Here is a 42385-nt window from a genome sequence, read left to right on the forward strand (position 1 = left end):
GGTGTTGGAACCACAAAGGTCGACCCGCCCCGTTTTAGCCTATAATCCCTTCAAACAAGCGGCAGAAGGCACTGTTTACTCACAAATAGCTGTTTGACAACTGATTGAAAAATCATGGGGTAGAGTAATTGCCCCCTACAAGCACTACGCCGACATCGTAATTCCCAACAACCGCCACTTCGAAAAGGGGCTGGAAGTGCTGGTCGGCTTCCTGCAAAGCAAAGTCCCGAAAGGCCTGTAGCCTTTGCCGACCGGCCGCAAGTGCAGTGCGTTACACCCAAAAAAGCCTCACTCGATGAGGCTTTTTGTTGACCTTTTTTCGCTGCTACCTAAAATATAAGTAAAAATAGATTATATTGCATCTGTCAATCAAAACCGGGCAGCTGAAACGCCGTAACCTCGTTGCGGCATCTACTGCTGAGGCAATACTCTTTTGTTGAGGCAATACTCTTTTTTTCCTTGTATGGTATGAAGCACTTTACTACTCCCTTTTTGCGCCTGATGGCATTTGCTGCCTTTGCGGGGCTCGTGAGCTGTGACAAAAACAGCCAGACCGGCGTGCTGCAACACCCGCCGGGCAATGCCGCCCTGCGCGGCGAGGTAACGCCGGACAAAGGCTACGACCAGATGTTTGACGCGACGCTGCCCAAGCTCAGCAACACCACCTACCTCATCATTACCAAAGCAGCGCGGGGCAGCGTTTTCACGGTACATACCGGCCCGCTGCCCGTGGCCGACCACGCCGTGTGCTTCGCCAGCACCAATAACCCCGGCTTCCGGGAGTGCGTGGAAGAATATTACCAGAGCGCGGGCGTCGTGGCCGTTCAGAGCAACGAGGCCGGCTGGTGGGCCACACCTTTGTGAGTTAAGAGTTAGAAGTTGAGAGTTAAAAGTTGTCCTAAACACACTTCCTGACAACTCTTAACTCCTAACTCCTAACTTTTAACTCTTAACTCCCCCAATGTACAGCAAAGCAGAAGTTACCCAGCTCCGCCAGGCATTCTGGACGGCGCTGGGGCAGTATATGGCCCCCGTGCCCTCGGCCGAGGGCGACACCACCAACTGGATAAACTATAAAACCGGCCTCAAGCACGTGTATTTCCGCATGCAGGCCGACAACCGCCGGGCCAGCATCGGCATCGAGCTGCTGCACCCGGACGCGGGCATTCGGGAGCTGTTCTGGGAGCAGTTTGGGGAGCTGCGCCCGCTGCTGCACGAAACCCTGGGCGAAACCTGGACCTGGGAGGCCGAAGCCACCGATGCCAACGGCCTGCCGCTCAGCCGGATTTACACCGAGCTGGCCCCGGCCAACCTGTTCAGCCGCGACGACTGGCCAGCCCTGATTTCGTTCTTCAAGCCCCGGCTCATCGCCCTGGACGCGTTCTGGACCGATGCGCAGTATGCGTTTGAGGCGTTGAAATAGCGAACGGAACGGCCCCGCCATCATGGGCCGATAGCCCGAGTACCCCGAATTTCCAATTCGGCCGCGTGAACGAAGCATAAGCAAGTCGTTCGCACGGCCGAATTGGAAATTCGGGGTACTCAGGCAGCTTGTATCTGCTGCTTAAACCGCTTTCGGGCTTTTGGCCAGGTCGCTGCCGCCCTTGCCGCCGGTGCTGCCCACGCGGCGGGCGCGCTTGTAGGCGCTGTGCAGGGTGGGATTGAGGACGCGAAACACTTCCATGGGCTTGTCGAGCTCATAGACCTGCTGCATGAGGGCGCGGAGCAGGTCGGAGGTGGACTGGTTGCCCTGGCTGCGCTGGTCGATGAGGACGCTGGTGGTGCGCACGGTGGCGGCAAAGGCCGTTTGCCGGGCGCGCAGCTGGTCGAGCACGGGCTTGGTGAGGGCGTAGGGGGCCAGGGCTTTGGCGTGGCCGTCGGCATCGGCGAAGAGGGCGGCAGCCACATCGCGCAGCTCCTCGGGCTTCATTTTGCGCAGCTGGGCGCTGCCCAGCGTGGCCCGGGAGAGGAGGGCCGTGTCGCGGGTTTTGGTGGCGATGGCGCGCAACGGGCCCAACAGGGCGGGCAGGGTGGCCAGCAGCTCGGTGCGGGCGGTGCCGGCCTGCTGGGTGGTGGCGGTGGTGCTGAGCGGGGCCGCGCCCACGGCGGCCGTGAGCAGCTGGTAGGCGGGGGCAATGTCGGCGGCTTCGGTGGCGGCCATTTCGCTGGCCCCGATGGCGGCGGTGTTGTCGGCGATGAACTGGACCAGCACGGTGGTCATGGCGTATTGTTTGTCCTCGTGGGCATCCATAAAGCAGAAGGGTTGGAAGGTGTAACCGGTAGAATGGCAGCCGGCCCTCAAGGTTAGTGCATTTTAGGGACATTGAGGGAAATGCCAAAAATAATTGGCAACAGGAACAAAAATTAATATTGAATCCTAGAAATAACATTTTACATTTAGTTCGCTGATTAGCTGCACGCTTCCACCGTTCAGCTACTGGCTAGGGATAATTCCACGGTCCCATTTTCGTCTTGAGTTTCTCTACCGAACTCCTGGCTGCTTGCAACTGGCAAGCCCCTCGACGTTCGTGCATCGGTTTGCACGCTGCTGGTCGGTTTCCGACCCGTAACGTTTTCCTTTTTCTGGGCTCTTTATTCAGGCTTTGCGGCTGATAACAGGAGTAAGCCATTCGGGCGACTCATGCGTCCCGATTGGCTTGCCGTCACTAGTATTTCTATTTCTTTATGAAAACACTACTCTTTTCTGTCGGGGCCTGCCTGCTGTTGGCAGCAAGCTGCAACAAGAGCGATAACCAGCCCGCCGAATGCGCCCAGGTCAGCCAGGCCCCGGCCACTTTTCTGGCCTACTGGTACTTCCCCAAAGGCTCGTACTGGGTCTACCAGAAGCGCGGCTCAAATCCGGTCGAGGTCGACACGGTCACCGTCATCTACACCGAGGTGCGCGTGTTCCGCCCCGGGGCCACTACCTACGGGCTGCCCACCTGCACCGAGCTCTACGACTGCGCCCTCTGGCACTCCAACCGCCGCTACTTCAGAAGTACTAGTGTCAACGATGGCTACCGCGGCTCCGAGTCGTTCGAAACCCAGGAGGAAAACGGCCAGTGGTTCGTCTCCCAAGGCGCCAATTATATGTATCGTTTGGGCTTCTCCTGGTCCTATCCGCAGCGGTCGGTGGGCCAGCCCATCGCCAACACGGGCCCCACCTTGCTCGACACCATCCCCGTTACCGTCCCGGCCGGCACCTTCCCCCGCTCGGCGCACCTGCGGGTGAACGCGGTGAACGACTCCACGCAAGGCCCCTCCGTGCGCTCCTACCACCTCACGCAGGGCGTCGGCACTACCCGCCGGGTGTACGCCACCCTCGGCACCTGGGAGCTGCGCACCTACTACATCGCCCCCCGATAACCCTTTTCCTGTTTTACTGCCCCTTTTTCTCCCATGCCCATGAAAACCCTCCTACTGAGTTTGACCGCGGCCCTGCTGTTGGCAGCAAGCTGCAACAAGAGCGATAACCAGCCCGCCGAATGCGCCCAGGTGCAGCGTGCCCCGGCCACTTTTCTGGCCTACTGGTACTTCCCCAAAGGCTCCTACTGGGTCTACCACAAGCGCGGCTCGAATCCGGTCGAGGTCGACACGGTCACCGTCATCGGCACCGAGCTGCGCGTGTTCCAGCCGGGCCAAACCGCCTACGGCCTGCCCACCTGCACCGAGCTCTACACCCTCAACGCCTGGCACTCCAACCGCCGCGTCTTCCGCGGCCGGAGCTCGTTCAACGACTTCCGCGGCCTCGAATCCTTCGAGAGCCAGGAAGAAAACGGCCAATGGTTCGTCCGCCAAAGCAGTGAGGCGGGCAACCTTATCCCGCTGGGTTTTCTGTGGTCCTATCCCCAGCGTCCGATGGGCCAGCCCATCGCCAACACGGGACCCACCCTGCTCGACACCATCCCGGTGACCGTGCCCGCCGGCCGTTTCCCCCGCTCGGTGCACCTGCGCTTTCCTGTGGTGCTGGATTCGAGCCGGGGCAGCTTCGCTCGGGACTATCACCTCACGCGCGGCGTGGGCTGCACCCGCGTCGCCTACACTAACCTAGGCACTTGGGAACTAATCGCCTACCGCCTGGCCCGCTAGCTTCGTTTTTACTATTGTTTCACTTTTTCCCATTTTCCACATGAGAAATTTTCTACTCGTCCTCTGTTTGTGGGCCAGTTGGGCCCCTGCGTGGGCCCAAACCACCGACAGTACCGAAACCTTCGGGCCGGCACCCTACCAGCTGCGGTTTCAGTCCTTCGAAACCGCGAAAGTTACGGGCTCGCTCGTGTTGCCCCTGATGATTGATGCTCAGCAGAGCCTGGAAGCCGTCGGCTACCAATCCATCAGCGACAACAAGGAATACTTTCAGTTCGGTGCCGCCGAAATAGAGCAATTAGGCCCCGTTGCGGCGAACAACCGGTACACCGTCAACTTCACGCTTAGCTACGACGCCAACGAGCGGCCCTTTTACCCGGTGCGGGTGAGCGTGTTGCTGGCCCAGCCTGCCATATCGGGCACCCCAGCCCGGACCTACCAGCGCGACTGCTACCTCTATTTCACGCCCTACAACACGGTGGAGGTATGGGACCAGACCGACTACGAGAACCTGCGCCGCCAGTGGCTCACCGACGACGGCCTGCCCAGCAGCGCCCGCGTGGCTCTTAATCGGGAGGATATTCCCAACTCTGACATTCCGGTAGACTACCGTGCGGCCGATGCCGAAGAGTTCGATATGGTCTTCGTGCCAGGCCTGGCGTATGCCGTCCCGATGCTTTATCCCAACTTTCAGGGGTACAACGATGGCACGGGCAACAATCCGCCCCCCGGTGGTGCCAATAATTCCTTGTTAGGAGTTAATGTCTTTAAAGGGCAGATTAGCAACCAGCGGATTTTCACGTACCACCAGCCCGATAGGGGTGTGCGGGTACAACTCCCGTTGCGCCGGGGCCGGGTGGAAGTGTGGTGGGACGTGCGCGGCGGCAGCGACCAGCACGTCAAAACCTTTTACACCGACAACGAAGGCTACCTGACCGAGAATGGCAGCCGCACGGTGCGGTTCTCCTTCAGCACGTTCAGCTTTAGCGGTGCCCCGCAATCCGAGCAGGTGTACCTGCGCATTAAAATGCAGGACCAGTGGAACCAGAACAACGTGTGGAGTGCCTCCATCTCGAATTTTCCACTCATCACCGACACCCCCCGCCAACTGCTGGCATATAACGCCAGTCCCGCCGTGTACCCGGCGCTCGCCTTCGGGCAGCCTACCGCTACCGACAATGCCATTGAACTCCCCGAAACGCAGGGCCTCAAGCCCTTTACCTGGGCAATGGCCTGCCGCGACCAGGTTTGGAATACACTGAATGGAACCAGCGCCCCCCAGCTTGCCCACTCTCTGGTCGTTTTGCTCATCAATGACCCGAACCCCAACAGGGCCTACTACAGCACAAGCGACCGAGGCATTCGACTGGCTTCCAATACCCGGACGTACGAGTTCGTGCTGATGCACGAATTTGGCCACTTTTTGATGCATGATTTGTCGCGCGGCTCGAACCTGCCGGGCCCCGGAGGGCCTCACAGCGGTGCGTATAACAATTCACACGAAGGCACCACGGTTTCCGAAGGATTTGCCAATGGGTTTGCCTTCATCATGGACGAGATGACTAGTCAGGAACTGGACCAGGAGTCAGGGGCCGGCTGGGCATCTTCGGACTACCACCAACAAATTATTTTTGGCAGCTCTGGTTTTCCCGAGAATCCCAATCTAACCCACCCGTTCGTTAGCGAGCTAACGATGGGGGCCATTCTGCTGGACCTGTGGGACGGTCCGAACAATTTGGCCGCAGTGGGCAACCCACGAACGCCAAATACCTACGAAGATGTTGACCTTGTGACCGGTGTAGCCCAGGAACAATATGAAATGCCCCTGTACCGCATCCTGAGTCCGTTATTTTATACGATTCCCGCCTCAATCACCCAGTATTTCGCAAGTCTGCTTGGGGACAACAGCACCGACGCGGCCGACAACCAGCGCATTCGGGAAGTATGGTACTACAACTTCAACGCTGCCATCCCAGCCATCAACACCGCCGCGTTCAAGGTGCTGAACATGGACGAGATTGACCCGGCCGTCACCTTCACCACGCCCAAGTTCAGGCCCCGGTTTCCAGGGGATGCCATCGGCACGTCGGCGGGGGTACTGCCCGGCACCACGGTGGCACCGCTCACGGTCACCTACCGCGGCACCGACACCGGCGTGCTCGACGGCCCCAACGACTCGTTCAATGTGACTACTTACGTACAGGACCAGTACGACAGCTCCGGCCGCCACATCAGCCAGGAAACCAAGAATGCCAACGGCGTGACCCTCACCGACCCGGTGCGCGTGACCAACGGGGCCGAGTTGGGGTTGCACAGCGGGGCCCAGCCGCGCTGGCAGAATCGCACCGGAGGCCTCACCACGTACACCAAACGGACGAACCACCTCGAAATCGCGTTGCGCGCCCAGGCCCGGCTCACCCTCGGCGACGGCTGCCAGGCGCTCATCGGGTCGGTTTCGCCCTACCAAACCACCAGCGTGAGCCTCTACGACGACACCTACATCGTGGTGGAGCGGGGCGCTACCCTGAAAATCGAGGCCGGCTCTACCCTGAACATTTGGGAGAAGGGCACCCTGCTGGTACGCAACGGCGGCACCCTGCTGGCCGATGGCAGCCTGATGATTCGCTGGGGCGGCCACATCTGCATCGAAGCCGGCGGCATTGTGCGCTTGTCGCCCACCAGCACGCTGTATGTGGACGGGGGTGCCCAGATGGGCGTGCGGCCCGGCGTGGGCCTGCCCACTACCCTCAACTGCACCAACGAGGTGGCGGGTTGCGGTGGCACCACCACTATTCTCAACCCCGGCGTGGTGAACGTAGGAAGCCGCAACGAGGCGCTGCGGTTTGATGGCAACGATGCCGTAGCCATCGCCAACACCAACTCCCTGGTCAACACCAGCCTCACCCAGCAGTTCGCGGTCGAAGCCTTCCTGCGGGCCGACAACCTCAACGTACCCAACGCGCAAACCATTTTCTCCAGCCGCCACTTCGCCACCAACGGCTACGATGGCATTCTGTTTTCGCTTTACGGCGGCCAATTGCTGCTCCAGCTCGACGGCCGGAACTACTATTCCTCCGCCAACCTGCTGCCCAACGACAACGGCTGCCACCACGTAGCTGTCACCCGCGACAACGCCAACCGGGTGCGGTTCTACATCGACGGCCGGGAAACCACCTATTCGCCCACCACGCCCATCAACGCGCACTCCGATGGCAACCTGAACCTGGGTGCCGATATGCTGACCGGCTCCCACAGCGAGTTTTTTGGCGGCCTGCTCGGCGAAGTCCGCGTGTGGAACACTTGGCGCAGCGGCGACCAAATCCGGCAGAACCTTCGGTCAAAGCTAACCCCGCAGACGGGCCTAGTAGCCTACTACGACATGCAGGACGCTTCAAACCAGCAGCTCAGCGACCTTTCTGGGGTGCCAATTCCAGTACCCGGCACCCTGGGGGTGGACGTGAATCCCAATCAAGACGACCCCACCTGGGTCACACAGTGCGCCTTGGCCTGCACCGTACAGGGTAATTTCCGAACCACACCCCTGGATTGGACGCCGCCCGACTCCACCAACAATCGCATCACCAAACTCTCCAAAACCAGACCTGCTGCTACGACTAAGTTCCTCAGCCAACTGACCCTTTCTCCCAACCCCGCCACCGGCGAAGCTACCATGCATTTCCATCTGCGGGATGCCGGCAAGCTCGATATCAGCATCCAAGACATGACCGGGTATACCCGCACGTCCGCGCTGCCCTCGACTACTCTTGAAGCGGGCGCGCACGAAGTGAAGCTGCCGCTTCACACGTTACGAGCGGGCCTGTACCTAGTCATCGTCAACAGCGCCGATGGCCGCGATATAATCCGGCTAGAAGTCAAGTAGCAGAATAACGACGCGTTAGCCATACTGCTACAAAAGGCCACTAACGCACAGTTAGTGGCCTTTTTCGCGTTACAATGCCTTGCGACTCGGGTTTACAGACTTTCGACTTCGATGAACAAGCCTTCGACTTCGCTTCTAAGGCTTACGACTTCGCTTTTCGGGTCTTCGACTTCGCTGCACAGGTCATCGACTCCGGTTTACACCCCTTCGACTGCGGTTTATAGGCTTGCGACTGCACTTCTCAGGCTTGCGACTGCGATTTACAGGCCTGCGACCCCACTTTTCAGGCAGCCGACCTATCTCTTGCGCCCATCCGCGGCAAAATGGTATCTTTGCAGACCCCGTTTGCCGCCATGCCCCAGTTGTTTGCTCGTTTTTGGTTTTCGCTCCGCTTTGCCTGGCTCGCCGCCACGGTGCTGCTGGTGCTGGGCCTGAACCAGCGGGCCGTGAGTGTGTTGCGCCTGCCCGTGGGCACCGGCGAAACCCGCGTGGCCAAGGCCACAGTGGTGAAACAAAAGGTCCTTCTTGAAGCCACCACGGCGGGGAAGTACCTGGTGGCTCCGCTGGCCGAGGCCTGGCTGCCCACTCCTACTACGGCCACCGCGTGGCTGCCGGCCCTGCGCCGGGCGCTGGCCGTGCCGCGCCTGCGGGCGGGCATCCGGGCCGGCGAGGTGTTCCGGGCGCGGCTGCTGGCCGTGGCGCTGTCTCCGCAGGCCCCTTAGTTTTTAATTAAGAATTAGGAATTAAGAATTAAGAATTGGCTTTGGCTGGTTCTTGATTCTTGCTCCTTCGCACCCGTTTGACCCAATTTTTAATTCTTAATTCTTAATTTTTAATTCCTTACCAATGCGTAACAAAGGATTTATCATCGCACTTACCGTCATTGTGACGGCGCTGTGCGCGTACTTCTTGTTCTTCACCTACATTTCGCGGGGGGTGCAGAGCAAGGCCGTGGCTTATGCCACGCAAAACGGCAAGCTCAACGAAGCGGCCCGCCAGCACTACCTCGACTCGGTGTGGCGTGCGCCGGTATTCGGCCCGTTCACGTACCGCGAGGTGCGCCAGAGCGAGCTCGGCCTCGGCCTCGACCTGAAAGGCGGCATGCACGTCACGCTGGAAGTTTCGCCGGTGGAAATCGTGCGGGCCATGAGTGGCAACAGCAAGGACGCCGCCTTCAACAAGTCGTTGGAGCAGGCCCAGGAGGCCCAGAAAACCAGGTCGGGTACGCCATTCACGGCGCTGTTTGCCCAGGCTTACCAGCAGAACGCGCCCGGCAAGCCGTTGGCTACCATTTTCGCTAATACGACGAACAAGAGCCGCAACATCACCATCAACTCGAGCAACGAGAAGGTGATTGGCGCGATTGACAAGGAAGTAGAAGAAGCCATCGACCGCTCGTTCAATATTCTGCGTACCCGCGTCGATAAGTTCGGCGTGAACCAGCCCAGCATCCAGCGCGTGAAAGGCACCGGCCGCCTCCAGATTGAGCTGCCCGGCGTGGATAACCCCGACCGCGTGCGCAAATTGCTGCAAGGCCAGGCCAAGCTGGAGTTCTGGGAAGTGTGGAATCAGAACGAAGTAGGCCCCTACCTGGTAGCCCTCGACCAGCAGCTGGCCGCCAAGGCCGCTGCTGCCACCACCAGCCCCGCCGTGGCACTGAACATGGCCGATACCACGGCTACGGCCGCCGCTGGCGACTCGTCGTCGCTCGCTTCGCAATTGGCCAAAAAATCGGCCAAAACAGCCGCTGACTCGGCCGCTACTTCCGCCAAGGGCGGGGTGCTGGCCAAGCTCTTCACCATGCCCGGCCGCCTGGGCGTGAACCTGCGCGACACCTCGGCCATGAACCGGATTCTGCGCTCGGCCGAAGCTAAAGCCGCCTTGCCCCCCACCCTGGCCCTCACCTGGAGCCTGAAGCCGACCACGATTGACAAGCAGGAGTACCTGGAGCTGATTCCGGTGCGCAAAACCCGCGACGGCGTGGCCCCCATGGGCGGCGAAGTGGTGAGCGATGCCCGCGCCGACCTCGGCCCGAACGGCCAGCCCGAAGTGCTGATGAACATGACGCCCTCGGGCGCTCGCAAGTGGCAGAAAATGACGGCCGCCAACGTCGGCAAGCAGATTGCTATGGTGCTCGACGACTACGTGGTTTCGGCCCCGGTGGTGCAGGGCGAGATTTCGGGTGGCGGCACCAGCATCACGGGTAGCTTCCAGGTGGAAGACACCGATGACCTGGCCAACCAACTGAAAGCCGGTAAGCTACCCGCTCCCACGCGCATCGTGGAAGAGGCCGTAGTAGGTCCGTCGCTCGGCCGCGAAGCCATCAACCAGGGCCTGTACTCGTCGCTGGCCGGCCTGGTGATTATCATGATTTTCATGGCCCTGTACTACGGCCGCGCCGGTGTAGTAGCCGACGTGTCGCTGCTCTTCAACATGTTCCTGATTCTGGGCGTGCTGGCGCAGTTCGGCACGGCCCTCACGCTGCCCGGCATTGCCGGCCTGATTCTGGTAATCGGCTCGTCGGTAGATGCCAACGTACTGATTTTCGAGCGAATCCGGGAGGAACTCGACCACGGCCTGACCCTGACCGATGCCATCAACAAAGGCTACTCGCGGGCATTTTCGGCCATTTTTGACTCGAACGTAACGACCATGCTGATTGCCGTAATTCTCGGCTTCTTCGGCACGGGCCCTGTGCAGAGCTTCGCCATCACCCTCGGTATCGGCGTGCTCACCTCGTTCCTGTCGGCGGTATTCGTGTCGCGCATCATCATCGAATGGCTGGTGAAGGGCAACGAGAACCACCCGATGACTTTCAGCACCTCGATTTCGCGCAACCTGTTCAAAAACCTGAACTTCGACATCGTGGGCAAGCGCAAGCTGGCTTACTCGTTCTCGGCCTTGTTCATCATCTTCGGCTTTGCCGTAATGGCCTACCAGGGCGGCCCGAACTTGGGTGTTGACTTCAAAGGTGGCCGCGCCTACGTGGTTGACTTCAACAAAAACATGGAGGCTTCCAGCGTAGCCGATAAGCTCCGCCCCGTGTTCCAGGGCTCCGGCCTCGAAGTGAAGCAGTACGGCGCCCCCGACCGTCTGCGCATCACCACCGGCTACCTGGCCGAGGATGAAAGCACCGATGCCGACGCCAAAGTAGCCGCTGCCCTCAACCAGGGCCTGCAGCAGTACAGCGCCGATGCACCGACCATCCAGTCGACCTCGAAAGTGGGTGCCACGATTGCCGACGACATCAAGCGCACGTCGGTGCTCTCGCTGGGCCTCACGCTGCTTGGCATCTTCGTGTACGTGTTGTTCCGTTTTGAGAAGTGGCAGTACTCGATGGCTGCTGTAGTGGCCCTGTTCCACGATGCCCTGCTCGTGATTGCGGCCTTCCCCATCGCCCGTCTGTTCGGCCTGAACTACGAAATGGACCAGATTTTCGTAGCCGCCCTGCTCACGGTTATCGGCTTCTCGATGAACGACACGGTAGTTATCTACGACCGTATCCGCGAGTACCTGCGCGAGAATCCCAAGCTGACCTTCGCCCAGGTGGTGAACCCAGCCCTGAACTCGACCTTCTCGCGGACGATGATTACGTTCACGACGGTGTTCCTGGTGGTGCTGGTGCTTTACATCTTCGGTGGTGAGACCCTGCGTTCGTTCTCCTTCGCCATGATTATCGGGGTGATTTTCGGCACGTACTCGTCGCTATTCATCGCCACCCCGATTATCCTCGACACTTACGGCAAGAAAGAGGAGCGTGAGCGCCTCGCCGCCGGTGAGGACGTAACCGGCCTGCCCGGCGACGCGCCCAAGCTGAGCACGTCGAACGTGTAAGCGCGGAGTTAATCGGATTTCACGAAGCATTTGTGAATCCTAGACTGCAAAAAGGCTGCCCGATGGGCGGCCTTTTTTGTGCGCCTCACACTCCGGCCAGGGAGCTAAAAAACCGCCAAATCAACTAATTACGTAGCTTAGGCAACGCTTTCCGCTTACCTTCCGAGTGGTAGTCAGAAGCCCACCAACCGCCGCCCGATGTTGCACGTGTTACCCTCCAATTCTGGTCCTCCACTTACCCTGCCGGAGCTGCTGGCGGCCTGCCAGCGGCAGGAGCGGGTGGCCCAGCGCCGCCTGTATGGCCAGTTTCACGGCTTCGCGATGGGAATTTGCCAGCGCTACGCCCGCGACCGCGACCAGGCACTGGAAGCAGCCAACGACGGTTTTCTGAAAGTATTCCGCGACATCTGCCGCTTCGATGCGGCCCGCCACCCGACCGATGTGCTGGGGTCTTTCCGGGGCTGGCTGAAGCGAATCATGATTCACACGGCCATTGACCATTACCGCGCCAACGAGCGCCACCAACACCACCAGGAAATCGACGATACGACGCTTTCCTATGCCGATACCGCTGCCACGACCGTGCCTGCTTCATCAATTAAGCTAAACTATTCGGAGCCCCACGCTGTCAAACTCCTAGCGGCCCCCTCAGGCGCACCCCATTCCAAAACCACCGAAATGGCTTTCGCAGGTCCCCACCGTGAGCAGGCAGCAAGCCAACCCGAAGTTACCGCTACGCCCGCGCCACCGGCAGAAGCCAGCAGCGCGGCTAACGAACCCATCCGTATTGGCCGTGACGACGCCGGTGGCTGAGGCCCATATCCGCAACTCAACCGCCATCGCTGGAGAGGATTGGCCAGGCAAAAAATGTCTCTTCGGCGTCAGTGGCTACGGACGAATCGCGGGGAACTGCTGCCACTGAAGCCCCGGCGGTGCTACGGCTACCTGACTTCTTATTTCATTTCTATTACTGACTGATGTTTGTGCCCCATCTATCTCCTACAATGAGCCGAATACTACTGCTGGGAGTTGCAGCCTTGTTGGGCAGTGCGGCCGGCTGCACCTATGCCAACGGCGACCAGGCCCCCATTGTGGTGCCCTGCGATGCGACCAGCCAAACCGTTACCTACTCCAAAGTAATTTCGCCCATTTTTGATGCCAACTGCCGGCAATGCCACGCCAGCAACGTGGCCTTTACCCTGGGTGGAGGCGTTATGCTCGGCGATTATCAGAGCATCACACGGTACGGAGTCGTCAGCCTGCTGGGCTCCATCGAGCACAGCCCAGGCTACGACCCCATGCCCAAGGGCCGGGCCAAAATGGCGGAGTGTGACATTGTCCGCATCAGGGTTTGGCTGGCTGCCGGAACACCTAACAATTAATTCTATTCCTTATGAAATGGCCTTTTTCGCTACTGCTGGCGGTGCTGTGGCTACTGAGCCTGAGCGCGGCGCACGCCCAAACCCGGTACCTGACCAAAACGGGAAAGGTGTCGTTTTTCTCGGCTACGCCCCTCGAAGACATCGACGCGCACAACCAGCAGGTGGCCGCCGTGCTTGATTTGGGCACCGGCCAGCTGGCGTTTTCCCTGCCCGTGAAGGGGTTTATTTTTAAGCGCACCCTGATGCAGGAGCACTTCAACGAGAACTACCTGGAATCGGACAAGTACCCCAAAGCCACGTTTACGGGCCGTTTTGTCGGGCTTGATGCGGCCACGCTTGCCACGCCCGGCCCCCACGCCGTGCAGGCCGCCGGCGACCTCACCCTGCACGGCGTGACCCGGCGCATTCAGGTGCCCGCCAGCCTGGAACTGAAAGGCGGCCAGTTGGTAGCCACCGCCGCCTTCACCATCGCCTCGGCCGACTACGGCATCGAAATTCCGCTGCTCGTGCGCGACAAAGTCGCCAAAACCGTCACCGTGCGGGTAGACCTTACCTGCGCGCCGATGGCAAGTGTGGCCGGCTCGCCGCGCTAGTTTTTCATCGTTTTTCCCTACGCTATGCCTCGCAATTCTTACGCCTCTTATCTGTATTCGGGCCTGCTGCTGAGCGGACTACTGGCCCTGGCTACCCCCGCCCACGCTCAAACCGACCTGCTGGCTGACCTCGAAAAACAGACTGCCGACTCCACCAGGCGCGAGGTAGTGACGGCTACGTTCAAGGGCACGCACATCATCAACGCGCAGTCCGTCGAAACGCCGGGCCAGGGCACGCTGGCCTTCCTCATCCAGCACCGTTTCGGCACGCTCAATAGCGGCGCGTACGAGTTTTTCGGGCTCGACCAAGCCGTGCTGCGCCTTAGCTTCGAGTACGGCCTCACCAGCCGGCTGGCGGTGGGCGTGGGGCGCACGAACATCGACAAAACGTTCGATGGCTTCGTGAAATACAAAGCCTTAGAGCAAACCACGGGCGCGCGGCCCATGCCGGTTTCGGTTACGCTGCTGGCCTCGGCGGCCATCACCACGTTGCGCTTCACCGACCCCGCCGTGGAGCGGAACACCGCTTCGCGGGTCGACTATGCCTACCAGGCCCTGATTGCCCGCAAGTTTAGCCCCGGCCTGTCGGTACAGCTCATGCCCACGCTCATTCACCGCAACTTCGTGGCTACTTCGGCCATGCAAAACGATGTGTACGCCATCGGGGCCGCCCTGCGCCAGAAGCTAACCAGGCGCGTCGCCTTCACCGCCGACTATTTCTACCTGCTGCCCGGCAACACCGCCCGCAACTACCGCAACGCCCTGGGCCTGGGCTTCGACATTGAAACCGGCGGCCACGTTTTCCAGCTGCACTTCACCAATGCTAAAGGCATGACCGAGAAGTTTTTCGTGCCCCAGACCGATGGTAATTACTTCAACGGCGACATCTACTTCGGCTTCACCGTAGCCCGAAATTTCACGATTAAGTCGCAGCTGAAGTGAGTTAAAAGTTAAGAGTTAAAAGTTAAAAAGGCCCACCTAAATTACCAGGCGGGCCTTTTTAACTTTTAACTCTCAACTTTTAACTCGTCTCCTAAACCGTGATGCCTTCGGCAACCACGCTTTGCACCTCGGGCACCATGCGCTTCAGCAGATTCTCAATGCCGGATTTCAAAGTAACCGTGGCCGAAGGACAGCCGGAGCAGGAGCCCTGCAGGTTCACGGTCACGACACCTTCGTGGTAGCTTTTGAAGGTGATGTTGCCACCATCCTGCTCCACGGCGGGACGCACGTAGTTGTCGAGCAGGTCGATGACTTTCTGGGCAATCTGGCCATCCTGCTGGGTGGGGTCGCCGGCGGTGGCGGCCTGAGCGGCCTTCTGCTCAGCGGCGGGGTCTACCAGGAAAATGGGGCCCCCGGCCTCCACGTAGCTTTTCAGGAACTGGCGCAGCTCGGGAATAAGCTGGGTCCAGGCCATTTCGGGCTGGCTTTTGGTGACGGTGACGAAGTTCTGGGCGATGAAGACGCGGCCCACGTAGTCGAACCCGAACAGCTCCTGCGCCAGCGGCGAGTTGGCGGCGGCTTCGAGATTGGGATAATCCACGCTCACGCCATCGACCAGCAGGTTCGAGTTGAGGACAAATTTCATGCTCTCCGGGTTGGGAGAGGCTTCGGCGTAAATGGAAACGGCGGACATATGGCTAGTAGTTAATGGTCAGTGATTAACGGTCAGTTTCACAAACAACTCATTGCCTCCCGGATTCAACCGGGCAACAAGCGACTGACCATGCAAAGGTACAACCGCGACGAGGTGGCGGAGGTTGCAAATGTACCTACATTGATTGAGTTAAACCCGGTTGGCCCGGGCGCGCAGCAGCAAATCGGCCAGCACGAGCTGGGTCATGGCCTCCACGATGGGCACGGCGCGGGGCAGCACGCAGGGGTCGTGGCGGCCGCGGCCCACCAGCGTAATGGCCTCGCCCTGGTCGTTGATGGTCTGCTGGGGCTGGAGCAGTGTGGCCACGGGCTTGAACGCGACCCGGAAATAAATATCCTGGCCGTTGGAAATACCGCCCTGGCTGCCGCCGCTGTGGTTGGTGCGGGTACGCACGGCCCCGGTTTCGTCGGTATAAAATTCGTCGTTATGCACCGAGCCCGGCAACGTTGTGCCCGCAAACCCGGAGCCGAACTCAAACCCTTTCACGGCATTGATACTGAGCAGCGCGTGGCCCAGCACGGCTGGCAGCTTATCGAACACGGGCTCGCCGAGGCCGGCCGGCACGTTGCGGGCCACGCCGGTGATGACGCCGCCCACCGTATCGTGCGCCGCCTGCGCGGCCCGGATGCGCGCTTCCATCAGCGCGGCGGTTGCGGGGTGCGGGCAGCGCACCAGGTTGCTGTCGATGAGCCGCAAATCCAGCGCCTCGTAGCCCACGGGCACTTCCACCTCACCCACGGCCGAAACGTAGGCCACGGTATCGATGCCGAAATGGGCCAGCAGCCGCGCGGCCACGGCCCCGGCGGCCACGCGGGCGGCCGTTTCGCGGGCCGAGCTGCGGCCGCCGCCGCGGTAGTCACGGCGGCCGTACTTCACGTCGTAGGTGTAGTCGGCGTGGCTGGCGCGGTAGGCGTTCGCAATGTGCGAGTAGTCGTCGGAGCGCTGGTCGGCGTTGGGAATAAACAGGCTGATGGGCGTGCCGGTGGTAATACCCTCGAACAGCCCCGACTGAATATGCACCGTATCGGCCTCCTTGCGCGGCGTGGTCAGGTCGCTTTGACCGGGCCGGCGGCGGTCCAGCGCGGCCTGAATGTGGGCCGCGTCCACGGCCACGCCCGCCGGGCAGCCGTCAATAATTACGCCGATGCCCGCCCCGTGCGACTCGCCAAATGTGGTGATGCGAAAGAGAGAACCGAAGGTATTAGACATGGGTAATTAGTGGTTAACGATTAATAGTCAGTGGTTAATGATTAACGGTTAGTGGTTAACGAGTTGCTATTGTCGCGTACTATCAAAGGTGCTGCCTTGAGCGCACAAACTCAAAAATCAACCACTAGTCATTAAGTTGTTAGTCATTAGTTGTCAGTTGTTAGCAGGATGGCAATCGTCTGACTGACAACTAACAACAAGCAACTGACAACCCGTTTACTTTTGAACGACTGCTTAACCACTAATCACTGACAAAACTACTGCCGGCCGGCCCGCCACCAGCCCACCACGGCCACGGCCGCCAGCCCCAGCAACAGCCAGTCGGCGTAGCGGCGCACGTCGCGGTACACATCCAGCGACTGTATGGTGGTATCGGCCTGGGCCAGGGCGAGGCCATAAAAGGCGTCGGCGTCGGGCTTGGGCAGCGGGGCCGCTGTGGCCACCGTGCCCCGCACCTGCGGCCGCAGGCCGGGCCGTAGCGTGTCGTAGCGGGCCGTAGCGGGGTTGAACACGATGAGCTGCAGCAGGCTATCGAGGGGCAATACGCCGGGCCGGCGGACCACCAGCCGGTAGCGAAACAGCTTCCGACCGCCGCCCGGCACCGGCTCCTCGCGCACGTCGGGACCGTACACTTCCAGGCCGGGCCACGGGGCCACGGGCGGAGCCAGTACCGCCGACAGGTTGCCCTGCCCCGCTACGCCAAATGAATAGGTGAACGACTCCCCCACCCGAAATCTGGTTCGGCTGATGGCCTCAATGGTTCGGTAGCTGCCCACGGCCACGGCACCCCGGCGGGCCGCCTCGGGCAGGGCTCGCACCGCCACCGTGAGGCCCGGCGACAGAAATGTTTTGTAGCCCGCCAGCCGGTTGTCCTGGCCGGCCTCGGGCTTTTTCAGCACCTTAAACTTCACCATGGTCAGGGCCAGGGGCGGAAAGCGCAGGGGCTGGGCCGTGAGGGGATAATACACGTTTTCGGCCAGCCGGAAGCGCAGGTAACGCTGGCCCCGGTAGCGCACCGAATCGGGGGTGACGCTGGCCTCAGGGCCGGGCTCCTGCCAGGCCGTGGGCTGGTGCAGCTCGTGCAGCAGCGGCGGCAGCTGGTCATCAAAATCGTGAAAGGCCAGCAGCTCCTGGTCGGTGGGCAGCAGGTAAAAATAGAGGCCTACCCGCACCCCCTGGCCCACAAATACGCTGGGCCGGTCGGCCACCACGGCCATAAAGGCGTGGTCGGGCACGTCCTGGTAGAGCGCGGGCTTGGGCTTACCAAACAGCTTGTCGAGGTCACCCACCGCTTGCAGCGGGGCGGCCGGGTTGGCCGGCTTGGTGAGCGCCGCCGGGTTGGCGGGCGCGGCGGGGCCCACCCGCACGGTGGCCCCGCGGCTGCGCAGTACCACCCCGTTCACAGTCAGCTGAAACGGTTTAATGACGAATTCGCCCTCGCCATAGGGCACGTAGCGCTGCGTGATGGTGAGGTCGGCGAAGCGGCGGCCCTGCACGATGCGCGTGGTAGTGGTGCTCGTCTTGCCGCTTTTCTTAAACCCTTCCAGCTCCGGAAAATCAGCGTACCGCCCCAGCGTGCCGCCCCGCAGCCGAAACCCCAGCGTGAACACCCCCGTTACGGGTAAAGTAGCCGGCCCCGGCACCAACGCCACGTCGGCGGGGGCGGTGGTGCCAGGCCCTGGTGGCGGGGCCGGCTGGGCCCGGCTACCCACTGGGGCCAGCAGCCCCAGCAACAGCCCTATCGCCCGCCAAAATCTCCCCATGGTCACCTGTATAGTTAGCCCCAGTCAAAACAGTGCTACAACGCTTTCGTGCGCCTTTCCGACAAAATTACAATTCCTTAGTTAGATGTGCGCAACGGTTCAATAATCGAAAAATACCGCACTGCTGAATCCTTTTGCACCCTAAGTACCGTATCTGCCCACGAATCACCCTATCGGAGTTGGTAGTTGCCACGTAAATCGGGCTCTGGCACCGGTTGTAGTTTGACTGCCCCCCTAGTTATTTTCAATTTATCACCTAACCACACCACGCTCATGTCTGATAAAATTCAGCCCCGCGGCTCCGACGATACCACGTTCGCCCAGCCGCTGTACACGCCCATCAAGCGCCGCTCCTTCTTCATGTATGCCGGTGCTACGGCTGGTGCAACTGCACTCGTGCTGGCTGGTTGCAGCGACGACGAGAACAACGTTACTCCTAACAACGGCATCAGCCTCGGTGCTGGCGACCCCGGCGTACTAAACTACGCCTATGCGTTGGAGCAGCTCGAAGCCGCTTTCTACGCTCAAGCGGTGAAGACGCCAGCTACGGACTTCCAGGCCGGCGAATTGGCCATGCTCACCGAAATAGCTGCTCACGAAGCTATTCACCGCGACTTTTTGAAGGCCGCAATCAACCGCGATGCCCCCGGCAAGCTGTTGCAAAACCTGACCCCCATCTTCACCACCGTCGACTTTACCAAGCGTGCCAGTGTACTGGGTACTGCTAAGACTTTCGAAGACCTCGGGGTGGCTGCGTACAACGGCGCGGGCAAGCTCATCAAAACGCCTGCTTACCTCGTCATTGCTGGTCAGATTGTTTCGGTAGAAGGCCGCCACGCAGCCCTGCTGCGCGACATGCTTGACACCACGGGCAAAGCATTTGCCGGCGACGACCAGGTGGGCCCTACGGGTCTGGACAAAGCCATGATGCCGACGGAGGTAATTGCCGCCGCCCAAGCCTTCATCACGGAGAAATTGGACGCTAGCAACGTTGGCAAATAATCCTCCTTCCCTCACTTGTAATCAATTCTGTTATGGATTTCTTCAAAATAATTGACCAGCTTTCGGAGGTGGATGCCGACGTTCTCGGCCGCTTCGACTCGCGCCGCGCCGTATTCAGCTCTTTGGGTACTGCCGCCAAGCGTTCAGCAATGGCTGCCACGCCCCTGTTCTTAGGCGCACTGTTCCAGAAAGCCTACGCTGGCACCACCGCTACGGCGGTCGAAGTGCTTCAGTATGCCTTGGCTCTGGAATTGTTCGAGCAGGACTTCTACAAAAAGGTGCAGGCTTCGGCCCAGTACACGGCGGCTTCGGCGGCTGATAAAGGTGCCATCGACCAAATCAAGAAGCACGAAGACGCACACGCTGTTTTGTTGAGCACGGCCATCCGGGGCTTGGGCGCTACGCCCATAACCGGGGTTACGTTCAAGTCAGCGGTATTTGCTACCTTGACAACCTTCAAAACCGGCCCAGCCGCCACTTCCCAGCTTGGCATTGCCCAGCTGCTGGAAGACACTGGCGTTCGTGCCTACAAAGGCCGCGCTGGCGAATTGCTCGGCACCGACCTGCTGACTGTAGCCCTGCAAATCCACTCGGTGGAAGCCCGCCACGCCGCCAAAATTCGCATTATGCGTGGTCAGCGTGCCTGGGTGAACCCCGCCGATGACCTGGCTGCTCACCCCGTGTACACCAACGGCGTGACTGCTGGCTCTAATCCTGCCCAGTTTGGCCTTGTGGTTCCGCCTTACGACGCCACCAAGCCTAGCCCACGGGAAGACAACACCGTACAATCGAATGTGCCCATTACCACTGGCTTAGGCACCACCTACACGTCGGCCGATGCACAGGCGTCGTTCGATGAGATACTGCAGGTTGCCGAGGTCCTCGACAACTCGCGTGCTGGTGGCCTGATTGGCGCTTAATTGCTGATTGCCCTAGTTTTAGGACAATCTATTTTGATAAAGCCGGTTCCGCTAACGCGGGGCCGGCTTTGTTTTTTAGGGCTTTGCAACCAATGGATGGGCAACGAGTACCTTTGTATTGGCCGCGCCCCGACGTACGGGGCAAGCAGGCTGGCTTGATTAACTTACGGATGTCTGACCACAAATTATTGCCCGCCTGGCGGGAACAGTCGCTGGGGCGACGCGGGTTTTTGCGGGTTTCGGCGGCTACGGCCGCTACGGTGGCCCTGGTAGCGGCCGGCTGCACCACCGACCCACCGGAGCCGGTGAAGGTGGACCCTTTCCTGCTGACGCTGCCCACCACCGACGCGGGGCTGTTTTTCTTCGCCTACCTGCTGGCGATTGCCCAAGCCACCGTCTTCCAGAAAGTAGCCGATACACCCCCCACCGATTTCACCGCCACCGACCGGGCCGTGTTCACCGACCTGCGCGACCATGCGGTCATCAACCGCGAGCTGCTCCGTCGCATCATCGACCCCACCGGCGCGGCAGCCCTGCTGCCCGCTGATTTCGCGTTTTCGCTGGCCTCGCTCACCCTCACTACCCGGGCCGGCGCCCTGGCCGCCGCGCAGCAGCTGGCTGACCTGGCAGCGGCTGCTTACCCCACGGTACTGCCCTTGCTAAGCCCTGCCGCCCTGCTTCCCCGCACGCTGCTGCTCAAAATGTCGTCGGTACACGCCCGGCACGCGGCCACGCTGCGCGACCTGCGCACGCCGGGCTCCTTCGCGGCCGACGATGCGGTGTTCACCACCGGCTTGTTCGCGGGCCAGCTCCGCACCAAAACACCCCTCGAAACGCTGGCCGTGCTGGCCCCCTTCTTCGCGCCTTACGTTATTTCTGCTGGCAATCTGCCACTTCCCGTATGAAGCTGATTTCCCTTCTCGACCAACTGGCCGCGGCTCCGGCTTCGGCGGCCGCGCCCCGGCGGGCCCTGCTTCAGCACCTGGGCCGCGCCGCGATGGCGGCCCTACCCTTGGCCGCCGCGCTGCCCGCCGCGGCCAGCACCAAGGACACCGCTTACGATGCCCTGACCCAGCTTTTGCTGCTCGAACGGCTTCAGCTGGCCCTTTATGCCCGGGCGCTGGCGGCTCCGGGCCTCATCCCCGCCGCGCAAACGCCCGACTTCCAGCGCCTGCGCACCCATCAGGAACAGCACGTCGCCTTTCTGACCCAGGCATTACAGACGGCCGGCTCGCTGGTGCCCGCCCTGCCGACGTTCGATTTCAGCGGTCGGCGCGGGGTAGCTGCCAATCCGGAACTGTTTCCCGGTGTACTGAGCAACTACGACGCCTTTCTGGCCCTGGCCCAGCAGTTGGAAGACCTGGGCGTGCGCCTCTACAAAACCCACGCCTTCGCCATCGTCAACGATGCCCAGCTTACCAATGCCGTGCTCCGCCTGCACGCCGTGGAGGCCCAGCACTCGGCGCACGTGCGCGGCCTGCGCCAAGGCCGCGGGGCCGTGGTAGCAACCTGGCCCAGCGATGCCGATGCCGTGATTGCCCGGCCAGCGGCGGCCCAGGTGCTCACTACGGCTGCTACCGGCGGCGAAGAAAACATCGTGCAATACCTGACACCGGGCAAGCCCATCGTATTCAGCGAGTTTCTGCTAATCCGCGATAATACCGCTATTCACGATTCAGCCCTGCCTGAGGCATTCGATGAGCCCGTGAACAGCGCCATCGCGCAGGCTGCTTTGAACCTGTTTATATAACTATTTCCTGGTCAGTAAAAGCCGTTCCGGGTACTCGCGGGTTTCCTTCCCGGTGCATCCGAAACAGTTATAAGCAGAGGTAGCGGCCCGGCAAGTGGGTATAAGATTCTGGCTTTTCGCACAAAAAGAGTGGCCCAGGCCGCTCTTTTTGCGTGTTGGGGCACCCAGGCAGCTACCAGTCGGGTCAGGTACTTGCGAAGCCCCGAGACTATTTCGTATCTTTCATATGGCGCTGTCCGGCAAACCTACCCATAATACCGCGCTTCTATCTCGCTGTTTTTTCACTGTTCCTAACACCCTTTCCAATGCTAGACTACGTGAAAATGATTCTGCTAAAGGTCAGTTTTAACAAAGTGCTGTTCGAAAAAGAACTCCGCAAATCCCTCAAAATGCTGGTACCAACCGAGGTGCCGGATTTCCGCAACTGGTGCTACCAGCAGTTTGCCCGCATCTACCGCAAAGTGCTGAAACGGGTATTTGGTGAACTCAGCCTGGGCGCGTAGTAGCCCAGTAGCACATGCTTCAGCTTGTTCGTCGTCGAACGACTTGCGAAGTCAGAACAAGCTAAAGCAGGTTCTACAGTCCTGTCACAAACTTGATGTTCCGCTTCAGTCCCTCGTAGCCAGTGCGCTTCACGGCCGACTGGCGGAACAGCTCCGTAAATAATTCGTGGGTGATTTCGCGCCAGTCGCCGGGTGTCAGGTCCTTCAGGCCGGGCGCGGGGTCGAACTGCGGCTCGTTGTGCGGCTTGCTGAAGCGGTTCCAGGGGCACACGTCCTGGCAGATGTCGCAGCCGAACACCCAGTTGCCGAACTGCCCGGCCACTTCGGTCGGAATCTGGTCCTTGAGCTCGATGGTGAAGTAGCTGATGCACTTGCTGCCGTCGACCACGTAGGGCTCGGTGATGGCCTGGGTCGGGCAGGCATCCACGCACTTGGTGCAGGTGCCGCAATAGTCCCGGATGGGGCCATCGGCGGGCAGCTCCACGTCCACAATCAGCTCGGCGATGAAGTAGAACGAGCCGCTGCCGGGCGTGATGAGGTTCGAATTCTTACCCACCCAGCCCAGGCCCGATTTCTTGGCCCAGGCCTTATCCAGTACCGGCGCGGAGTCGACGAAGCAGCGCCCGCCGATGGCCCCGATTTCGGCCTCCATATCGGCCAGCAGCGTCTTCAGCTTGTCTTTAATGACGAAGTGGTAGTCGCGCCCGTAAGCGTACTTGCTGATTTTGAGGGTATCGTCGGGCTGCTGGGTATCGGGCGCGGGGTAGTAGTTGAGCAGCAGCGAAATCACCGATTTGGCCCCGTCCACCAGCAGGCGTGGGTCGAGGCGCTTGTCGAAGTGGTTTTCCATGTAGCCCATCTTCCCGTTCATGCGCTTCGTGAGCCAGGTTTCGAGGCGCGGGGCTTCCTCCTCCAGAAATTCCGCCTTCGAAATACCGCAGGCCATAAAGCCGAGCTCCGCCGCGCGGCGCTTGATGTAGGGAGCCCATTGGGACTGGGGAAGCATGGGCAACTGGGAAAACTGAGATACAAATAAACAGGAAACGCGCCGCTAGGGGCGGCGCGTTCCGTTGGATGTACCGTGGACTCTGCGAGTCCGCGCGGTTGAACGACCCACACGCGGACTCGCAGAGTCCACGGTATACGCTCTACGACGTTATCTCATCAAACAAGCTGCCGTTGTTACCCCGCATATTCTGGGGCAGCAACCGCCCCAGGTGCTGGTAAGCGGCCTCCGTTGCCTCCCGCCCGCGCGAGGTACGCTTGATGTAGCCTTCCTGAATCAGGAACGGCTCGTACACTTCCTCGATGGTTTCGCCTTCCTCGCCGCAAGCCGTGGCAATGGTGCTGATGCCCACCGGACCACCCTTGAACTTATCGATAATCGTGGTGAGGATGCGCTTGTCCATATCGTCAAGGCCGCGGGCGTCCACATCGAGGGCATTGAGGGCAAACTGGGCGATTTCGACCGTGATGGTACCGTCGCCCTTGATTTGGGCGAAATCGCGGGTGCGGCGCAGCAGGTTGTTGGCAATGCGCGGGGTACCGCGCGAGCGGCGGGCAATTTCGAAGGCCGCATCGTCGTGAATGGGCGTGCCCAGAATCTCGGCCGAGCGCAGCACAATGGTAGTCAGCAGCTTGGAATCATAGTATTCGAGGCGGGCTGAGATGCCGAAGCGGGCCCGCAGCGGGGCCGTGAGCATGCCCGAGCGCGTGGTAGCGCCCACGAGGGTGAAAGGCGACAGCGAAATCTGCACCGAGCGGGCGTTCGGGCCTGAATCGAGCATGATGTCGATGCGGTAATCCTCCATCGCCGAGTACAGGTACTCTTCTACCACGGGGTTGAGGCGGTGAATTTCGTCGATGAACAGCACGTCGTGCGGCTCCAGGTTGGTGAGCAGGCCGGCCAGGTCGGAAGGCTTGTCGAGCACCGGGCCGCTGGTCATCTTGATGCCCGAGCCCAGCTCGTTGGCGATGATGTGCGAGAGGGTGGTTTTGCCCAAGCCGGGAGGGCCGTGCAGCAGGACGTGGTCCAAGGCATCGCCGCGCATCTTGGCAGCGGCCACGAAGACTTTCAGATTCTCCAGAATCTTTTCCTGGCCCGTAAAATCGTCGAACGACAGCGGGCGGAGGGCTTTGTCAATGTCCTTGTCGGTGGCATCGAAGTGCTCGTTGTCGCCGGTGAGAAAGGCTTCGCGCATAATGATAATACTAAAATGATTGGTCGCTTGTTGCTAAGCTATTGAGTAACTGCTTTGGAAGCAAAAAAGCTCCTTTGAACGGTAAAAAGAACGTCGTGCCGAGCGCAGCCAAGGCATCTCGCTCGCCTCGTTCAACGATTGGATTAGTGCAACACGCAAGATGCCTCGGCTACGCTCGGCATGACGTTCTGCTACTCGTGCAGCAGCACCTCAATATCGAGGTGCAGCCAGTCGGTTTCCCAGGATTTGTGGTTGAGGCGGGCCGAGAGGTGCTTGCCGGCGTCGAGCAGGCGGGCCACGGTTTCGTTGCGGCCCTCGGGCAGGTAGCCGAGCCAGACGTTGGCCGGGTCGGTAGCGGGGGCGGTATGCACCTGCACGGCCCAGTCGTCGTAGTGGTTATCCACTTCGCGGCTGAGCTGCAGGGCCTGGCCAATTTTCAGCTTGGGCTCGTATTTCTCCAGGTTGGGGCGGTGCGAGGTGCCGGCCACGAGGCATTCGAGCAGCACGAGGGGTTCGGTAGCAGGGACGACTTTCATCATGGAGCCAAATTACGGTATGGGCGGCGGGATTGACGTTGTGCCCGGTACCTGCATGTAGTCCCCATAAAGTAAGTTGCGCCGGTATCCACCTTCCTATTTCCTCAAAACACATGAAAAGAATATTTCTCTCCGCAGCGTTAGCGCTGGCCGTGGCTGGCTCGTGGGCGTTTTACCCAAAGGCTACGGCCGAGCCAGCGGGATATATGATGGTTATTTCTACTCTCGTGTTACCTGACCCAACAATGCTCACCATCACCCCGGATGGACAACAAATGGAGACAAAAATAAAAGGCAAAGGATTTAACATCAATAACGTTGACTTAACTCGGGACGACTTAGACAAGTCAGTTCTGAATAAGCCAAATGAGCTTCATAGAATTGGGTGGCGTGTAGCTCATATTACTTCAACTGAAGCAAATAGCAGAATTAAAAACACTTACCTACTTGAAAAACAATAACGAAAAAGGCCATCCTGCAATTGGACGGCCTTTTTTGTTATTCAATGACAAGCCCCTACTTAAACGCCTGAATCCCCGTGATATCCGCCCCCGTAATGAGCAGGTGAATATCGTGGGTGCCCTCGTACGTCACCACCGATTCCAGGTTCATCATGTGGCGCATGATGGGGTACTCGCCCGTGATGCCCATGCCGCCGTGAATCTGGCGGGCTTCGCGGGCCACGTGCAGGGCCATCTCCACGCTGTTGCGCTTGGCCATGCTGATTTGGGAGCTGGTGGCTTTGCCTTCGTTTTTGAGCACGCCCAGGCGCCACACCATGAGCTGGGCCTTGGTGATTTCGGTAATCATCTCGGCCAGCTTCTTCTGCTGGAGCTGGAAGCCGCCGATGGGCTGGCCGAACTGCTCGCGCTGGAGCGAGTATTTCAGCGCCGACTCGTAGCAGTCGATAGCCGCGCCGATGGCGCCCCAGGCAATGCCGAAGCGGGCCGAATCGAGGCAGGAGAGCGGACCGCGCAATCCATCGATGTTGGGCAGGATGTTCTCTTTGGGGATTTTCACGTCCTCAAACACCAGCTCGCCGGTGGTGCTGGCGCGCAGGCTCCACTTGTTGTGGATTTCGGGCGTTGAGAAGCCTTCCATGCCGCGCTCCACGATGACGCCCTTGATGCGGCCCTGCTCGTTTTTGGCCCAGACAACGGCCACCTGGCACTCGGGCGAGTTCGAAATCCACATTTTGGCCCCGTTCAGCAGGTAATGGTCGCCCATGTCCTTGATGTTGGTGGTCATGCCGCCGGGGTTCGAGCCATGGTCGGGCTCCGTGAGGCCGAAGCAGCCGAGCCACTCGCCGCTGGCCAGCTTGGGCAGGAACTTCATGCGCTGTTCTTCGGAGCCGTAGGCATAGATGGGGAACATTACTAGCGAGCCCTGCACCGAGGCAGTGGAGCGCATGCCGGAATCGCCGCGCTCAATTTCCTGCATAATCAGGCCGTAGCTGATATAGTCGAGCCCGCCGCCGCCGTATTCCTGCGGCACGGTGGGACCGAAAGCGCCCACATCGCCAAACTTCTTAACGATTTCTGACGGGAAATGCGCATCCTGCGCCCATTTCTCGATGTTGGGGCTGATTTCCTTTTTAACAAAGTCGCGGATACTCTGACGGATGAGCAGGTGCTCCTCGGTCAGCAGGCCGTCGAGGTCGAAATAATCGGTGAAGCCGTTGGCGTTGGTGCTGCCTTTTTGGGCGGTGTGGGCTTTGGCTTCGGGGGAGAGTACGTCAGCTTCGGAAGACATAGGGCGGGATTGAGGGTGGGAGTTTCGACAAAGATAACAAGCTGACCGAGGCCGCAGTTCGTGGCAGTCGGCTGGATTTGCAGCATCGCACCCGCGCTACTACTCAATAATTCCGCTTCTTGCTGCCCCAAAATGCCCGCTTCGCCGTAGAACAGGCTTTCTTCAACTATTGCCTTAATCAAGGCCCCCATGAGCCACGCTAAAAAACTAAACGAACTGGAAGCCACCGCCATCTGCGGCAACGACATTTCCTCGTCCTGCCTCTACGTTTCGGCCCTGGCCATTTCTTACGCCGGACAATATGCGTGGCTAGCGCTGCTGGTGGTGGGCGCGGTGCTGTTTCTATTCCGCAAAATCTACGGGGAAGTGGTGGGCGCCCTGCCCCTGAATGGCGGCGCCTACAACGTGCTGCTCAACACGACCAGCAAGCGCAACGCCGCGCTGGCCGCCTGCCTCACCATTCTTTCCTACATGGCCACGGCCGTGCTTTCGGCCAACGAGGCCATGCACTACCTGCACACGCTCTGGCACGGGCTGCCCATTATTCCGGCCACCATGGGGCTGCTGGCGCTGTTTCTGGCCCTTACCATTCTGGGCATGTCCGAATCGGCTATTGTCGCGGTCGTCATTTTCATCACGCACCTGGCCTCGCTCACGCTGCTGGTGGGCGTCACGACGTGGTACTTGTTCAACAATGGCTTCGATAATCTGACCCTCAACTTTCAGATGCCGGTGAAGGGCGGCAGTGTCGTCAACGCGCTGTTTTTTGGGTTTAGCGCGGCCATGCTGGGCATTTCGGGGTTCGAGAGCTCGGCCAACTTTGTGGAGGAGCAGGCCCGGGGCGTTTTTCAAAAAACCCTGCGCAACATGTGGGTGGTGGTCACGGTGTTCAATCCGCTCATTGCGTTTCTGGCCATCGCGGTGCTGCCGCTGGCCGAAGTGGGCCAGCACACCGAAACCCTGCTCTCGCACATGGGCACCGTCGCGGGCGGGCCCTGGCTGGGGGTCGTCATCTCGGTGAATGCCGTGGCCGTGCTCAGCGGTGCCGTGCTCACCTCCTTCGTGGGCGTGAGCGGCCTGATGAAGCGCATGACGCTCGACCGCATCCTGCCGCAGTTCTTCCTCAGGGAAAACGGGCGCGGCAGCAACTACGTCATCCTCATCACCTTTTTCCTGCTGTGCGTGTCGGTTTTGCTGATTACCAACGGGCAGTTGGGGCCACTAGCGGGCGTGTACACCATTTCCTTTCTATCGGTAATGGCGTTTTTCGCCCTTGGCAACTTCCTCCTGAAGGGCAAGCGGCCCAACCTGCCGCGGCCGGTGTACGCGGGCATTACCACGGTCACGCTCGCCCTGGTGGGTGTACTGGTGGCCTTGTTCGGCAATATCAAGATTCACCCCGAATACCTGATTGTATTCCTGCAATACTTCTTGCCGGCCATGGCCCTGATATACATCATGCTCAACCGCGTGGCCATCCTCAACCTGCTGCTGTCGGCGGCCGATTCGCTGGCCCGGCACCTGCCGCGAGCGTCGCGTCTGGGCCGCCTCCTGGTGCGACGCCAGATGCGCGAGCTGGCCAAGCAGGAGTTTGTGTTTTTCACCAAGGGCGACAACGTGGCCAACCTCAACAAGGTGATGGCCTACGTGGTGGAAAACGAATTTACCAACCGCCTCAAAATTGTGACCCTGCTTAAAGAGGGCGAGAAATACCCCGAGGAGCTACTTAACGATATCCGGGTGCTGGACCGGGCTTACGAAAAGATTGAAGTCGATTTTGTGACCATGGAAGGTCAGTTCGGCCCGGAATTGATTGAGGAACTGTCGGAGAGGTGGTGCATCCCCAAGAACTTCATGTTCATCGGCTCGCCCGGCGACCGGTTCCCGTACCAGATATCAGAGCTGGGCGGCGTGCGCCTGATTATTTGAGGCGTTTCGTGCCCAGCGTCACGAGGCGAAGCCGGAACAATCTATCCTGACAATACCAGACCCTTTCTTCAAGCAAAAAGCCCCGACACTGTGCAGTGTCGGGGCTTTTTGCTTGAAGAAAGGGTTGTTTGCTGAAAATAGAGCAGGTTGCCTCGGCGTGCCTCCTCGCAATGACAGACGCTTGCCGTTAGAATTTCAGCCCCACCGAGGCCAGATAGTTGCGCGTCGCCTGTGGGTAGAACCAGTTGAAGGTTTCCTGGTTGCCGCTGGCCCCGACGTAGCTATAGGTATAGCCGTTGGCCACGTACTCACGGTTGAGGACGTTGTTGACGAGCAGGCCCAGCTCAATTTCTTTCATGAAGACCGGGTGCAGGGCGTAGCGCAGGCGGAAATCGAGCGTCTGGTAGGGGTTGATGCTACGGTTCTCGTTCTGCGAGTTGTCGAGGTACTGCCGGCTCACGGTTTTGAGCAGCAGGGCCACGCGCAGGCCCTTCAGCGGCTGGCCTTCGAGGGTGTGGGCCGATACGACCGCCGGCGAGTAGGAGATGGTCGTGGTGCGGGCCCGCACATCGATGACCGGCGCGTAATTGGCATCGTAGGTGACGTTCTGGTAATCCAGAATGCGATTCTGGCTCAGGGTGAGGGTGGTGCTGAGGCTGATACGGTCATCGGCCGACACGAAGCCCGACAGCTCCACCCCGCGCCGGTAGCTGCGGGGCGCATTGGTGCGCAGGGCGGTACCCACGTCGTTGAGCTGGCCGGTGGCTACCAGCTGGTTGCGGTAGCTCATGTAGAAGCCATTGGCTTCGAAGCGCACGGCGGTGCGGGGGCCCAAGAAGGTGAGCTCGGGCCGGTTGAGGCGGTAGCCGCCTTCGAAATCTTCGAGGCGCTCGGCGCGGGCCGACTGGTCGCCCACGGGGCGGTCGGTGAAATCGGAACGCACGGGCTCGCGCTGGCCCACCGCAAAGCTGCCGTAGAGCTGCTGGCCCTGGCCCAGGCTGAGCGTGGCCCCGGCCTTGGGATTGAAGAAGGTATAGCTGGCGCGGGTGGTCACGTCCCGGCGGCCGGCCTCCAGCCCATCAATAGTGTAGTTGATGTGGCGCACCTGCACGTCGCCGTAGATGCCCAGCTTATCCAGTACCTGCCAGGTAGCGCGGGCGTAGGCGTTGTAGTCGGTTTTCACGGCGTTGTTGAAGTAGTACCGCTGGCCGAGCTGGCTATTGGAGGCGTACTGCGCCCAGATGATTTCGCCGTAATGGTCGCCGTCGTAGCGGTTCCAGGCTCCGCCGAGGGTGGCTTGCAGCTTGCCGTCGGCGGGCTGGTAGTTCAGGGCCAGCGTGCCACCGTAGAAGTTGTTGTCGAGCCACTTGCGGTCAACCAGATTAGTCCGGGTAATGGTCTGGCCACCGATAACCACGTTATTGAGGCCGTAGTCCGCGAATTTGCGGCGGGCGCGGTAGCTCTCGTAGTAGCCGAAGCCGCGCGTGAGATGCAGGGCCGCGGCCAGGTTCCAGCTTTGGCCCAGGCCCTGCGAGAGGTGCAGCTGGTAGTGGTTCTGCTGGTAGTTATCGGTCTGGTTGCCGTAGGTGTAGTAGCTGTAGCGGCGGCCTTCCTGGAGTACGCGGGCGGCATCGGCTTCGCTCAGCTCGCCGTTGTCGATGTAGGTCTGGAGCTGGGCGCGGTTGCCGGTGAGGGCCGGCTCGGGCACGCCATTCCAGGCCTGATAGGTTTTTTCGCGGCCCGCGAAGGTGATGAACTTCAGCAGCGTGTTCTTGGCCTGATAGCCGGCGGCGAAGTAGTACGACTTCAAATCGGACGCCGCCCGGTTCATGTAGCCATCGGAGACAATGCGCGACAAGCGCCCATCGACGGTGAAGTGCCCATTGATAAGGCCGGTGCCGAACGACACGTTGTTTTTCCAGGTCTGGTAGGAGCCGTAGGTGTTCTGGGTTTCGGCGTAGGCCTCGCGGCGGTTATCGAGGGTGCTCACGTTGAGGCTGGCCCCGAAGGCCGCGCCGCCGTTCTGGCTGGTGCCCACGCCCCGCTGAATTTGCAGCGAATTGATGGACGAAGCCAAATCGGGCAGGTTAATCAGGAACGCGCCGCGCGACTCGGGGTCGTTCAGCGGCACGCCGTTGATGGTCATGTTGATGCCCGTATTGCTCGTGCCCCGGATGCGGATATCGGTGTAGCCCACGCCCGCTCCGGCGTCGGAGGTCACCACTACCGAAGGCGTTTGGTCGAGCAGATAGGGCAAATCCTGGCCGAAATTGCGCTTGGCCAGGTCCTGCTTGCTTAGGTTGGTGTAGGCCGTGGCCGTGCGGTCGTTGGCACGGGAGGCCGTTACGAGAGCTTCGGGCGTGACAATGCGGCGGGCAATGGCCGTATCGGCCGGCACGGGGCCTTGTGCCCATGCCGGCGCAGCGGCCAGCGCACACAGCGCCGCCCCCGCGAGGAGTACAGTTTTCAAAAAAGTAGTGGGTAAAAAATGGAACGCGCCGTCGCCCCAGGGGTCGGAGCGGCAGCGGAAACGTCCGCGGATTGTTTATTCCCTTCGCCGGCATTACCCGGTTCAGGTTCGATGGGTATCATCTCAGCCGATGTCGTGCACAACATCAGCACCCCTAAACATGGCACAAAGGTAGGGCGGCGGAGCCATTACAGCCCTTCTTTCTGAATCAGAGCCGGGCCGGCGGCCGGCGCAACAAACCAATTACCTTGGCGGTTTGCTGACTGTCAGTTAATTTAGGGACGTCGCCCGACACAACGCCGGGCCCGTGACCTGCCGCCGCAGGTCAATATCGTATCAGCCCGCTCGCCATGTCCAGCTTAGTCTACGCCCTTGCTCTTTGCGCCTTTTTCGTGTTTGTGCTCGTGCTGCCGCGTCGCCGCCGGGTACTGCCCCCGCCCCCGCCACCCACCGGCGACGACGATGGGGGCGAACCCCACGACCCCGGCCTGCCCGACCTCGACCTGCCGCCCGGTATCTCGCGGCCCATCAACGACTGGGAGCCAGAATATAATAAACCTCATGTCGGCGTGTAGGAGAAGCGGGCTAGGTTCTCTGCCCGCACCACACCCGAATGCTGAAGGCCGTTTTTACGGCTATCGAAAGACGGTGCAAGCCGTTTGTTTGGGGCGATAAAACCGCCGACGGCGGGCTACGTCACTACCTCAAGGCCAGGGGCCAGGACTTGGGTTGGCCCCTACGAAGCGTTTAGCAGCCATGGCCAATGGTGCAACCCGCCTGCCTCGGCGATAAATTACGCTCCAACCGCAGGACTTAGGCTACTCATACAGAGAACGTAAGGTCATGCAGAACAGATTTGTTGACTTTTTTTGATGAATATCTTAAACAGTAGACACCAAAATATCATTTTGGTAATACATTTGACCTATCGTTCAACCCTTAATTTTTTTTCACATGCAAAATTCTTTCTTTGGAGTTCTAACAATTCCGGTAGACGACCCGGTGGCATTCACCTTCTTCATCGGATACATGGCCATGGCAGCAGCGGCCGTATTCTTCTTGTTTGAGCGCAGCACCGTTGCCGACAAGTGGAAAACTTCCCTGTTGATTTCGGGAATGATTACGGGCATTGCAGCGGTACACTACTACTACATGCGCGATTTCTACATCATGTCCAAAACCACCCCCATCGCCCTACGCTACATTGACTGGACGCTGACGGTACCGCTGATGGTGGTGGAGTTCTACCTGCTGGTGCGCGCAGCCGGAGCCAAGGTTTCCCTGTTGTGGAAACTGGTGCTGGCGGCAGTCGTGATGCTGGTGTTTGGTTACATTGGCGAAGCCTTCGGCGACGGTACCATGGGCCACTCGGTTTTGTGGGGCACGCTCTCCTCGGTTGGCTACGCGTACATTGTGTACTCGGCCTGGGTTGGTGAAGTGGCTCAACTGGCAGCTAAGTCCGACTCAGTGGCCGTGCAGAAAGGCGTTCGTGCGTTGGCGTGGTTTATTCTGGTGGGTTGGGCCATTTATCCAATCGGCTACATGGCTATGCCCGGCGGCCTGCTCGGGCCCGACGGCGCGGGCCTGCTTCGCCCCTCCGACCTCGACCTGATTTACAACATCGGTGACGCTATCAACAAGATTGGCTTTGGCCTGGTAGTATACGGCATTGCCCGCAGCGAGTCGGCGGTCAAGATTGCCCCGGCCAGCGCCATTTCGGTAGTCTAGCTTTGGACTAGGGCAGCCGCTCGGCTGCCCCAGTTTCCGACTTGGTGGCGGGCAAGTTTGCCCGCCACCCAACCCCCGGCCTACAGGCTGAATTTCACTGCCCCGGCCGTGCGGTTCAGCCTGTAGTGCTTTTTTCCTTTTTCAATTATGGCTAATTCGTTTAGCGCAATGGCTTCCGACTGGTCTCAGCGGCGCTATTCCTACGCGGCGGTGCTGGCACTGGTCGGGCTGGGCGCGGCCTTTCCGGGCCGGGCCGGGCTGCTGCTGGGGGTGCCGCTGGCCGTGGGCATGGTGGTGCTGGGTGTGGCGCACGGGGCCTGCGACCAGTTTGTGGTGCCGGCCAGCCACCCGGGGGGCACGGCCAGCGGCTGGCGGTACTGGCTGCGTTTTCTGGCCGGCTACCTGGGCCTGGCTGCGGTAGTGGGCTTGCTCTGGTGGCGCTGGCCGGCAGCTACCGTGGGCGGCTTTTTGTTGCTCACGGTGTGGCACTGGGGCTCGGCCGACGCGCCGGGCGGGCCATTAGTGCCGGCGGGCTGGTGGCTGGTGCATAGCCTGCTACGGGGACTGCTGCTGTTTGCCGTACCCGCCTGGTGGTGGCCCGCCGAAACAGCCGGCATCGTGAACGGGCTGCTCCAGTTCGTGGGCACGGGCACGGTGGGGCCCGATGCGTTCGCAGCCGGGGCCACCGGCCTGGCGGCAGTGGTGGCAGTGGGGCACGCGGTGCTGTGGGCGCGGTACGCGGCCCGGCAGCAGTGGCCGCTGCTAGTAGCCGAGCTGAGCGAAGTTCTGATTCTCGCGGTCCTGTTCGTGGCCCTGCCGCCCAAGTTGTCGGTGGGTGTGTACTTCGTGTTCTGGCACAGCCTGCAGCACGTGCTGCGCCTCACGGGTTGGCTTGGCTACGCAGGGCCAGCCCAGCAACCAGGTACCGGCCGGGTCCAATTGCTGGCGCGGCTGGCCTTTTTTCTGCGGCGAGCGGCCCCGCTGCTGCTCATTAGCTGCGTGGCCCTGTTGGTGTTGGGCCGCCTGCTGGCCGCCCGCCTACCCGACGAAACCGCCTGGTTCAGCCTGGCCCTGGTGATAGCCTCCATCGTGACGCTGCCCCACGCCCTGCTCGTGACGCTGGTGATGGATGCCCCGCAATGGCGGCCTGCTACGCCTCAGCCCACTTCGATGGAGTAGCTGGCCGAAAATAACTGACCGGGCTCCAGCCGCAGAATGCCTTCCTTGTCGTGGAGCTCGCCGGGTTCGCCGGTGGGGCTGGCGATGCCGTGCCAGGGCTCGACGCAGACAAAGCCGGCCCCCGCGCCCTTAGTCCAGAGGCCGAGGTAGGGGAAGCCGTCGAACTGAAAGCGGACGTAATGTTCCGACTTACGCGAGCGCAGCGTGAGGCGGGTGAAATCATAGTGCTTGAAAACCAGCGCGTCGTCGGCAAACAGCTCGTAGCTGAGCGGCATTTCCTCCGCCTGGTTCAGCACCGGGGCCGTGTGGCCCGTGAGCAGGCCGCCCTGCAGCAAGTGGCGCTCCAGGGTCACGGGGTGGTCGAATTCAAAGAAATAATCCTCAAATACTTCGCCCGGCAGCAGCGGGCAACGCACCGCCGGATGCGCCCCGATACTGAACAGCAGCGGCTGGTCAGGAGCGGGGTTGCGCACGTCCCAGCGCACGGTGAGCAGCGCATCGCGCAGCGTGTAGGTGATGGTGAGCTCGAAGGCGAACGGAAATACCGTGCGGCTGGCCTCGTCGTGTTCGAGACGAAACACCAGCTCGGTGGCGGTGTGACGCAGCACGGCAAACTGCTGGTCGCGGGCAAAACCGTGCTGGGGCAGCTTATAGGCGCGGCCCTGGTACTGGTAGGCATCGCCGGGCAGGCGGCCCACCAGCGGAAACAGCACCGGCGCATGGCGGCCCCACACGGCCGGGTCGCCGGGCCAGATGTATTCGAGGCCGTCGGCGTTGGTAATGAAGCTGGTAAGCTCCGCTCCGTGGCTGGCAAAAGTGGCGCGACACCACGGCGTGCTCAGGGTGTAGTGGGTGGTGGGCGCAGCAGGCATAGTTGTGCGGGGAAGGGCCGGAGGCGCGGGAACACCGGCCAGCAGCTCATCAATCAAAAAGCAGGCGTGGGCAAAGCGCCGGTCGGGGTTGCCGGAGATTTCGGCAAAGTTGGCCATCCGCTCCCGCAGCTCGCGCTGGTAGAGGTCGTAGAACTGCTGGCGCAGGTGCGGGTGCTCGCGGAGCGGGTCGGGCTGCCAGGGCAGGTCCACGCCCATGAGCAGCACCAGGTCGTACTGCTGCTGGTCGATACAATTGAGTATCCACTCCGGACAGTTGCCAAAGGCATGCTCGTACCAGATTTTAATCACCAGCAAGTCGGTGTCGCAAAACACGATGCGCTGGGCACGGGCCTGGGCCGCCGCTTCGGCGGCCAGCTGGCCATGGGCTATTTCCTCCAGGTCGCCGGGAGTGTAGTGCGGGCCAATATCGACAAGGTATTCGCGGGCGAACTCGGGGGCGAAGGCCGTGCCGTAGTGCGCCGCCAGTCGGGCAGCCAACGTCGATTTGCCCGTGGATTCCGGGCCGGTAAGAGAAACGCGCAGCAACTTAGTGGGGCTGAGTGAGGGAAATGAAGGAATACAGCTCGAAGCAGGTGGGGCATTACGGGTAAAACAATGCGGGTGCCCGCCTACGGTCTCGTGGCAGCAAATATGGTGTATCAGCCCAATTTTGCCAATCAAACACTTGATAAACAGATAAATAATTTAATCCGTATACTACTACTGACCACGTCTGAGGTTAGCGACTGGTGGTTGCCGCCAGGGCCATTTCGCGCCGCCACTGCCAGTAGCCATAGGCGGCCAGGCCCAAAAACACTACGTAGAGGCCGCTGGTGAGGTACAGCTCGCGGTGCCAGTACATGCCCACGTAGGCCACATCAACCCCAATCCATAGCAGCCAGTTTTCGATATTGCGCCGCGAGAGCAGTACCTGCGCCACCAGGCTGATGGCCGTGGTGCTGCTGTCCCAATACGGCAGGGCCGCATCGGTGTGGGCGAACAGGAAGCCCGCCCCCAGCGCATACACCAGCCCTGCGCCCGCCAGCCCCAGTGCCAGCCGCCCCGGCGTGCGGCTGATGGGCACCGCCGGCCCATCGGTAGCCGCCGAGCCCCGCGCCCACACGGCCCAGCCATAAATTGCCAGCGCGATGAAGGCCACCTGCAGGCCGGCATCAGAATACAGCCGCGCGCGCCCAAACACCACTAGGTATAGGGCGCAGCTGACGATAGCCACCGGAAAATTCCAGACTGAGTTGCGGGCCGCCAGCCACACGCAGGCAATGCCCGTGACCACGCCAGCTACTTCGAGCGGGTCGGTGGTTTGCACGACGGCCAGGGCGGCCGTCAGAAAGTTGGAAAGGAAATGCACAGCCAGATTCAGCAGAAATAAACGAAGCCGCAAGGTAGAGCCGGAAGGGCCTAAATTTGCCCCATAAACCCCCAAAAATGGAAAACGCCCCGCTGGAAATCACCCCCGAAGAACTCGCCCGCCGCCTGCAAGCCGGCGACGACCTGCAGCTGGTAGATGTGCGCGAAGAGATGGAATTTGACTACTGCCACCTGCCTGGCAGCCTGCTCCTGCCACTGGATGAAGTGCCGCGCCGCGCCGGTGAAATCCGCGTTACGGGCCCGGTGGTAATGATTTGCCACCACGGCGTGCGCTCGGCCCACGCCACGGCCTACCTGCGCCAGCACCTCGGCCACACCAACGTGCTGAACCTGCGCGGCGGCGTGGCCGCCTGGGCCGCCCGCGTCGACCCGGCCTTTCCGACGTATTAAGCGGACAACGGCAGCCACTTGCCGGGGCCAGCTGTTATGCTGCCACATTCTACCCTCTACCCATGCCCGATTTCCTCCCGGCTCCCACCCTCCCCGCCACGGTCGCTGCCCCTACCCTGGCCCAGCGCCTGGCGCTGCGCGAGCGGCCCACTGGCACGCCCATCATGCGCCAGGACTGGAACGAGCTACTGTTTCTGCACTGGCCGGTACCGGCCGAATTGCTGCAGCCCCACCTGCCGCCCCGGCTCCAGATTGACACCCACGACGGCATGGCGTGGCTGGCCATCGTGCCGTTTCGCATGTCGAAAGTGCGTACCCGCATCAGTCCGCCGGTGCCGGGAGCCAACGTATTCCTGGAGTTGAACGTGCGCACCTACGTGCACCTGGATGGCGTGCCCGGCGTGTGGTTTTTCTCGCTCGATGCCACCAACCCGCTGGCCGTGTGGGCGGCGCGCACGTTCTTCAACCTGCCCTACCTGCGGGCCACCATGCGCCTCGACGAGCCCGGCCCGGAGCTGCGGCAGTTCACGGCCACGCGCACCCACGCCGGGGTTTCGCCCGCCCACTTCCGCGCCACCTGGAAGCTGGGCCCGCCCCTCCCGGCCGCCGAGCCCGGCTCGCTGGCTTTTTTCCTCACCGAGCGCTACTGCCTCTACACCAGCAACAAGGCCCAAACCAAGCTCTACCGGGGCCGGGTGGCCCACGCGCCTTGGCCGCTGCGCACGGCCCAGGTACTGCATCTGGAATCAACGTTGATTGAAAGCCACGGCCTGCCCACGCCTGCGGGTACGCCCCTGATTCATGCCGGGGACACCGTGAGCGTGGAGCTATGGCCCATGCGCCGGGTGTAGCGTGGACTTTGCGAGTCCGCGCGTGAACGATACCCGAACGATACTATGCGCGGACTCGCAAAGTCCGCGCTACACCCGGCGTAATTTTGGCCCATGCCCAACGCCTTTGTTCTGCCGTCCCTGCCCGACCTGCCCATCCTGGCAGCACTGCCCGCGCTACGCGCCGCTTTAGCAACCAACAGCCGCGTGGTGCTGGAGGCCCCGCCCGGCGCGGGCAAAACCACCGTGGTACCGCTGGAGCTGCTGGCCGCCGAATGGCGTAACCCGGAAGATAAAATCTTAGTGCTGGAACCCCGCCAGCTGGCCGTGCGCGGAGCCGCCGCCCGCCTGGCCCAGCTGCTGGGCGAGCCCGTGGGCCGCACCATCGGCTACCGCGTACGGCTTGATAGCAAGGTGAGCAAGGATACCCGCGTCGAGGTCATTACCGAAGGCATTCTCACCCGCATGATTCAGGACGACCCCGCGCTGGAAGGCGTGGCGGCCGTGGTGTTCGATGAATTTCATGAGCGGAGTTTGAACGCCGATTTGGGCCTGGCGCTGGCCCTGGATGCGCAAGCCGTGCTGCGGCCCGAGCTGCGCATTCTCATCATGAGCGCCACGCTGGAGGCCCAGCGGCTGGGGCAGTGGCTGCCCGCGCCAGTGGTATCCTCGGCTGGTTTTCTGTTTCCGATTGACACCCATTACCTCGACCCGCGCCGGGCTTCGGCGCTACCCAACAAACCCAATGAGCGGCTGGCCGAGCTGGTGCCCGCCCAGGTGCGGGCCGCGCTGAACACGCACCCGGAGGGCGACATCCTGGTTTTCCTGCCCGGCGTGGGCGACTTACAGCGCAGCGCCCGCAAGCTGACGGACTCCCTGGCCGATAACATCGACCTGCACCTGCTGCACGGCGAATTGCCGCTCGAAACCCAGGATGCGGCGTTGCGCCCCGCCAAAGCCGGCCGGCGCAAGGTCATTCTCGCCACCAGCATCGCCGAAACCAGCCTCACCATTGAGGGCGTGCGGGTGGTGATTGACGGCGGCTTTGCGCGGGTGCCGCGCTTCGTGCCGCGCACCGGTTTCACTACCCTCGAAACCGTGCCCGTGGCCCGCGCCGCCGCCGACCAGCGCCGGGGCCGCGCCGGCCGCCTCGGCCCCGGCACCTGCTACCGCCTCTGGACCGAAGCCGAGCACCACAACCTGCCCGCCCACCGCCCACCCGAAATCCACACTGCCGACCTCAGCAGCCTGGCGCTGGAGCTAGCCCTGTGGGGCGCGACCGAGCCTGGCAGCTTACGTTGGCTGGATGCGCCGCCCACCGCCGCGTTTGCTCAGGCGCGGGAGCTGCTTTTGAGATTGGGAGCGGTGGCAGGGGATGAGGGTAAGGGGGTAGGAGGGTATGAGGGCGTTGGCGCTGGTTCGTCCGAGTCAACTCCTACCCTCCTACCTTCCTACCCTACTACCCTAAACACCCTAAAACCTACCTCCCACGGCCGGAAACTAGCCGCGCTGGGCCTGCCGCCTCGCCTGGGCCACCTGGTAGTGCGCGGGCAGGAGCTGGGCCACGGCGCGGCGGCGGCTTCCTTGGCGGCGCTGCTGGCGGAGCGTGACCTGCTGCGCTGGGCCTCGCCCACCGATACCCGCCCCGCCCCGCCCGACCTGCGCCTGCGCCTCGAAGCCCTGGCCACGGCCCGTCCGCCCCTGCCCGGCCTGGCCCTGCACCACGCCACGCTGCAGCGCGTGCGCGACGTGGCCCGCAACCTCACCGCCCGCCTGGGCAAAACCGCGAATTCACCCATTCACTCATCTACTCATTCACCCATTGGCCTTCTCACCGCCTTGGCCTACCCCGACCGGCTGGCCCAGCGTGAAACCCCCGACCGGCTGCGCCTCGTGACCGGCCAGCGCGTGAGCCTCAATACCACGGATGTGGACCCGCAGGCCACCTTTTTTGCGGTGGCGCACCTGGCGGGCACGGCCTCGGCCCCACGCGCCATACTGGCCGCGCCGCTGGACCAGGATGAGCTGGAGCTGGCCTTCGCCGACCAGATTACCACTACCGAGGAAGTACGCTACGACCCCACGGCCCAGCGCGTGACCGGCCGCCGCGTGCGCCGTCTGGGGGCGTTGCTGCTGGATGAGAAAGTCATCGGCCAACCCAATCCCGAACTGGTGGCCCGCGCCCTGCTCACGTACTTACAGGAGGCCGGCCTGAGCAAGCTGAACTGGACTGCCGGGGCCCGGCAGCTACAACAGCGGCTGGAATTTCTGCAGCGGCACTTCCCGGCTTCTGAAATCAGCCTGTCAACTGATAACGAACCACAAACAGCTGTGACCTGGCCGGCCTTCGACGATGAAACGCTGACCCAAGAGCTGGCCGACTGGCTCGGCCCGCACCTCACCGGCCTCAAAACGCTGGCCGACGTGCAGCGCCTCGACCTTATGGAGCCGCTGCTGGCCCGCCTGCCCGGCGGCTGGAACCAGCGCCAAGAGCTGGACCGACTGGCCCCGGCCGCACTGGAAGTGCCCAGCGGCTCGCACATCACCCTCGATTACAGCGACCCCGCCGCCCCGGTGCTGGCTGTGAAGCTGCAGGAACTGTTCGGCCTCACCGAAACGCCCACCGTGGCGGGTGGCCGCGTGCCGCTGCTGCTGCACTTGCTTTCGCCCGGCGGCCGGCCGGCCCAGGTGACGCGCGACCTGCGCAGCTTCTGGGAGAAAGGCTATTTCGAGGTGCGCAAAGACCTCAAAGGCCGCTACCCCCGGCACCCCTGGCCCGACAAGCCGATGGAGCACATTCCAACCAAACTGACCAAGAAGCGCTTAGGCCAGTAACGGGTGGTCGGGCCAGTTTGGCTACTCACCGGGAATTTTCGGGTTATTCAGGTAACAATTACGTAATGTGAGGTAACAATTACGTAACTTGAGGGTATGAAACACGTCTCCTCGCTGCTATTGCTGACCTTGCTGGCCGGAACCGGCGCGGCCCGGGCCCAGGGCGGCGGAGCTCCCGTGGGCTGGCTGAAGCTCAGCGCTGATGTGCCCCTGCGGGGCCGCTGGACCCTGTATTCGGAAGTGGAAAGCCGCCAGGGCAATGCCCAGCTGGCCGCCCAGCAGCTCGGGCGCCTGGGGTTCCGGCTGCACCTGGCCCCCAGCCTGAGCCTGACCACCGGCTACGTGCTGGCCGGCAACGACTATGGCCCCGGCGACGGCCCCAAAGCCCCTGAGCACCGCTTTTACCAGGAAGTGGCCCTGGCCGATGTGAGCGGCCCCGTGCGCGCCAGCCACCGCCTGCGCACCGAAGTGCGGTGGCTACGCCCCACGCCCGACGCGGCGTTTCGCTACGCGCCGCGCCTGCGCTACCAGCTGCGGCTGGTGGTACCGCTACGCAAAGGCGGCGCGCTACCCGTAGGCGGCGTGTACGCGGTGGTGGCCGATGAGGTATTTGCCGGCCTCGGCCGGCGCGACGGGACCAGCTTTCTGGAAGAAAACCGCGCCAGCGCGGGCCTGGGCTACCGCATCAGCCGCTTATCTACTATAGAATTAGCCTACCTGAATCAGACCCAGGCCTCGGGCGTAGCCGGGCGGACCCTGGCCCGCAACGCGGTGCAGATGAGCGTGGCTTTCGCGGCTCCCAGCCACCAGGCATTGGTGCGCCGCTGACCGAAAGAGTTGCTAAGATGGATGGAATGACGTACTTCGTTCATCTTATTCTACTCTCATGGCGCATTTCATTTCCCTTCTGCTGATATTATTTTACCCCTATCCTCCTACCCCCGCTTATCAGGCAATTGTGGTAGATGCAACTACCAGTCGGCCATTAGCCAGCGTGAGCGTAGTTGACTTGCGGGGGCAAACCAGTTCCGCTACCGACCAACAAGGCAGATTTAGCTTGCCTGGCCCCGTCGCCCACTTCCGTTTACGCGGCTTGGGCTTCGCGGAACTGGAGGCCACCCGCTCCGCTTTGGCTCCGGGCCAAGTGGATACCCTTCGCCTGTTGCCCGAAGCCATTTTATTATCTGAGGTAAGTGTGCGACCGGCCAAGCCCACCGTACTATCCAGTTTGGGCACTAAAATCGGGAAGTCCCACGGTACCGTTTTGGTACCCGGTGCCCAGTATGGCATTTTGTTTCAGCCAGCGGCTAATCTGCTCCCGGCGGTGGTGCAGCAAATCAGGGTTCGGTTTCAGTTCAATCGGCAATCGCACTCGCTAGTTGGTCGTGTCCGGGTGCGGCTGGTAGCTCCGGAACGCGGCTCGTCCGCGACACCAAGTATGCACGATTTGGTACCCATCGCCGCGACCTACACGGCGGCGGAGCTCGCCGCCCTGCCCGACCATCTGCTCGTGCTGGACCTTTCCGCTTACAATATTCGCCTGCCGGCCACCGGCTTTTTTGTGTTGATTGTCGGGTCCGGAAATAGGTTGACAGCTTTCCCAAAAGATGTCATGAAAACTGAGTTTGAGCCGCGTGTGCGGCGTAGTCAGCGCGACTACAGTTTGCCCTTTAAATTGGCCGTGGTGGGTGAAGT

37 protein-coding genes and 1 riboswitch are annotated in these 42385 nt (G+C 61.3%); of the genes, 26 read left to right on the forward strand and 11 right to left on the reverse strand.

Features of this window, described 5'->3' with window-relative positions:
• Positions 1-468 precede the first annotated feature (468 nt).
• Together ABD819_RS19190 and ABD819_RS19195 are read left to right on the forward strand one after the other, a co-directional pair.
• Entirely contained in the window at positions 469-864 is a 396-nt protein-coding gene (locus tag ABD819_RS19190) for a hypothetical protein (protein ID WP_345127029.1), read from the forward strand.
• 97 nt (positions 865-961) lie between these two features.
• Complete coding sequence (locus tag ABD819_RS19195) at positions 962-1423, forward strand: DUF4268 domain-containing protein (RefSeq protein ID WP_345127031.1); 462 nt, start codon at positions 962-964, stop codon at positions 1421-1423.
• A gap of 141 nt (positions 1424-1564) precedes the next feature.
• Here the strand turns inward: ABD819_RS19195 and ABD819_RS19200 are convergent, their stop codons facing one another.
• Entirely contained in the window at positions 1565-2251 is a 687-nt protein-coding gene (locus tag ABD819_RS19200) for a hypothetical protein (protein WP_345127033.1), read from the reverse strand.
• A gap of 434 nt (positions 2252-2685) precedes the next feature.
• Here ABD819_RS19200 and ABD819_RS19205 point away from each other — a divergent pair, with 434 nt between their 5' ends.
• From ABD819_RS19205 to ABD819_RS19245, 9 genes are all read left to right on the forward strand, one after another.
• Positions 2686-3366, forward strand: coding sequence for a hypothetical protein (locus ABD819_RS19205; protein WP_345127035.1), 681 nt, complete (start codon positions 2686-2688; stop codon positions 3364-3366).
• Between the two features lie 39 nt (positions 3367-3405).
• On the forward strand, positions 3406-4089 hold the full coding sequence (locus tag ABD819_RS19210) for a hypothetical protein (protein WP_345127037.1): 684 nt from the start codon (positions 3406-3408) through the stop codon (positions 4087-4089).
• Between the two features lie 40 nt (positions 4090-4129).
• Complete coding sequence (locus tag ABD819_RS19215) at positions 4130-7966, forward strand: LamG-like jellyroll fold domain-containing protein (RefSeq protein ID WP_345127039.1); 3837 nt, start codon at positions 4130-4132, stop codon at positions 7964-7966.
• Between the two features lie 353 nt (positions 7967-8319).
• Positions 8320-8688: a hypothetical protein gene (locus ABD819_RS19220; protein WP_345127041.1), complete on the forward strand. Its 369-nt coding sequence runs from the start codon at positions 8320-8322 to the stop codon at positions 8686-8688.
• 124 nt (positions 8689-8812) lie between these two features.
• Positions 8813-11800, forward strand: coding sequence for a protein translocase subunit SecDF (gene secDF / locus ABD819_RS19225; RefSeq protein WP_345127043.1), 2988 nt, complete (start codon positions 8813-8815; stop codon positions 11798-11800).
• A 198-nt stretch (positions 11801-11998) separates the two neighbouring features.
• The gene (locus ABD819_RS19230; protein WP_345127045.1) at positions 11999-12613 is read left to right on the forward strand and encodes an RNA polymerase sigma factor; all 615 of its coding nucleotides are present in this window, start codon (positions 11999-12001) and stop codon (positions 12611-12613) included.
• Positions 12614-12804: 191 nt separating this feature from the next.
• The gene (locus ABD819_RS19235; RefSeq protein ID WP_345127047.1) at positions 12805-13182 is read left to right on the forward strand and encodes a hypothetical protein; all 378 of its coding nucleotides are present in this window, start codon (positions 12805-12807) and stop codon (positions 13180-13182) included.
• An 11-nt stretch (positions 13183-13193) separates the two neighbouring features.
• Positions 13194-13775, forward strand: a complete 582-nt coding sequence (locus ABD819_RS19240) for a YceI family protein (RefSeq protein ID WP_345127048.1) — start codon at positions 13194-13196, stop codon at positions 13773-13775.
• Positions 13776-13799: 24 nt separating this feature from the next.
• Positions 13800-14717, forward strand: coding sequence for a DUF5777 family beta-barrel protein (locus ABD819_RS19245; RefSeq protein WP_345127049.1), 918 nt, complete (start codon positions 13800-13802; stop codon positions 14715-14717).
• A gap of 91 nt (positions 14718-14808) precedes the next feature.
• On the opposite strand, the gene ABD819_RS19250 is transcribed toward ABD819_RS19245, so the two are convergent.
• The 3 genes from ABD819_RS19250 to ABD819_RS19260 form a co-directional block, all read right to left on the reverse strand.
• Positions 14809-15411, reverse strand: a complete 603-nt coding sequence (locus tag ABD819_RS19250; RefSeq protein ID WP_345127051.1) for a NifU family protein — start codon at positions 15409-15411, stop codon at positions 14809-14811.
• Between the two features lie 150 nt (positions 15412-15561).
• Complete coding sequence (gene aroC / locus ABD819_RS19255; protein ID WP_345127053.1) at positions 15562-16641, reverse strand: chorismate synthase; 1080 nt, start codon at positions 16639-16641, stop codon at positions 15562-15564.
• 257 nt (positions 16642-16898) lie between these two features.
• Positions 16899-18404, reverse strand: coding sequence for a BatD family protein (locus tag ABD819_RS19260; RefSeq protein ID WP_345127055.1), 1506 nt, complete (start codon positions 18402-18404; stop codon positions 16899-16901).
• Between the two features lie 273 nt (positions 18405-18677).
• Here ABD819_RS19260 and ABD819_RS19265 point away from each other — a divergent pair, with 273 nt between their 5' ends.
• From ABD819_RS19265 to ABD819_RS19285, 5 genes are all read left to right on the forward strand, one after another.
• Positions 18678-19406 carry a ferritin-like domain-containing protein gene (locus tag ABD819_RS19265; protein WP_345127056.1) on the forward strand — a complete coding sequence of 243 codons (729 nt, stop codon included), beginning with the start codon at positions 18678-18680 and terminating at the stop codon, positions 19404-19406.
• Positions 19407-19438: 32 nt separating this feature from the next.
• Positions 19439-20326 (forward strand): ferritin-like domain-containing protein, encoded by an 888-nt coding sequence (locus ABD819_RS19270; RefSeq protein WP_345127057.1) that lies wholly within the window; start codon positions 19439-19441, stop codon positions 20324-20326.
• A gap of 170 nt (positions 20327-20496) precedes the next feature.
• Positions 20497-21231, forward strand: a complete 735-nt coding sequence (locus tag ABD819_RS19275; RefSeq protein ID WP_345127059.1) for a ferritin-like domain-containing protein — start codon at positions 20497-20499, stop codon at positions 21229-21231.
• Complete coding sequence (locus ABD819_RS19280; protein ID WP_345127061.1) at positions 21228-22076, forward strand: ferritin-like domain-containing protein; 849 nt, start codon at positions 21228-21230, stop codon at positions 22074-22076. Before ABD819_RS19275 ends, ABD819_RS19280 begins: the two co-directional genes overlap by 4 nt.
• A 305-nt stretch (positions 22077-22381) precedes the next feature.
• Positions 22382-22579, forward strand: a complete 198-nt coding sequence (locus tag ABD819_RS19285; protein WP_345127063.1) for a hypothetical protein — start codon at positions 22382-22384, stop codon at positions 22577-22579.
• 73 nt (positions 22580-22652) lie between these two features.
• Here the strand turns inward: ABD819_RS19285 and queG are convergent, their stop codons facing one another.
• From queG to ABD819_RS19300, 3 genes are all read right to left on the reverse strand, one after another.
• On the reverse strand, positions 22653-23585 hold the full coding sequence (gene queG, locus ABD819_RS19290) for a tRNA epoxyqueuosine(34) reductase QueG (protein WP_345127064.1): 933 nt from the start codon (positions 23583-23585) through the stop codon (positions 22653-22655).
• A gap of 142 nt (positions 23586-23727) precedes the next feature.
• On the reverse strand, positions 23728-24780 hold the full coding sequence (gene ruvB / locus ABD819_RS19295; protein WP_345127065.1) for a Holliday junction branch migration DNA helicase RuvB: 1053 nt from the start codon (positions 24778-24780) through the stop codon (positions 23728-23730).
• Between the two features lie 191 nt (positions 24781-24971).
• Complete coding sequence (locus ABD819_RS19300) at positions 24972-25319, reverse strand: HIRAN domain-containing protein (protein ID WP_345127067.1); 348 nt, start codon at positions 25317-25319, stop codon at positions 24972-24974.
• 110 nt (positions 25320-25429) lie between these two features.
• Between ABD819_RS19300 and ABD819_RS19305 the strand changes: the two genes are divergently transcribed.
• Positions 25430-25777 carry a hypothetical protein gene (locus tag ABD819_RS19305; protein ID WP_345127069.1) on the forward strand — a complete coding sequence of 116 codons (348 nt, stop codon included), beginning with the start codon at positions 25430-25432 and terminating at the stop codon, positions 25775-25777.
• 55 nt (positions 25778-25832) lie between these two features.
• On the opposite strand, the gene ABD819_RS19310 is transcribed toward ABD819_RS19305, so the two are convergent.
• A complete protein-coding gene (locus tag ABD819_RS19310) occupies positions 25833-27068 on the reverse strand; it encodes an acyl-CoA dehydrogenase family protein (RefSeq protein WP_345127070.1) in 1236 nt (411 codons plus the stop codon).
• Positions 27069-27257: 189 nt separating this feature from the next.
• On the opposite strand from ABD819_RS19310, the gene ABD819_RS19315 reads away from it, so the two are divergent.
• Entirely contained in the window at positions 27258-28997 is a 1740-nt protein-coding gene (locus ABD819_RS19315) for an APC family permease (RefSeq protein ID WP_345127071.1), read from the forward strand.
• Between the two features lie 187 nt (positions 28998-29184).
• Here ABD819_RS19315 and ABD819_RS19320 read toward each other — a convergent pair whose 3' ends face one another.
• Positions 29185-31467, reverse strand: a complete 2283-nt coding sequence (locus tag ABD819_RS19320; RefSeq protein WP_345127072.1) for a TonB-dependent receptor — start codon at positions 31465-31467, stop codon at positions 29185-29187.
• Between the two features lie 60 nt (positions 31468-31527).
• A riboswitch (TPP riboswitch) is annotated at positions 31528-31633 on the reverse strand.
• Between the two features lie 184 nt (positions 31634-31817).
• Here ABD819_RS19320 and ABD819_RS19325 point away from each other — a divergent pair.
• From ABD819_RS19325 to ABD819_RS19335, 3 genes are all read left to right on the forward strand, one after another.
• Positions 31818-32042, forward strand: coding sequence for a hypothetical protein (locus ABD819_RS19325; RefSeq protein ID WP_345127073.1), 225 nt, complete (start codon positions 31818-31820; stop codon positions 32040-32042).
• A gap of 379 nt (positions 32043-32421) precedes the next feature.
• The gene (locus ABD819_RS19330) at positions 32422-33195 is read left to right on the forward strand and encodes a bacteriorhodopsin (RefSeq protein WP_345127075.1); all 774 of its coding nucleotides are present in this window, start codon (positions 32422-32424) and stop codon (positions 33193-33195) included.
• Between the two features lie 147 nt (positions 33196-33342).
• On the forward strand, positions 33343-34374 hold the full coding sequence (locus ABD819_RS19335) for a Brp/Blh family beta-carotene 15,15'-dioxygenase (protein WP_345127076.1): 1032 nt from the start codon (positions 33343-33345) through the stop codon (positions 34372-34374).
• Here the strand turns inward: ABD819_RS19335 and ABD819_RS19340 are convergent.
• Together ABD819_RS19340 and pnuC are read right to left on the reverse strand one after the other, a co-directional pair.
• Positions 34353-35792: an aldose epimerase family protein gene (locus ABD819_RS19340; protein ID WP_345127077.1), complete on the reverse strand. Its 1440-nt coding sequence runs from the start codon at positions 35790-35792 to the stop codon at positions 34353-34355. The two genes, ABD819_RS19335 and ABD819_RS19340, sit on opposite strands and share 22 nt — an antisense overlap.
• A gap of 193 nt (positions 35793-35985) precedes the next feature.
• Positions 35986-36615 (reverse strand): nicotinamide riboside transporter PnuC, encoded by a 630-nt coding sequence (gene pnuC / locus ABD819_RS19345; RefSeq protein WP_345127078.1) that lies wholly within the window; start codon positions 36613-36615, stop codon positions 35986-35988.
• A gap of 77 nt (positions 36616-36692) precedes the next feature.
• On the opposite strand from pnuC, the gene ABD819_RS19350 reads away from it, so the two are divergent.
• The 5 genes from ABD819_RS19350 to ABD819_RS19370 all read left to right on the forward strand — a co-directional run.
• Complete coding sequence (locus tag ABD819_RS19350; RefSeq protein ID WP_345127079.1) at positions 36693-37025, forward strand: rhodanese-like domain-containing protein; 333 nt, start codon at positions 36693-36695, stop codon at positions 37023-37025.
• A gap of 62 nt (positions 37026-37087) precedes the next feature.
• Complete coding sequence (locus tag ABD819_RS19355) at positions 37088-37876, forward strand: YqjF family protein (protein ID WP_345127080.1); 789 nt, start codon at positions 37088-37090, stop codon at positions 37874-37876.
• Between the two features lie 93 nt (positions 37877-37969).
• Positions 37970-40690 carry an ATP-dependent helicase HrpB gene (hrpB, locus tag ABD819_RS19360; protein ID WP_345127081.1) on the forward strand — a complete coding sequence of 907 codons (2721 nt, stop codon included), beginning with the start codon at positions 37970-37972 and terminating at the stop codon, positions 40688-40690.
• 96 nt (positions 40691-40786) lie between these two features.
• On the forward strand, positions 40787-41518 hold the full coding sequence (locus ABD819_RS19365; protein ID WP_345127082.1) for a DUF2490 domain-containing protein: 732 nt from the start codon (positions 40787-40789) through the stop codon (positions 41516-41518).
• A 58-nt stretch (positions 41519-41576) separates the two neighbouring features.
• The coding region (locus ABD819_RS19370) for a peptidase associated/transthyretin-like domain-containing protein (protein ID WP_345127083.1) at positions 41577-42385 on the forward strand (809 nt) is incomplete at its 3' end.

Origin of the sequence: Hymenobacter antarcticus, assembly GCF_039539545.1 — a bacterium.
Lineage (GTDB): Bacteria > Bacteroidota > Bacteroidia > Cytophagales > Hymenobacteraceae > Hymenobacter > Hymenobacter antarcticus.

What these genes read in the sequence shown, in the direction of transcription:
- ABD819_RS19210 (WP_345127037.1), top strand. Translation starts at nt 3,406, where the DNA reads ATGAAAACCCTCCTACTGAGTTTGACCGCGGCCCTGCTGTTGGCAGCA.
- ABD819_RS19260 (WP_345127055.1), bottom strand. Translation starts at nt 18,404, where the DNA reads ATGGGGAGATTTTGGCGGGCGATAGGGCTGTTGCTGGGGCTGCTGGCC.
- ABD819_RS19220 (WP_345127041.1), top strand. Translation starts at nt 8,320, where the DNA reads ATGCCCCAGTTGTTTGCTCGTTTTTGGTTTTCGCTCCGCTTTGCCTGG.
- ABD819_RS19315 (WP_345127071.1), top strand. Translation starts at nt 27,258, where the DNA reads ATGAGCCACGCTAAAAAACTAAACGAACTGGAAGCCACCGCCATCTGC.
- ABD819_RS19265 (WP_345127056.1), top strand. Translation starts at nt 18,678, where the DNA reads ATGTCTGATAAAATTCAGCCCCGCGGCTCCGACGATACCACGTTCGCC.
- ABD819_RS19350 (WP_345127079.1), top strand. Translation starts at nt 36,693, where the DNA reads ATGGAAAACGCCCCGCTGGAAATCACCCCCGAAGAACTCGCCCGCCGC.
- ABD819_RS19325 (WP_345127073.1), top strand. Translation starts at nt 31,818, where the DNA reads ATGTCCAGCTTAGTCTACGCCCTTGCTCTTTGCGCCTTTTTCGTGTTT.
- ABD819_RS19230 (WP_345127045.1), top strand. Translation starts at nt 11,999, where the DNA reads ATGTTGCACGTGTTACCCTCCAATTCTGGTCCTCCACTTACCCTGCCG.
- ABD819_RS19200 (WP_345127033.1), bottom strand. Translation starts at nt 2,251, where the DNA reads ATGGATGCCCACGAGGACAAACAATACGCCATGACCACCGTGCTGGTC.
- ABD819_RS19240 (WP_345127048.1), top strand. Translation starts at nt 13,194, where the DNA reads ATGAAATGGCCTTTTTCGCTACTGCTGGCGGTGCTGTGGCTACTGAGC.
- ABD819_RS19305 (WP_345127069.1), top strand. Translation starts at nt 25,430, where the DNA reads ATGAAAAGAATATTTCTCTCCGCAGCGTTAGCGCTGGCCGTGGCTGGC.
- ABD819_RS19280 (WP_345127061.1), top strand. Translation starts at nt 21,228, where the DNA reads ATGAAGCTGATTTCCCTTCTCGACCAACTGGCCGCGGCTCCGGCTTCG.
- ABD819_RS19355 (WP_345127080.1), top strand. Translation starts at nt 37,088, where the DNA reads ATGCCCGATTTCCTCCCGGCTCCCACCCTCCCCGCCACGGTCGCTGCC.
- ABD819_RS19300 (WP_345127067.1), bottom strand. Translation starts at nt 25,319, where the DNA reads ATGATGAAAGTCGTCCCTGCTACCGAACCCCTCGTGCTGCTCGAATGC.
- ABD819_RS19270 (WP_345127057.1), top strand. Translation starts at nt 19,439, where the DNA reads ATGGATTTCTTCAAAATAATTGACCAGCTTTCGGAGGTGGATGCCGAC.
- ABD819_RS19205 (WP_345127035.1), top strand. Translation starts at nt 2,686, where the DNA reads ATGAAAACACTACTCTTTTCTGTCGGGGCCTGCCTGCTGTTGGCAGCA.
- aroC (WP_345127053.1), bottom strand. Translation starts at nt 16,641, where the DNA reads ATGTCTAATACCTTCGGTTCTCTCTTTCGCATCACCACATTTGGCGAG.
- ABD819_RS19365 (WP_345127082.1), top strand. Translation starts at nt 40,787, where the DNA reads ATGAAACACGTCTCCTCGCTGCTATTGCTGACCTTGCTGGCCGGAACC.
- ABD819_RS19310 (WP_345127070.1), bottom strand. Translation starts at nt 27,068, where the DNA reads ATGTCTTCCGAAGCTGACGTACTCTCCCCCGAAGCCAAAGCCCACACC.
- ABD819_RS19335 (WP_345127076.1), top strand. Translation starts at nt 33,343, where the DNA reads ATGGCTAATTCGTTTAGCGCAATGGCTTCCGACTGGTCTCAGCGGCGC.
- ABD819_RS19215 (WP_345127039.1), top strand. Translation starts at nt 4,130, where the DNA reads ATGAGAAATTTTCTACTCGTCCTCTGTTTGTGGGCCAGTTGGGCCCCT.
- ABD819_RS19250 (WP_345127051.1), bottom strand. Translation starts at nt 15,411, where the DNA reads ATGTCCGCCGTTTCCATTTACGCCGAAGCCTCTCCCAACCCGGAGAGC.
- ABD819_RS19245 (WP_345127049.1), top strand. Translation starts at nt 13,800, where the DNA reads ATGCCTCGCAATTCTTACGCCTCTTATCTGTATTCGGGCCTGCTGCTG.
- ABD819_RS19330 (WP_345127075.1), top strand. Translation starts at nt 32,422, where the DNA reads ATGCAAAATTCTTTCTTTGGAGTTCTAACAATTCCGGTAGACGACCCG.
- ABD819_RS19235 (WP_345127047.1), top strand. Translation starts at nt 12,805, where the DNA reads ATGAGCCGAATACTACTGCTGGGAGTTGCAGCCTTGTTGGGCAGTGCG.
- ruvB (WP_345127065.1), bottom strand. Translation starts at nt 24,780, where the DNA reads ATGCGCGAAGCCTTTCTCACCGGCGACAACGAGCACTTCGATGCCACC.
- queG (WP_345127064.1), bottom strand. Translation starts at nt 23,585, where the DNA reads ATGCTTCCCCAGTCCCAATGGGCTCCCTACATCAAGCGCCGCGCGGCG.
- secDF (WP_345127043.1), top strand. Translation starts at nt 8,813, where the DNA reads ATGCGTAACAAAGGATTTATCATCGCACTTACCGTCATTGTGACGGCG.
- ABD819_RS19285 (WP_345127063.1), top strand. Translation starts at nt 22,382, where the DNA reads ATGCTAGACTACGTGAAAATGATTCTGCTAAAGGTCAGTTTTAACAAA.
- hrpB (WP_345127081.1), top strand. Translation starts at nt 37,970, where the DNA reads ATGCCCAACGCCTTTGTTCTGCCGTCCCTGCCCGACCTGCCCATCCTG.
- ABD819_RS19190 (WP_345127029.1), top strand. Translation starts at nt 469, where the DNA reads ATGAAGCACTTTACTACTCCCTTTTTGCGCCTGATGGCATTTGCTGCC.
- ABD819_RS19275 (WP_345127059.1), top strand. Translation starts at nt 20,497, where the DNA reads ATGTCTGACCACAAATTATTGCCCGCCTGGCGGGAACAGTCGCTGGGG.
- ABD819_RS19195 (WP_345127031.1), top strand. Translation starts at nt 962, where the DNA reads ATGTACAGCAAAGCAGAAGTTACCCAGCTCCGCCAGGCATTCTGGACG.